Below are 56,637 nucleotides of genomic sequence, written 5' to 3'. Positions count from 1 at the left end.
GGCCGCCGCGTCGCCTATCGCGACGCCGGGCCGGGTTCGGGCCCCGGCGCCCCGGTGCTGTTCGCCCATTGCTCGCTGGCCCATAGCGGGCTGTGGAAACCCATGCTGACGGCGCTGGCCCCGCGCCGCCGGGCGCTGGCCGTGGACATGCCCGCCCATGGCGGCACCGCGCCGCCCGCCGACGGCGAATCGCTGCAGCAATTCGGGGCCCGGGCCTGCATCGCGCTGCTCGAAACCCTTGGCCGCAAGGCGCATCTGGCGGGGCTGTCGCTGGGCGGCGCGGTGCTGGGGCGGGTCGCGGTGGCGCGCCCGGATCTTGTGGCGAGCCTCACCCTGATCGAACCGGTGTATTTTCATCTGCTGCGCCCGGCGGGGCGCATCGCCGAGGCCGACGAGGACGAGGCGCTGATGAGCGAGGTTGCGCGGCTGTTCGACGCCGGGGAGCGCATCGCCGCCGTCAAGCGTTTCATGACCGTCTGGGGCGCGCCCGGCGGGGTCGAGGCCATGAGCGACGAGGGCCTCGCCTACGCGGTGCGCTGCTATGGGGAACTGGCCAGGGATTGGCAAAGCGTCATCGGCCATCCGCCGGGGCAGATCACGCCGGCGGACCTCGCGGCGCTGCCCATGCCGGTGCTGCTGATGCAGGGGGCGGACACGCCGCGCGCCGCCGCCGCCATTCTCGACGTGGTGCAGGCGGCGCTGCCCGAGGCCCGGCGGCTGGCCATCCCCGGCGCCGGGCATCTGGCCCCGGTCACCCATTGGCGCGAGACGCTGGATGAACTGGAACGATTCTTCGCCGAGGTTGACCGGCGGGCGCCGGCGCCCGCCGCCTGAGCCCAGCCCAGCCCAGCCCAGCGCGACCGGTCCCCCTTTCGCGGGATCCGACCCGCTGGATCCGCCCGGCCACTGGCGCGCCCGCGCGCGATCCGCTATCGCAGGCAGGATTGCCGCCACAAGGATTCCCAGCCGATGCCCGAGCTCGACCTGAATTTCGCCCGCGCCCAGTTCCCCGCCTTTCGCGAGCCCTCGCTGCGAGGCTGGGCGTTTTTCGAGAACGCCGGGGGCTCCTACGCCTGCCGGCAGGTCATCGAACGGCTCAACCAGTTCTACCGCCGCACCAAGGTGCAGCCCTACGCGCCCTATCCGGCCTCGCGCATGGCGGGCGCGTGGATGGATGAAAGCTATGAGCGCATCGCCGAATGGCTGTGCGTGGACCGGGACGAGGTGCATTTCGGCCCCTCGACCTCGCAGAACGTCTATGTCCTGAGCCACGCGTTTCGCGCCGGCTGGCGCGAGGGCGACGCGGTGGTGGTCACCAATCAGGATCACGAGGCCAATTCCGGCGCCTGGCGGCGGCTGGCCCGGACCGGGATCGAGATCCGCGAATGGCGGGTCGACGAGGCGGGGCATCTGGATCCCGCGGATCTGGCGGCGCTGCTCGACGACAAGGTGCGGCTGGTGGCGTTTCCGCATTGTTCGAACATCGTGGCCGAGATCAACCCGGTCGAAACCATCTGCGCCATGATCCGCGGCGCCGGGGCGGTGTCGGTGGTGGACGGGGTCAGCTACGCGCCGCACGGGCTGCCCAACGTGGCGGCGCTCGGGGCCGACATCTACATGTTCTCCAGCTACAAGACCTTCGGGCCGCATCTGGGGGTGATGGCGGTGCGCCGCGATCTGACCGCGTCGCTGGCCAATCAGGGGCATTTCTTCAACGCCGGCAATCCGCGCGCCACGCTCACCCCCGCCGGGCCGGATCACGCCCAGATCGCCGCCATCGAGGGCGTCGCCACCTATATGGACTCCCTCGACAGCTATCATTTTCGCACCGGCGCCGCCCAGGACATCCGCACCGCGCGCCTCGGCGGGCTGCTGCGCGCCGCCGAGACCGCGCTGCTGGCGCCGCTGATGGATTTCCTGAACGGGCGGCGCGATCTGCGGGTGCTGGGGCCCGCCGACCCGGCCTTGCGCGCCCCCACCGTGGCGCTGGCGCTGGACCGCCCGGCCCAAGAGGTCGCGGCGGCGCTGTCCGAACATCGCGTCATGGCCGGGGGCGGGCATTTCTACGCCTACCGGCTGGTCGAGGCGCTTGGCGTCGATCCGGCCCGGGGGGTGCTGCGGCTGAGCTTCGCCCATTACACCTCGGCCGCGGAAATCGACCAGCTGATCGCCGCGCTCGATGCGGTGCTGGCCCCGGGCCGGAGCCGGGGCCTGGGCGGCTGATGCGCATCGTCGGCGGACGGTTTCGCGGCCAGTCGCTGGCGGCGCCGGGCGACGCCGGGGGCGGGGCGGCGCATCTTCGCCCGACCTCTGACCGGGTGCGCGAAGCGATCTTCAACCTGCTCGCCCATGGCGATTACGGCGACCCGCCGCCGCCCGAGGGGCGGCGCGCGCTGGATCTGTTCGCCGGGGTCGGGGCGCTGGGGCTGGAGGCGCTGAGCCGGGGCGCCGCGGCGGTGCACTTCGTCGATGACCTGGCGAAAGCCCGCGCCCTGATCCGCGAAAACATCGACCGGCTGCGGGTGATCGGGACCACGAAGATCTATCGCCGGGACGCGACGAAACTGGGAATTTGCCGGGGCGAGCCCTATGACCTGGCGTTTCTGGACCCGCCCTATGGCAAGCAACTGGGCGAGGCGGCGCTGACTGCGGCGATCGCCGGCGGCTGGCTTGCCCCCGGCGCGCTTGTCGTGTGGGAGGAAAGCGCCGCCGCGCGCCCGATCCTGCCGCCGGGGGCGATGCTGCTGGACGCGCGAAGCTACGGCGACACCACGATCCGCATCCTGCGTCTGGGGGACTGAGCACATGGCGGCTGACATTTTCGACGTGGCGGTGATCGGGGCCGGCATCGCCGGGGCCTCGGCGGCGGCGGAACTGGCGCGCGATTGCAGGGTGGCGTTGCTGGAAATGGAATCCCGGCCCGGATTTCACACCACCGGGCGTTCGGCGGCGATCTTCGCGCCCACCTACGGCCCGGCCCCGATCCGGGCGCTGACCCGGGCCTCGGCGGGGTTTTTCCACGCGCCGCCCGCGGGGTTTTGCGACGCGCCGCTGCTGTCGCGCCGGGGCGTGGTGATGCTGGCGCGCGACGACCAGCTGGCGGCGCTGGACCGGATGTTCGACGAGGTCGCGGGGCGCGGCGCGGTGACGCGGCTCGACCGCGCGGCGCTGCACGGGCTGCTGCCGCTGCTGCGCGCGGAATACGGCGCCGCCGGGATGTTTGACGCGCAGGCGATGGATATCGACGTGAACGCCCTGCATCAGGGCTGTCTGCGCCAGCTGAGGCAGCGCGGCGGCGCGTTGATCGCAAGCGCGCCGGTCACCCTGCTGACGCGCGAGCAGGGCGGCTGGATCGTCACCGCCGGCGGGCGCGACATTCGCGCCGGGGTGGTGGTGAACGCCGCCGGGGCGTGGGCCGAGGCGGTCGGCGCGCTGGCCGGGGCGCGCCCCATCGGGCTGGTCCCCAAGCGGCGCACGGCGCTGATCGTGGCGTCGCCGCCGGGGCGCGACCCGGGCGGCTGGCCGCTGGCGGTGGATGTGGAGGAGGCGTTCTACATGAAGCCCGAGGCGGGCAAGCTGCTGATCTCGCCCGCCGACGAGACGCCCTCGCCGCCCTGCGACGCCCAGCCCGAAGAACTCGACGCCGCGATCTGCATCGACCGGATCGAGACCGCGTTCGACATCCGGGTCGCGCGCATCGAACACAAATGGGCCGGGCTGCGCAGTTTCGTCGCCGACAAGGCCCCGGCGGTCGGGTTCGATGCGCGGGTCGAGGGTTTTTTCTGGCTGGCGGGGCAGGGCGGCTACGGCATCCAGACCGCGCCGGCGCTGGCGCGGCTGACGGCGGCGCTGGCGCAGGGGCGCGCGGCGCCCGCCGACATTCTGGATCAGGGCTTCGATCCGGGCGACGTGGCCCCGGCGCGGGGGCGGGACCGCCAGGCGACCGACGCCTGACGCGCCCGCCGCTCGGCTGGCCGGAGGCCGGGCCGGCGATGCCTCCCCAGCGCCCACCCGCCAGCCGGACGCCCGGGCGCAGGATCCGCCCCCGATCGGATGGGCTTATTCGAGGCCGGCGGCGACTTCGGTGATCATGGCTTCGAGAAGGGCCTGGACCTCCTGCATCGCGCCCTCGGGCAGGCGGCGATAGCCGAGATGCACGCGGTCGGTCTCGCCGGCGAGCTGGTAGGCGTAGATGCCGTAGGGGCAGAAGGCGAGGTTGTCAGGGTCGGCCTCCATCATCTTGCGCGACAGGGTCGCCGAGCAGAACTGCGTCACCCGGGCGAAATCGTAGACCTGGGTCGTCGCGCCCACATCCGCCGCCGTGCGGTTGAGCATGTCGCCCACGAAACTGACATTGTCGATCACGTAGCCGCGCTCCTCGATGGCCAGCTTCAGATCGAACACCACGTCTTCGAACGGGGCTTCGATCACAAGGCTCCGGTTGGGCGATTCGCCGGCCTGCGCGGCGCCGGCGATGAAGGCGCAGGCGGCGGCGGCGATGAGAACGGTCCTTGCGATCATGTCATCCTCCCTGAATGGATCCATGCATATGTTAGCATATGTTTGCGCGCGCGATACCGTGCGATTGGCGCGGCCGATCCCAACACCGTGATCAGAGCCCGAGCAGCGCCGGCAGGTCGGCCATGTCGGCGAAGGGTTCGGCGCCCAGCGCGCGCAGGGCGGCGGGGGCGTCGCCTGCGGGATCCTGTTCGGGAACATAGGCGAGGCAGCGCATGCGCGCGGCCCGGGCGGCGCGCATGCCGACGCCGCTGTCCTCGATCACCACGCAGCGCGCGGCGGGGGCGCCATGGCGGCGCGCGGCGTGTTCGAACAGGTCGGGCGCCGGTTTGGGGCGCGCGTGATCCTGGGCGGAGAACCGCTTGCCGGCAAGGCGTTCGGCGAGCCCGGCGGCGGCCAGCGTCACGTCCATCTTGGCGTGGGGGCCGTTGGAGGCGACGCAATAGGCCAGCCCGGCCCGGTCCAGCGCGTCGAGCGCCGCGGCGATGCCGGGGATGGGGCGCACCTCGCGCGCCAGGGCCGCGAAGATCAGCGCGTACAGCTCGGGCATCCAGTCGGCGGGCAGGGCGGCGCCGCGGCGGGTCGCCTCCTGTCCCGCGTCCTCCATGGCGCCGCCGACGAACAGCTGGTTGACCAGGGCGGGCTCGCAGGGCCATCCGCAGGCGGTGAAATAGCGCGCCATCACCCGGTCGCTGATCGGCTCGCTGTCCACCAGCACGCCGTCGCAGTCAAAGATGATCAGGGCCGGGCGAGGGGCGGTCATGGCGTGTCCTTGTCGTGACGGGGCGGGCGGGGTCAGTCGGCGGGCCCGGCCCTCGGGCCCCGGCGCGCGTGATGCAGCCGGGCCTCGCGCTGGGCGATGTAAAGGGTGGCCCCGACGATGATCGATCCGCCCAGCAGCGTCGCCTCGTCGGGGGTTTCGCCGAACATGAAATAGCCGGCGCCGCCGATCAGCACCAGCCGCAGATAGGCGATCACCCCCATGACGCTGGCCTCGCCGAGCCGATAGGCCTGGATGTCGGCGACGCCGCGCGCGACGCCGGCGGTGACCAGCACCGCGAAGGCCAGCCAGGCCATGTCGTCGGCGGGCAGGGACCAGACCGGGATCGCCAGCGGCAGGCCGATGATCGCGGTGATCGCCACCGAGGAGATATAGGCCGACAGCGCCCCGTCCGCCTCGGCCAGCCCGCGCGCCGTGGCCAGCGAGGCCGCGAACAGCAGCGACGAGGCCAGCGCCGCCAGCATGGCCCAGTCGGGCGTCCAGCCTTCGCCGCCGCCCGGGCGCAGAATCACCAGCGCGCCGATGAATCCGAACGCCACCGCCGCCCAGCGGCGCGGGCCGACCTTTTCGCCGTTCACCGGCCCGGCGAGCAGGGTGGCGAAGATCGGCGCGGTGAAAAACAGGATGGTCGCCGTGGCCAGCGGCACCTGCGAGATGGTGTAAAAGCCAAGCTGCGTCGACACCCCGACCATGATCCCGCGCGCCAGATGCATGCCGGGGCGGGAAAATTTCAGCATCCCGCGCACCCGCGGCGAGGTCAGCATCAACGCGAACACGGCGATGGTCATGCCGGCGCGCAGCAGCACCACCATGCGGCTGTCCATGCCGGTGGAGAGCGCGCGCACCGCCACCGTCATGGCGCTGGCGGTGACCACCGAAAACAGCATCCAGGCGGCGCCGGCGAGGTTGTCGCGCTGCGGGGCGGCCGGGTCGGGGAGGGCGGGCGGCCGCGCTGCGCCGGCGGGGACGCGCCCCGGCGTGGAACTGGGATCGGGGGACATGGGCGGCGGCTCCTTCCCGCCAGCGATGCCGGGGCGGCGGGGGCGGGTCAAGCGAAATTGCGCGCAAATGCCCTTGCAGGGCCTTTATTTCACCACCCCGGCGGCTAGGGTGGGCGGGCCGGATCCCGCCGGAGTCCTGATGTTCGAGGCTTGCCCATGCGCCCCCTTCCCCGTCCCGCGCCCGTCATCGCATTCCCGCGCGGCGGACTGGCGGCGCTGATCGCGGCGGCGCTGTGGCTGGCGCCCGGCCCCGCCGCCGCCAACCCCTATTTCGAGACCTGCATGAGCCCCGACGCCTCGGCCGCCGGGATGGCGGATTCCTGCCGTCGGGCGCTGAAATGGGGCGGGCTGGACAAGCGCGAGCAGGCCGCCGCCTGGACCAATATCGGCGTCGCCAACGCCGAACTGGGCCGCCATGGCGACGCGCTGGCCGCCTATGACCGGGCCGAAGCGGTGGATCCCGGGTTTTTCGCGCTCTATCCCAACCGGGCGCTGTCGCGGGCGTCGCGGGGGCAGGTGCGCGGCGCGCTGGCCGATTACCAGACCGCCCTGCGCCTGAAACCCGGCGACGCGGGCAGCCTGATGGGGCGGGGCGCGTTCTATCTGAAACGCGGCGTGGCGGATCTGGCGCTGCAGGATTTCGACCGGGTGCTGGCGAAGGATCGCGAGAACGTGGACGCGCTGTTCAACCGCGCCATGGCGCTGGCGGCGCTGGAACGGCGGCGCGAGGCGGCGGAGTCGTTCACGCGGGTGCTGCGGCTGGCGCCCGGCGACGCCTCGGCGCATCTGCAGCGCGGCCTGGCGCGCGAACGCGACGACCCGCGCGGCGCGGCCGAGGATTACGCCGCGGCCATGCAGCTCGACCCGTTCTGGAGCCAGCCCCATGTGGCGCGCGGTCTGCTGCGCGACCGGCTGGGCGATCGCGAGGGCGCCAACAAGGATTTCCGCCGCGCCTTCGAACTGGGGCATCAGGCGGAATGGCTCACCGAGCGCATCCGCGCCATTCAGGGGTGAATTCGAAGGCCGCGCGCCATTGTTCGGATGTTCGGGGCCGCCGCGCGTCGCTAGCCGGCGGCGGACAGCGCGGCGGGCGCGAAGGCGTCGCGGGTGCAGGCGCGGGTGAACAGATCCAGCGGCTCGTCGAAATCCCGCGCCACATGGGGCCCGATGCCGGTCCAGTGCGCCGGGTCCACCCGCGCCACCTCCGCCGTCACCAGCACCGAACGCCCCAGCGCCTTGGTCATCTCGTCGAGCCGCGACAGCATGTTGACCACCGGTCCGATCGCCGAAAACGTCAGGCGCTGCGGCACGCCGATATTGCCGAACATCACTTCGCCGATGGCCATGGACACCGAGAACCGCATGTCCTTGGACATGCCGACCACCGCCCCGCGCCTGAGCTTTTCCTCGCGCATGTCGAGCGCGCCCTCCATGGCCCGGGTGGCGGCGCGCACCGCGTCGGGTTCGCCGACTCCGTGCTCGATGGGAAAGATCGCCAGCACCGCGTCGCCGATGAAATCGAGGATCTCGCCGCCCTCCTCGATCACCTTCAGCGCGGTGCAGTCGTAGTAGCATTTCAGCAGTTCGAGATAGAGGTCGGGCTGCATGCCGTTGGAGATCCGGGTGGACTTGCGCAGGTCCGAATACCAGACCACGGCGCGGATGCGTTCGCCGGCGCCGCGGCGCATCTCGCCGGCCAGCACCCGCTTGGCGGCGGTGGCGCCCAGATAGGTGTTGGCGAGGTTGACCATCACCCGTTTCTGGATCGCGGCGCGGCAGGCGACCGCGAATATCCGCTGGATGCGGCTGATGGATTTCAGGTCGGCGCTGGAATAGCCGCCCTCGCGCCGGGTCGCCCAGCTGGCCATGATGCCGCTGCCGCCGCCGCGGTAGCTCTCGACTTCGGCGATCGTGAACAGGGTCGAGGTCATCAGATAGTCGGTGAAGCCGTCGGCCTTCAGCGCAACCAGCACCGGAAAATCGATCACCGCCTCGGGGCCGGCCAGACGGCGGCGCAGGCGCGTCAGGCGGTGGGTCAGCACATGCTGGAACGGGCTTTTCTCGAATGCGTCGGTGGGCATGTCGCCGTGGCGCACCTGATAGAGCTGCGCGCCCTCGCCGAGGCGCCAGTAGATCTGCTCGGCCTGAAACAGCGGGTGCAGGGTCGGCCAGCTCAGCGCCGCGCGCTCCAGCGGCAGACCGATGGCGTGCAGGCGGGTGCAGAGCGTGCCGAACAGTTCGACGATGTCGGGGTCCCCGAGGGTCTCGTCGATCAGCCAGCTTTCGATCTCGGCGGTCAGGGTCTGATGGGTCATGGGCTCAAGATAGGCGCGATCGCGCCCGCCTCCAACCCGTGCCCGCAAAGGCGCGCCGCCCCGACCCGGCTAGCGGGCGAGGGCGGCGCAGCAGCGTCAGGCGCTGCGCCTGATCCGCCCGATCCCCGCCATGGCGGCAAGCCCGGAGAGCAGCAGCGCGCCGGCGCCGGGCAGCGGCACGGGCGCCAGCGTGCCCGAAAACCGGGTGCTGTCATTGCCGTCGTCGCCAAGCCCGGCGACGTTGCCGGAGGAGGATCTGGATACGATGAAATAGGGGCTGATCTCGACGAAATAGCCTTGCTGGTCCTTCTGGATCAGGCTGGAGCCGCCAAAGAAGCTGAACCTGCCCTCGCCGAACAGCATGGAGACCTGCATGGAATCGATCGCCGTGCTGCCGTTGAGCCGCCCGGCCATCAGATTGCGCCGCGCCGAATAGGTCGGCGCCTTGCCCGCATGGAACAGGTTGAGCGCATGCCCGAGCTCATGCCCGAGCAGTTCCGCCCCATAGCGCGAGCTGCCGGCGAATTTCGCCTCCACCGCGATCTGGTTGCCCGGGGTCTTGCCGCAGCCGACGATGGAGCGCGACTTGAACGAGCAGAAGTCGAGCGATTGCACGTAATAGAGGCTGATGGTCTTGTTGATCGCGCCGCGCGCCGTGCGCATCGGCGGGGTCAGGCTGAACAGCTCGTTGATCTCCGAACGCGTGGTCACCTTGACCAGCGACGGCGCCGCCAGTTCCACCAGCGGATTGAAACGGATGTCGATGGGATGGTCGCCAAAGCTGGACTGGCTGAAGATCCGGTCGAGCGCCTTTTCCCGGGTGTTGGCGGGATAGATTTTCTTCGAGCGCCCGTTGCGCGACCGCCTCGCCGCATTGGCGGCCTCGACCGGCGCCGAAATGGAGAACAGCTCTCCGTCGGCATGCGTGCCGGCATGCGTGTCGCCATGCGCCTGACTTGCGGCGTCGAACACGGTCGTGGCCGATGCGGGGGTTGCGAACTGCGCCAGGATCAAGGCGGCGGCGAAACTGATCGGGCTTACGGCCCGAACGCCGATATTCAAAGACATACGCTGGTCATCCCTTGTTATTCACTACGCGGCGAATCGCCCTTAGGCAAAGCTATGCCGACACTGGTTTACAGATTCACCAACACTGAGCGTGTCTGGCGCATTTATCTTTCGTGCAGTTCGCCAATCGCCCATTTTAACCATTTATGTCCAGTCTGATTGTGCGAAAAAGCGCGTTTTCTTCATAAACGAAGATGAATTCATCCACGTTCATATTTGTGACGGCTTCGATATCCCCCTATAACTCAAAACCTTGTTGGCCGGGGCCGCCGCGAAACGGGGGTGTCGCAGCGTCTGGCCGAAACCAGGCCGATTGCGCCTCACGCCGCGAAAAATCGAATGAAACGGGGCAGGTCGGGGCGGTGTGATTCGGGTTTTGCGGCCGCGTCCGCCCGGTGAATCGCCGCTGCTGACCGGTGAAAATCAGGCTGTCGCGGCGTGGCGCCAAGACCTTGTCAACACAGGGCAAACACCTTGCCGCCGCATTCATGAACCACCAACCATGGGGGCGATGTCTAAAATTGCGCTTGTTTTCCCGATGGTTGGATGGATAATGACACGAGTGTGAACGAAATGCCGTGATCCGACGACCTTGTCCGGTCTTGCGAGCAAGGATCGCGGCGTGACGATGTGAGTGTGGCTTGGCTTTTTGCGGCGGGCGTATCCGTCGCGTTGTGCAAAGGACGCGTAGAGTATGTCTTTGCTACCCAGTGGGCGGAGCGCGGCTCCGCTTGCGCAGGGCGCAGCCCTGTGCGTGATCCTCGCCATGGCGGGCGGCGCCCATGCGGCCAGCCTGACCATGTTCGATCTTCAACCCCGAACCGGCGGCACAGCGAACGCGATGCGCGAATTCGCGCCGCAGGGCCAGAGCGCGCCGCAAAGCCCGGGCGAAACCGAACAGGGGGCTGATCCCTCTGCGGTCGAATTCAGCGCCGTCGCGCCGCCGGACGGCGCGATCAACACCCGCGAGGCCGAACTGGACCAGATTTTCAGCCAGGCCAGCTTCGGCGCCAATCCCATCGACATCCGTTTCAACCCGGTGGTGCAGATCGTCGCGCCCGAACTGGTGCAGGTCACCACCAGCGCCGAAATGTCGGCGCTGTTCGCGCTCAACGACCCGCTATATGGACCGGGCGGCGCGGTGAATCGGACCATCAGCCTGTATTTCGTTGATCGGATCGACTATTGCGGCGGCTTCAACAAGGGCGTCGTCGGCTGCGGCAAGACCCCGGGGAACGCCATCGCGGTGGAGGCCGGATACGCCGACGGGTCCTACGGCGCGGAGCTGCTGGCCCATGAAATCGCCCACAATCTCAACCTGTTCCACGCGGGCAAGGCGCCCACCTATTCCAGGACCGCCAATCTGATGGCGGCGCGGCTCAACCACAACACCTCGCTGGATGCGCTGCAGGCGTCACAGATCCTCGGGCTGGGGATTTTCGAGGGCAACGGGCCAAGCCCGCTGATCCAGGGGGCGCTGGGGGCGCAGTTCATTTCCATCTCCCCGTATCTGGTCACCGACAGCCTCATCAGCGTGCCGGACGGCGGAGTCGGCGGCGGCGCGGTGTCCCAGGTCCCGATTCCGGGCGCGGGGCTGCTGCTGGTCTCGGCGATCGCCGGGCTTGCGGGTCTGCGCGGGCGACGCAGGGGATCGGCGACGTGAGCCGGGCGCGACAAGACGATGGCGGGCGCATCGGCGGCGGGATGCGGCGCGCCCTGGCGGGGCTGGCGTTCTGCGCGTTCGCGTCCAGCCCCGGCGCGCCGGCGGCGGCCGGGCCCTGCGCCTTGCCCGAGGCCGTCGGCGGCGCGGTCCCGGCGGATTGGCGCCCGCGCGACGTGGCCGGCGCATTCGCCATGCCGCTGCCGCCGGACACGGTGGTGGAGATCGAGCCGGGGGCCGGGCGCGTCGGGCAGGCGATCGCCGAGACGTTCACCCTGGATTTCGACCGCTCGCCCTGGAACGGGCCTTTCGTCCGGCTGCCGGCCTTCGCGCAATACGATCTGCGCGAGGTGACGATTGACGGGCGCAAGGCGCAGATCCAACGCGCCTGCGCCCCGACGGTCGCGCCCGCGCGGCGCTATCTGCTGGCGCTGCGCGCGCCGGGGCTGGAGGTCAGCGAGGTCGGCGAAGTGAGCCTCGGTCTGACGGTCTGGCAGGCCGGTCCCGAAAACCTCGCAGCGATCGAGGCGGCGATGCTGGCGATCCGGCTGCCCTGAGCCCCCGGGCGGCGCGGTTCAGGCCGCGCCGGCGAACCGCGCCGCCATGTCGGCGCGCGCCTCGTCGGTGATCTTGGCGAACAGCAGTTCGGGCACGGTGAAGGCATGGCCGGGGGCGAGCGCGTCAAGGGCGGCGCCGATCTCGTCGGGCCAGTCCTGCGCGGCGCGCGCGTCGAGCCCCAGCGCCGTCAGCATCCTGTCGGAAGCGTCGGGAATGAAGGGGCGCGACAGGATCGCGTATAGCCGGATCAGGTTGAGCGCGAAGCGGATGGCAACGGCGGCGGCGTCGGGGTCGGTCTTGAACTTCGCCCAGGGCTCGGCGCGCTGCAGGTATTCGTTGCCCGCAACCCAGATGGCGCGCAACTCGGCGGCGGCCTTGCGGATCTCGATCGCGTCCCAGTGGGAGTCATAGGCCTTCAGACGCACGGCGATTTCGGTGATCACCGCGCGTTCGGGCGCGCCGTATTCGCCGCCCCCGGGGACCGCTTCGCCAAAGCGGGCGCGGCAGAACTTGGTCACCCGGCTGACGAAATTGCCCAGCACGTCGGCGAGATCCTTGTTGATCCCGGCCTGAAAGTTTTCCCAGGTGAAATCGCTGTCGCCGGATTCGGGCGCGTTGGCCAGCAGCCACCAGCGCCAGTAATCCGGGGGCAGGATGTCCAGCGCCTGATCCATGAACACCCCGCGCCCCTGCGAGGTCGAAAACTTGCCGCCGTCATAGGTGAGCCAGTTGAAGCCCTTGATGTAATCCACCAGCTTCCACGGCTCCGCGCCGTCGAAATTCGCCCCCATCAGCGTCGCCGGGAAGCTGAGCGTGTGAAACGGGATGTTGTCCTTGGCCATGAATTCGACATAGCGCACATCCGCGGCGCCCAGATCCTCGCGCCACCAGCGCTGCCATGCGCTGTCATCCTGCCCGGTGGCGTCGGCCCATTCGGCGGTGGCGGCGATGTATTCGATGGGGGCGTCGAACCACACGTAGAAAACCTTGCCCTCCATGCCGGGCCAGTCGCAGTCGCCGCGTTTCACCGGCACGCCCCAGTCGAGATCGCGGGTGATGCCCCGATCGCGCAGCCCGTCGCCGTCATTGAGCCATTTTCTGGCGATCGAGGTGGTCAGCACCGGCCAGTCGGTTTTCGAATCGATCCAGGCGGCGAGCTTCTCGCGCATCAGGCTCTGGCGCAGATACAGGTGCTTGGTTGCGCGCACCTCGAGATTGGTGGCGCCGGAGATCGCCGAGCGCGGGTTCAGCAGGTCGGTGGGGTCGAGCTGCTTGGTGCAGTTCTCGCATTGATCGCCGCGGGCGCGATCGTAGCCGCAATTGGGGCATGTGCCCTCGATGTAGCGATCGGGCAGGTAGCGGCCGTCCTCGGGCGAATAGACCTGGCGCTCCATCACCTCCTCGATCAGCCCGGCGTCGGCGAGCCGCCCGGCGAGGTGCTGGGTCAGCTGGCGATTGCGCGCCGACGAGGAACGCCCGAAATGATCGAAGCTGAGCCTGAACCCCTCGGCGATCGACTTCTGCACCTCGTACATCTCGGCGCAGAATTCGGCCACCGGCTTGCCGGCCTTGGCGGCGGCCAGTTCGGCCGGGGTGCCGTGTTCGTCGGTGGCGCAGATCAGCAGCACCTCGTGCCCGCGCTGGCGCATGACCCGCGCATAGGCGTCCGAGGGCAGCTGGGATCCGACCAGATTGCCCAGATGCTTGACGCCGTTGATGTAGGGCAGGGCGGAGGTGATGAGAATGCGGGCCATGTCGCGCCTGACTTTTGGTGTGGGATGTCCGAGTCGGGGCTTCATAGCGGATCGCGCGGCGGGGGGCGAGAGCGGCGGTTTTCAGGGGCGATCCCGATCCCGCCGCCGCCGCATCAGTCGCCCCAGCAGGAAGGAGGTGCGCGGCAGATAGCGATACGGCGTGCGGACCGCCGCCGTGGGCCGTTTCAGCATCCGCAGCACGCTGAACATGGCGAGCCCCGCATGCATGAGCCCGATCATCGCGAACAGGGATGGCGGGCCGTAGGCCTCCAGCAGGCGCGACGCGAAATACGGGCTGGCGATGGCCCCGAGCCCATAGATGAACAGCAGCGAGGCGTTGAGCTCGGCGACGAAATCCGGCGCGGCGAAATCATTGGCATGAGCCGAGGAGATCGAGAAAATCGGAAACGCGAACAGCCCGAAGGCGAAGGCCCCGAGATGCACGGATTGCGGCGAACCGCCCGGGTCGAGGGCGATGGCGGCGCTGGCCGCGGTCGAGGCCAGCGACAGCCCGATCAGCACATGGCGGCGGTCAAGCTTGTCGGCGATCCAGCCCACCGGGATCTGCGCCGCGGCGCCGCCCAGCACCGCCGCCCCCAGAAACAGCGCGATGCCTCTGGCGTTCAACCCGATCTGCTGACCGTAGATCGGGCCGATCATGCGAAACGCCGGCATCGACATGCCGGTGACCAGCACCCCGGCGGCGGCCAGCGGCGACAGGCGCATGGCCTGGATCGGGCGCAGGCGCGGGGCGCCCGGCATCACCGGCGCCTTGCTGGAGGTGAGCGTCAGCGGAAACAGGCACAGGCAGCCCAGCAGCGCGAGAATGTTGTAGGACACGTAAGACGCCGGCGGCAGCACCGCGATCATCGCCTGCGCCCCCAGCGAGGCGCTGAGATCCACCAGCCGGTAGACCCCCAGCGCCCGCCCCCGATTGGCGTTGGTGACCTTGGCCTGCATCCAGCCCTCGATCACCGTGTAGGCGCCGGCGACGGCGATCCCGGTCAGCACCCTGAGCGCCGCCCAGAACGCCGGATCCTGCCACAGCGGGTGCGCCAGCGCGCCGATCGCCCCCGACGCGGCGAAGGCGGCGAAGGCGCGGGAATGACCGATGCGCCCCATCATGCGCGGCGCGCTCCAGCAGCCGACGAAGAAACCGACGAAATGCGCCGAGCCGAGCAGGCCGATCTCGGCCGTCGAGAACCCCAGCGCCGCGCCCGACAGCGCGTCCAGCGGCCCGAGCGCGCCCGAGCCGAGCTGCACGAAGACGATCGACAGGAACAGCGCGGCGAAGGAAATCAGCAGACGCATGCTATCAGGGGTCCCGGTGGGAAAGCCCGAGCATGTCCGCCGCCGCCGCCGCCCGCGCGTCCGCGAACGACCCGCCCGCGTCGCGGACAGGCTTTTTCGCAGCGGCGGCGGTTTTTTCCGGATGGGGGAGGCGACGGCATGGCCGGGCGATTCATCGCCAACCCGCGGGCTCCCGCCCGCCAATCGAACAAAAAGCCAAAAAAAACCCTCCGGGATGGGCGTTGGCAGGGCCGCGAGACCCTGGACGCCGCCCGGAGGGCGCACGACGCAACCGGCGCCGCATCGGGCCATGCACGACCCGGAAACTGGATGATCGGCGCCGATGGCGCGGACCGTCCGGGCGATGGCGGCTTCGCGTTCTCACGAGGGACAAGTGTCGCGAAACGTCATCCGCGGCGAGCGTCGCCGCGGACCCCCGTGATGATCGCCGCCCGAGGTAAATTTTTCCCTAGCGGCGCGGCGGGCGTCCGGAATTCGCCCCCTGCCGACCCGCGCGCCGGCCCGGCGGGGCGCGGCCTCCGGCGGCGGGGGCGCGGCTTGCGCGCCCTGATTCGGCGCAAGGCGCATTGTGGCTGGGCCGCTGCGTTGCTACATCCTTGCGGCGCCCCGCCCGCGCAGCGCCCGAGAAAGCAGAGACCTTGTCCCAGATCGAGTCCCCCACCGAACGCGCCAAATCGAAATCCGTCGGGTCGTTGCGCCGGCTTGCGCCGTTCATCGCGCCCTACAGGTCGCTGGCCTGGGGCGCGGCGGCGATGCTGCTGGTGACGACGATGCTCAACCTGGCGCTGCCGATCGCCGCCGGGCGGGTGGTGAACGGGTTCTCGGCCGAATCGACGTTCCTCATGGACCAGTATTTCATGGCCGCCATCGCCATCGCCGCCGCCTTGGCGCTGGCCACCGCCGCGCGGTACTATCTGGTGACGCGGCTCGGCGAACGGGTGATCGCCGACCTGCGCAAGGCGGTCTATGACAAGGTCATCGGCATGAGCCCGGCCTTTTACGAACGGCTGATGACCGGCGAGGTGCTGAGCCGCCTGACCACGGACACCACGCTGATCCTGTCGGTGGTCAGTTCGTCGATCTCCATCGCGCTGCGCAACGTGCTGCTGCTGATCGGCGGGCTGGCGCTGATGGTCTGGACCTCGCCCAAGCTGTCGGCCTATGAATTGCTGCTGGTGCCGCTGGTGGTGCTGCCGATCCTGATCATCGGGCGCAAGGTGCGCCGCCTGTCGCGGGAAAGCCAGGACAAGGTGGCCGAAAGCTCGGCCCAGGCCTCCGAAACCCTTCAGGAAGCCCAGACCGTGCAGGCCTACACCCACGAGGCCGCGTCGCGCGCCCAGTTCGGGGCGCTGACCGAAGCCGCCTACGAGGCCTCGCGCAAGCGCATCGTGGCGCGCGCGCAGCTGGCGGCGATCATCATCTTCCTGGTGTTCACCGGGGTGGTCGGGGTGCTGTGGATCGGCGCGCGGGACCTGCGCGCGGGGGTGATCTCGCCGGGCGAGCTGGTGCAGTTCCTGATCTACGCGGTGATGGTGGCGGGCTCGGTGGGCGCGCTGTCCGAGGTCTGGGGCGAGGTGCAGCGCGCCGCGGGCGCCACCGAGCGGCTGATCGAATTGCTCGAATCCGAGGACAGCGTCGCCCCGCCCGCGGCGCCGGCGGCGCTGGCCGATCCCAGCCGCGGCGCGGTGGGGTTCGACGCGGTCACCTTCCGCTACCCCGCGCGCCCGGACGCCCCGGCGCTGCACGATGTCTCGCTCAACATCGCGGCGGGCGAAACCGTGGCGGTGGTGGGGCCCTCGGGGGCGGGCAAGACCACGCTGTTCCAGTTGCTGCTGCGCTTCTACGATCCTAATTCGGGGCGCATCCGGCTTGATGGGGTGAATATCGCCGATCTGACGCCCGAGACCCTGCGCAGCCAGTTCGCGCTGGTCAGCCAATCCCCGGCGATCTTCGCCGACAGCGTCGCGGGCAACATCCGCTTCGGGCGCCCCGAGGCCAGCGACGCCGAGGTCGAGGCCGCCGCCCGCGCCGCCGCCGCCCATGACTTCATCGCCGCGCTGCCCGAAGGCTATGACAGCTTCGTCGGCGAACGCGGGGTGATGCTGTCGGGCGGGCAGAAGCAGCGCATCGCCATCGCCCGCGCCATCCTGCGCGACGCGCCGGTGCTGCTGCTGGACGAGGCGACCTCGGCGCTGGACGCGGAAAGCGAACAGGCGGTGCAGGCGGCGGTGGAGGCGCTGTCGCACGGGCGCACCACGCTGGTCATCGCCCATCGGCTGGCCACGGTGAAGAAGGCCGACCGCATCATCGTGCTCGAAGGCGGGCGCATCGTCGCCGAGGGCGATCACGCGACCCTGAGCGCCCAGGACGGGCTTTACGCGCGGCTGGCCCGGCTGCAATTCACCCAGGCCTAGGCGCGCGGCGCGGCGCCCTGACGTCGGGTAATTGTTGCGCCCGCCCTTCCCGGCAATCATGTATTCTGGCAAAAAGCCGTCGCCAGGCGCGCGTCAGCGCGGATCGCCGCGACCGGCCGGTGACGCGGGGAGAACGAGAATGACGCATACGCCCAGGACTTTCGCCACGCTCGACGACAAGATCGCGGTCGAGAAAACCCCGGTCGCCGAACGCTGGAGCGCGCGATCCGTCTATGAATTGCTGTCCGAGACCGCCGCCGCGCATCCCGACCGGTCGGCGATCAGCTTCCAGATCAAATCCGGCCCGACCGACAAGGCCGAGACCCTGACCTGGGCCGAATGCCGCGCGCGCGTCACCCAGGCCGCCAACCTGTTCCGCCGCCTCGGGGTCGAGGAGGGCGACGCCGTCGCCTATCTGCTGCCCAATTGCAACGAGACCGCGGTCGCGCTCCTCGCCGGGGCCACGGCGGGGATCGTCAATCCGCTCAATCCGCTGCTGGAGCCCGAGCAGATCGGCGCCATCCTGCGCGAATCCGGGGCCAGGGTGCTGGTGACGCTGGCGCCGTTCCCGAAAAGCGACATCGCCGACAAGGCCGCCGCCGCCGTCGCCCTGGCGCCCGACGTGAAGACCATCCTGCAGGTGGATCTGAAGCGCTATCTCAGCCCGCCGCTGAGCTGGCTGATCCCGATGATCCGGCCCAAGGCGCAGCCCACGACCGCACAGGCGCTGGACTTCAACGCCGAAATGGCCCGCGAACGCGCCGACGCGCTGGATTTCGAGGAAAGCGGCGACGAAAGCCGCATCGGGGCCTATTTCCACACCGGCGGCACCACCGGGATGCCGAAGCTGGCCCAGCACGACCATCGCGGCATGATCTATCAGGGCTGGATTTCCGATTATCTGATGCTGAATTCGACCGACACGGTGCTGTGCCCGCTGCCGCTGTTTCACGTGTTCGCCGCCTATCCGATCCTGATGAGCTGCGTGGCCTCGGGCGCCCATATGGTGATGCCGACCCCGGCGGGGTATCGCGGCGACGGGGTGTTCGACAATTTCTGGAAACTGGTGGCGCGCTGGAAAGTGTCCTTCATGGTGACCGTGCCCACCGCCGCCGCGGCGCTGATGCAGCGCAAGGTCGACGCCGACCTGTCCAGCCTGCGCTTCGCGCTTTGCGGGTCCGCGCCCTTGCCTCAGGAATTGTTCAAGCAGTTCGAAAGCGCCACCGGGGTGAAGATCCTCGAAGGCTACGGCATGACCGAGGCGACCTGTCTTGTGTCCTGCAACCCCATGGACGGACAGCGAAAGATCGGTTCCGTGGGCATCCCCTTCCCCTATACCGACCTGCGCATCCTGCATTGCGACGCCCTCGGCGCGGTCACGAAGGAATGCGCCGTGGACGAGATCGGCGAGATCTGCATCTCCAACCCCGGGGTGCGTCCCGGCGCCACCTACACCGAGCCGGAGAAGAACGTCTCGCTCTACGCCGACGGCGGGCATCTGCGCACCGGCGATCTGGGGCGCATCGATTCCGACGGCTATCTGTGGATCACCGGGCGGGCCAAGGACCTGATCATCCGCGGCGGCCACAACATCGACCCGGCGGTGATCGAGGAGGCGCTGGCCGGGCATCCGGCGGTGGCCTTCGTCGGCGCCATCGGCCAGCCCGACGCCCATTCCGGCGAGGTCGCCTGCGCCTATGTGGAGCTGATCGCCGGCGGCGAGGCGTCTTCCGCCGAACTGATGGCTTGGGCGCAGGAGCGGGTCGCCGAACGCGCCGCCCATCCCAAGCATGTGGAGGTGCTGGAGGAACTGCCGAAAACCGCCGTCGGCAAGGTGTTCAAGCCGGACCTGCGCAAACGCGCCATCAGTCGCGTCTATGGCGAGGCGTTGGAGAAGGCCGGGATCTCGGCCTCGATCGAGGTGATCGAGGACAAGCGTCTGGGGCTGGTCGCCCATGTGGCGCCGGGCGGCGTCAGCAAGCTTGACGCCGCGGCGGTGCACGCCGCGCTCAGCGCGTTTCCGCGCCCCTACGAGGTCGTTGACCGCTGAGGCGGGGGCGGCGGCGCGCCGCACCCGGTCGCGGCCCGTTCGGCGTTCCGGGCGGCGCCGCGCGTCACGCCTGTTCCGAGGATGGCCGCAATCGCGCCCCCGTCGCCGGGCGGGATTGCGCGCGGCGCTCCGCATAGCTCGCCAACCCCGCGAAGACCTGCGCGATCGCCCAGGTGCCCCCCGCGGCGCCTAGAAATTCGTTGCGGCTCGACAGCATCCACAGCGCGGCGAAAAACACCACGCAAATGATCCCGAGCCACATGGACAGGTCGCGGAAAAATCCGGGCCAGGTGTTCATATCCATTGCTCCCCCCAATACAGACCCGCGACCCAACCGCGGGGCTCCCCCAACGCCGCCCCCAAGCGCAGGCCGAAGGGCGACGGGACCAAGCCTAGACGCCAGCCACCACCTCGAAGTTAACGCGCGCGTCAAAATGCGCCGGTTTTTCGGAGAAATCGGGCTTGACGCAACCCCACGGCGAACCGACCGCCCGACGCCCCCGTCAGGCGGTCACAGCGCGTCGCGCAGGCGCGCCAGCAGCATCGCCGCGATCAGGGTCGGGCGGCGCAGCGCCGCGCCGCCGGGAAAGCGCGGGGCGGGCAGGGCGGCCATGGCGTCAAAGCGGGCGCGCTCCCCCTGCAGCGCCTCGGCCAGGATCGGCCCGGCCATGGCGGCGAGCGCCACGCCCGATCCCGAATAGCCCGAGGCGTTGATCACCCCGGCGCGGATCTCGGCGAACACCGGCAGGCGGGTGAGGGTGATGGCCAGCGTGCCGCCCCAGCCATGGGTGATCTTCACGTCGCCGAGCTGCGGGAAAACCTTCAGCATCCGCTTGCGCACGAACGCCTTGATGTCGCGGGGAAAAACGTCGCCATAGCTTTCGCCGCCCCCGAACAGCAAGCGCCGGTCCTCGGACAATCGGTAGTAGTTGACCACGAATCGGCTGTCGGCCACGGCCACGTCGTCGCGGATCAGCGACCGGGCGCGATCCTCGGGCAACGCCTCGGTGGCGAGCACGAAATTGTTGATCGGCATCACCCGCGCCGCGACCTCCGCCGCCAGCCCGCCCAGATAGCCGTTGCAGGCCAGGATCACCGTATCGGCCTTCACAAGGCCCGCCTCGGTGGCGACATTCGTGCCGTCGACGCCTGTCGCCTCGGTCATCTCGAAGATCCGCGCCCCCGCCGCGAGCGCGGCCCTGGCCAGGCCGCGCGAAAAATTCAGCGGATGCAGATGGCCGGCGTTGCGGTCGAGTTCGCCGCCGAAGCAGCCGACGGCGCCGAGGCGCTCGGCGACCTGATCGCGGGTCAGGAAGTCCAGTCCGTCATAGCCGTAGACCTCGCGCATATGCGCCACATGCGCCCGGGAATGGGCGTCGTGGCGGGCGCGGTGGTTCACATGCATCACCCCCGGCTTGTAGGCGCAGTCGATCTGGTGGCGCTCGATCAGATCGCGCACCAGCTGCGCCGCGTCGAGGCCGATTTTCCAGGCGTCGCGGGCGGCGTCGCGCCCGACGCGGGCCTCAAGCTCCGGCTGCTCGATGCGCTGCCCGACCCCGACCTGCCCGCCGTTGCGCCCCGAGGCGCCCCAGCCCGCGCGATGCGCTTCGACCAGCGCCACGTCGACGCCGCGCTCCGCCAGATGCAGCGCGCTCGACAGCCCGGTGATGCCGCCGCCGATGATGCAGACATCGGCGCGGGTTTCGCCTTGCAGGGGCGGCTGCTCGGGCAGGGGATGCGCGGTCTCGGCGTACCAGGATGGCGCATGCGCCCCGCGCCGGTCGTTGCGATGCAGCAGGGTCATACGTTCAACAGCAGGTGTTCGCGTTCCCAGGGGCTGATGACGGTCATGAACTCGTCATGTTCGAAACGCTTGATGTTGCAATATATTTCCACGAATCTCTCGCCCAGAACGCGGCCGAGCGGCGCTGACGCCTCCAGCCGGTCCACGGCTTCGAGCATGGACCAGGGCAGGTCGCGGTTATGTTCGTAGGCCATGCCCGCGACCGGATCGCGGGGCGCGATCTTTTCCTCGATGCCCAGCAGCCCGGCGGCGAGCGAGGCGGCGATGGCCAGATACGGGTTGGCGTCGGCGCCGCTCACCCGGTTCTCGACCCGGCGCGCGGCCGGCTTGGCGCGGGGCGCCCGCAGCCCGGTGGAGCGGTTGTCATGGCCCCATTCCAGATTCACCGGCGCCGACATGAAGGCCACCAGCCGCCGATAGGAATTGACATAGGGCGCCATCAGCAGGGTCGCCGCCGGCAGATGTTTTTGCTGGCCGCCCAGAAAATGGCTGAACTCCGCGGTCGGTTCGCCGTCCGCGCCGGTGAAGATGTTGCGCCCGTCGCGGTCGAGGATCGACTGATGTATGTGCATGGCGCTGCCCGGCTGCTTGGCCATGGGCTTGGCCATGAAGGTGGCGTAGCAGCCGCAGCGCAGCGCCGCCTCGCGGATCAGCCGCTTGTACAGGAACACCTGATCGGCGAGCTGCATGGCGTCGCCGTGCAGCAGGTTGATTTCCAGCTGCGCGGCGCCGGCCTCCTGGATGATGGTGTCGATCTCCAGCCCCTGGGCCTCGGCGTAGTCGTAGATGTGCTCGATCACCGAATCGAACTCGTCCACGGCGGACATGGAAAACGCCTGGCTGCCGGTGGATTGGCGGCCCGACCGGCCAATCGGGGGTTCGAGCGGATAATCCGGATCGGTGTTGGGCTTGGTGAGATAGAATTCCAGCTCAGGCGCCACGACGGGGGTCCAGCCGCGGGCGTCATAGGCGCGCAGCACCCGGCGCAGCACCTCGCGCGGGGCGAAGGGGATCGCCACGCCGTCGCGGTCATAGACGTCATGGATGATCTGCAGCGACGCCTCGCCCGCCCAGGGCACGGCGCGCGCGGTGGACAGGTCGGGGATCAGGGTGATGTCGCCGTCGGAATACAATTCGGGATGCGGCGCGTCGGCGTATTCGCCGGTGATCACCGCGAAGAAGATCGAGATCGGCAGCCGGGATTCGGATTCGCGCACGAACTTGTAGGCCGGCATCACCTTGCCGCGCGCGATGCCGGCGAAATCCGGGGTCACGCATTCGATTTCCTCGACGCGATGCGTGCGCACCCATTCGCGCAGCGCCTCCATGTCGTCGGGACCAAGCTGGGGCGATGCCGCGAGGCTGATGTCCGGGGTGATCTTTTTCATGGATTGCTCCGTATCCGCCGTTGTTTTCGCCGGCGAGTCCCCCGGGCGCCGTCGATCCGGGCCATGCCTGGCCTGTCCTCGAAACGGCGCTGGCGTTGCCGCGCTCCGGTCGTTATATCTTGTGATCACAAAAAACGAAAGGCTTCAACATGCTGATCGGCATCCTCGAAACCGGCGATGTGGCGGCGCATATGCGTGACGAGCACGGCGAATCCTTCACCCATATGTTCGAGACGCTGCTGGCCGGCCGCGGGCTGGAGCTGGCCGCATGGAAGGTCTACGAGGGCGAGATGCCGCGCGACCCTGGCGAGGCCGAGGGCTGGCTGCTCACCGGATCGAAATTCGGGGTCTATGACGACCTGCCCTGGATCGCGGCGCTTGAGGATTTCGTGCGCCGCGCCTACGCCGCCGGGACGCCGGTGGTGGGGATCTGCTTTGGTCACCAGCTATTGGCGCAGGCGCTTGGCGGGCGAGTGGAAAAATCGCCCAAGGGCTGGGGCATCGGGGCCCAGACCTATGCCAGCGCCGAGACCGGCGGCGAGATCACCGTGCTGGCCTCGCATCAGGATCAGGTGGTCGAAAAGCCCGCCGACGCCGAAGTGATCGCGTCCTCGCCGTTCTGCGCGCACGCCGGGCTCGCCTATCGCAACGGCCCGGCGCTGAGCTATCAGCCGCATCCGGAGTTTTCGCGGGAATTCTCGTCGCAGCTGATCACCGAGCGGCGCGGCGCGGTCTATCCCGAACCGCTGGCCGACGAGGCGCTGGAGCGCATGAAACTGCCGCTGGATTCGGACTGGATGGCCGGGCGCATCGCCGATTTCTTTCGCGAGCACCGCGCGAAATCCGACTGAGTCCGCCTTCGCTCAGCCGCCGGGTTCCATCGCAAACGCCCCGACGGGCGGCGCCGCGAAGACCGGCGTCGCAATGGTCTCGCCGCGCTCATCGAGGCCGTAGGGCGGATCCCGATCCGCCATTGGCGCGGCGCTTGGGCCGCCAAGGCGCAATCGGGGCGCAATCGGGGCGCGCAGTCGGGGCGCGCAGTCGGGGCGCGATTGCGACGCGGGCGCGTCTTGGCCTCGCCGCAAAACCTCTCTACCTAGGGAGCGACGCCTAGCAACGGAGCGCGCGAATGACTGCGATCATCGATTTCGTCATGGAAATCTGGGACTGGCTCATGCGGATGACCGGTTTCGCCCGCTCGTCCACGCTCGACGCGGCGGAGCTGGCCGAGCAGGCGCGTTTTCGCCGCGCGCTGCGGCTGCTGCGCCCGACGCTGGTGATCCTCGCCATCCTCTATCTCGGCGTCCTGACCTGGCGCTTCGCCTGGATCCGCGGCGAGGACATGCGCTATCCCCAGCAGCTGATCGTCAGTTCGGCGCTGCAGACTTCGGGCGAGGAGACCGCCCCGGAAAGCGGCTCCGAGGACGTAAAGACCTGCGCGCCCTCGCAGACCGTGCGCATGCAGGCGGCGCTGATCGACATGATGGTCAACCAGAACGACTGGGCCCCGGCGACGCCCATGTACACCATCGGCTTTTTCGGGCTGGTGGACTGGGCGGACACGCCGTTCTTCGACAACAAGGCGGCGTTCCAGCTGGGCGCGCTCGACATCATGCGCCGCTTCGGCATCGAGCTCACCGACCGGCTGGGCCGGGTGCGCGGCACCTCGGGCGCCGACAGCGACCTGCAGGGCGCGCAGTCGCGCCTGCAGGTCAACGAACGCGCCTGGGTGCTCAACAACCCCTTCGACAAGCAGCTGGTGTTCCTGTCCACGTCGGCCGGGTCCTCCTATCGCGGGGCCATCGAGCTGTATGAGCGCTACAACGCCCGCCTGTCGCGCTGCGACGCGCTGTTCGACGTGCGCGCCGACAATCTGCGGGTGATGCTCGACCGGGTGGCAAAGGATCTGGGATCGACCACCGACCAGCTCAGCAAGCGCGCGCTGGGCATGGTCTACGACCCGAAGCGCGACATCTTCGTGCCCGGTCCCGGCAACAATCGCGGCTGGTTCGATTTTCGCGCCGACAACCTGTTTCACCGCGCGCGCGGCCAGATGTTCGCGCTGCACGGGCTGATGCAGGCCATGCGCGCCGATTTCGACACCGTGCTGAAGCGCCGCGATCTGGAGGATGTCTGGGACCGCATGGAGGCCCATATCGCCGAGGCCGCGGTGCTCAAGCCGCTGATCGTGTCCAACGGGCGCGACGACGGGCTGCTGATGCCGAGCCACCTGTCGGCCATGGCCCAGAACATCCTGCGCGCCCGCGCCAACATGGTGGAGCTGCGCGACATCATCGACCGCTGATCGGATGGGCGCGGGCGGCAAGCCGACTGGCGGCAAGCATCCGGGGGGGCGCATCCGCCGCGACATCGCGCGAACGTTCCGGCGCAACATGCTGATCCTGCTGGCGATCGTCTCGCTTGTGCTGCTGGGCGCGCGGTTCGTCCGGCTCGGGCCGCTGCTGGAACGCAACGGCGAGCGGATCGACTATCTGGCGGAACTGGCGCGCAGCGCCGATTACCGCGCCGTGGCGCGGCTGGAGGTGTTCGAGCTGCGCCGCAGGTTCCGCGCCAAGGTCACCCAATGCACCGGGCTCAGCGCCACCACCCGCCCGTATTGGCTGGAGGAGTTCCCCGGCAGGCTTGCCGTGCGCGGCGCCGGCGAACGCCTGCCGCTGCTGGAAATCGACTTTCCGGCCCTGAAGGCCGGGGGGCCGCTCGGCGATTTTTCCAGATTGTCCACGGCCGGGGGCGCCGACCCCCGCCTGCAGAAGGCGGTGGTGACGGCGGGGTTGCTGGGGATCTACGCCCCGGACCGCCCCTGTCCGCCTAAATAGGTTTTCGCCATGGCCGACAGCCCCGGTCAATCCGGCGTCAGCCCTTTCATGAACAGGGTTTCAAGGAACCGTCCCGCGTCGTCGAAATGCCCGCCCGCGCCGCCGGTCCGGTCGTCCGCCCCGTCCAGCAGCATTCGCACCTGCCAGTCGAAATCCGCGTAATGCTGGGTGGTGGCCCAGATGGCGAAGATCAGGTGAATCGGGTCCACCACACGCAGCTTGCCCGCGGCGATCCAACCGCGAATCACCTCGGCCTTCTCGTTCACCAGCTGCTTCAGCTCGCCCTCCAGATAGGGTTCGATGCGCGGCGCGCCCTGCATGATTTCGTTGGCGAACAGCCGGCTTTCGCGCGGCCTGTCCCGCGCCATGTCAAGCTTGCGCCGCAGATAGTCGCGGATTTCCCGCAACGGGTCGCCCTCGGCGCTGAGCGCGCGCAGCGGGTCGAGCCAGTCGTCGAGCAGCCCCGCCAGCAGGGCGGCGTGGATATCTTCCTTGCGCCGGAAATAATACAGCAGGTTGGGCTTTGACATGCCGGCGCCGTCGGCGATCTGATCCAGCGTCGCGCCGCGAAAGCCATAGGTCGAAAACACCTCGAGCGCCGCGGCGAGTATCTTTTCCTCGTTCTCGCGCTGGATGCGGGTGCGCCGCCTGGTCTGCGCCGCGCGCGGCGTGCTGATCGCAGGATCCGCGGGGGCGGCGGCGGCGGGGTCGCGGGTGTTCATCTCGGTTCCATTCGTAACGATATTTTCGCCTTGACCGGCTGGGGCGCCGTGCCTAGCGTAAATTTTGACCAGACGGTCAACGTGACCGCAAGAGAAATTGCAAGAAGCCGATCGCATCAAGGGATACGGGATGCGCGCGGCTTGCCGTGCAGGGGGGAGAACCAGCCATGTCCGACCGCAGCGCCGCCGCGCCGAACGATCTGCGCGCCTTCTGGATGCCGTTTACCGCGAATCGCCAGTTCAAGAAAGCGCCGCGCATGTTCGTGGCGGCCAAGGACATGCATTTCACCACCGCCGACGGGCGTCAGGTGCTGGACGGCACCGCGGGGCTGTGGTGCTGCAACGCCGGGCATTGCCGCCCGCGCATCACCGAGGCGATCGCGCGTCAGGCCGGCGAGCTCGATTACGCGCCGGCGTTCCAGATGGGCCACCCCAAGGCGTTCGAACTGGCCTCGCGCATCATCGATCTGGCCCCGGCCGGGTTCGAGCACGCGTTCTTCACCAATTCCGGCTCGGAAAGCGTTGAAACCGCGCTGAAAATCGCCATTGCCTGGCACCGGGCGCGCGGCGATGCGGGGCGCACCCGGCTGATCGGGCGCGAACGCGGCTATCACGGGGTGAATTTCGGCGGCATTTCCGTTGGCGGCATCGTCGCCAACCGCAAGCATTTCGGCACGCTGCTGACCGGGGTCGACCATCTGCCCCACACCCACGACCTCGCCCGCAACGCCTTCACCCGCGGGCAGCCGGAACACGGCGCGGAACTGGCCGACGAACTGGAGCGCATCTGCGCCCTGCACGACCCCTCGACCATCGCCGCGGTGATCGTCGAGCCCATGGCCGGATCCACCGGCGTGCTGATGCCGCCCAAGGGCTACCTGAACCGATTGCGGGATATCTGCACCAGGCACGGCATTCTTCTGATCTTCGACGAGGTCATCACCGGCTTCGGGCGGCTCGGGTCCAACTTCGCCGCCGATCATTACGGGGTGACGCCGGACCTGATCACCACCGCCAAGGGGCTGACCAACGGCGTCATCCCCATGGGCGCGGTGCTGGCCACGGCCGAGATCCACGACGCCTTCATGACCGGCCCCGAGGGCATGATCGAGCTGTTCCACGGCTACACCTATTCCGGCAACCCCGTCGCCGCCGCCGCCGGCATCGCCACCCTCGACACCTATCGCGAGGAGGGCCTGCTGACCCGCGCCGCCGAACTGGAGAGCTACTGGCTCGACGCGCTGTTCAGCCTGCGCGATCATCCGCATGTGATCGACATTCGCGGCCAGGGCCTGATCGGCGCGGTGGAGCTGGACCCCATCGCCGGGGCGCCCACCAAGCGCGCCTTCGCGGCGTTTCTCGACGCCTATGACAAGGGCATTCTCATTCGCACCACCGGCGACATCATCGCGCTGTCGCCGCCGCTGATCATCTCGAAAGCGCAGATCGACACGCTGATCGGCACGCTTGGCGACGTACTCAAGAATCTGGATTAGGGGTTTGACATGTCTGCACCCGGCGAAAACCTGAAGATCAATTCCGACCGGCTCTGGGCCTCGATCCACGAGATGGCGCAGATCGGCCCCGGCGTGGCCGGCGGCAACAACCGCCAGACCCTCACCGACGAGGATTCCGAAGGCCGCGCGTTGTTCAAGTCATGGTGCGAGGAGGCGGGCCTGACCATGGGGCTGGACCAGATGGGCAACATGTTCGCGCGGCGCGAGGGCGCGGACCCCGACGCGCTGCCGGTCTATGTGGGCTCGCATCTCGACACCCAGCCGACCGGCGGGCGCTATGACGGGGTGCTGGGCGTGCTGGCGGGGCTGGAGATCATCCGCAGCCTCAACGATCTCGACATAAGGACAAGACACCCGATCGTGGTCACCAACTGGACCAACGAGGAGGGCACCCGCTTTGCGCCGGCCATGCTGGCCTCGGGGGTGTTCGCGGGCGTGCTCACGCAGGATTACGCCTATGCGCGGCAGGATGCCGAGGGCAGGCTTTTCGGCGACGAACTGACCCGCATCGGCTGGCGCGGCGAAGAAGAAGTCGGCGCCCGCAAGATGCACGCCATGTTCGAACTGCATATCGAACAGGGGCCGATTCTGGAGGCCGAGGGCAAGGAGGTCGGCGTCGTCACCCACGGGCAGGGCCTGTCCTGGACCCAGGTGACGGTGACCGGCAAGGACAGCCACACCGGCTCGACCCCGATGCCCATGCGCAGGAACGCCGGGCTCGGCATGGCGCGGATCCTCGAACTGGTCGACGAGATCGCCTGGTCCCACAAGCCCAACGCCGTGGGCGCGGCGGGGCATATCGACGTGTTCCCCAATTCGCGCAACGTGATCCCCGGCAAGGTGGTGTTCACCGTTGATTTCCGCTCGCCCGACAAGGCGGTGATCGCCGACATGGTGGCCCGGCTGGAGGTCGGTGCGAAGAAGATCTGCGACGACATGGGGCTGGAAGTCGCATTCGAAAACGTCGGCGGCTTCGATCCCGTCACCTTCGACGAGGGGTGCGTGTCCGCCGTGCGCCGCGCCGCCGAACGCCTCGGCTATTCGCACATGAACCTGATCTCCGGGGCCGGGCATGACGCCTGCTGGATCAACAAGGTCGCCCCCACCGCCATGGTGATGTGCCCCTGCGTCGACGGCCTGTCCCATAACGAGGCCGAGGACATCACGCAGGAATGGGCCGCCGCCGGCGCCGACGTGCTGTTTCACGCGGTGGTGGAGACGGCGGAGATCGTGGAGTGAGAGTGAGGCGCAAACCACCCCTCGCGCGCCCGCGCGCCCCGGGTCAAGCCCGGGACGCGGCGGCGCGCGGGCTTGCCATGTTCGCAGGAGACCACCCATGACCAAAGTCATCAAGAACGGAACCATCGTCACCGCCGACCGCACATGGAAAGCCGATGTGCTGATCGACGGGGACGCGATCCGCGAAATCGGGCCGAACCTCAAGGGCGACGAGACCATCGACGCCACCGACGCCTATGTCATCCCCGGCGGCATCGACCCGCACACCCATCTGGAGATGCCCTTCATGGGCACCACGGCGGCGGAAACCTTCGAATCCGGCACCTTCGCGGCGGCGGCGGGCGGCACGACGATGCTGGTGGATTTCTGCCTGCCGGGCGAGGACGGGTCCCTGCTGAGCGCCATGGACGAATGGGACCGCAAATCGGCGCCCCAGATCTGCGTCGACATCAGCTATCACCTCGCCATCGTCGACTGGAACGAAAAGATCCATTCGGAGATGCCCGAGATCGTCAAGCGCGGCGTCAACACCTTCAAGCATTTCATGGCCTACAAGGGCGCGCTGATGGTGCAGGATGACGAGATGTACGCCTCGTTCAAGCGCTGCGCGGAGATCGGCGCCCTGCCGCTGGTGCATGCGGAAAACGGCGACGTGGTGGCGGCGCTGCAGGAAAAATACATGGCCGAGGGCATCACCGGCCCCGAGGGCCACGCCTATTCCCGCCCGCCCGAGGTCGAGGGCGAGGCCGCCAACCGCGCCATCATGATCGCCGACGCCGCGGGCGTGCCGCTTTATATCGTGCATGTGAGCTGCGAGCAGGCGCATGAGGCCATCCGCCGCGCCCGCCAGAAAGGCATGCGGGTGTTCGGCGAGCCGCTGATCCAGCATCTGACGCTGGATGAATCCGAATATTTCGACAAGGACTGGGAATACGCCGCGCGGCGCGTGATGTCGCCGCCGTTCCGCAACAAGCTGCATCAGGATTCGCTGTGGGCCGGGCTGTCGTCGGGATCCCTGCAGGTGGTGGCCACCGACCACGCCGCCTTCACCACCGAACAGAAGCACATGGGCGATTCCGGCTTTCCGATGATCCCCAACGGCACCGGCGGGCTGGAGGAACGGCTGTCGGTGCTGTGGTCGCGCGGGGTCGAGACCGGACGGCTGACGCCCAATGAATTCGTCGCCGTGACCTCGACCAACATCGCCAAGATCCTCAACGTCTATCCGCGCAAGGGCGCGGTGGCGGTCGGGGCCGACGCCGATCTGGTGGTCTGGGACCCGAAGGCCAGGAAGACCATCTCGGCGGCCTCGCAGAAATCGATCATCGACTACAACGTGTTCGAAGGATTCGAGGTCAGCGGGAAACCGCGCTATACCCTCAGCCGCGGCGACGTGGTCTGGGCCGACGGGCAGAATTCGCAGCCGCAGCCGGGCAGGGGGCGGTTCGTCCAGCGCCCGGCGTTCTCGGCGCCCCACAAGGCGCTGTCGAAATGGAAAGAACTGACCGCGCCGCGAAAGGTCCAGCGCGACCCGCTCAACATTCCTTCCGGTGTCTGAGGAGACCCGCGTGCCAGCCACCGCCAGTCAGACCGACGCCCCCGCCCAGGGGGGCGCCAGGGCCGAAACCATCATCGAGGCCAGGGACCTGTGCCTGACCTTCCAGACCAATGACGGCCCGGTGCATGCGCTCGCCGACGTGGATCTGAGCATCGGCAAGGGCGATTTCGTGTCCTTCATCGGCCCCTCGGGCTGCGGCAAGACCACCTTCCTGCGGGTGATCGCCGATCTGGAGCAGCAGACCGCCGGAACCATCGCCGTCAACGGCATGACCCCGGCAGAGGCCCGCAAGGCCCGCGCCTACGGCTACGTGTTCCAGGCGGCGGGGCTGTATCCGTGGCGCACCATCGCCGGCAACATCCGTCTGCCGCTGGAGATCATGGGCTATTCCCGCGCCGATCAGGCGGCGCGCGTCAAGCGCACGCTGGAACTGGTCAACCTGTCGGGGTTCGAGCGCAAGTTCCCGTGGCAGCTGTCCGGGGGCATGCAGCAGCGCGCCTCGATCGCCCGGGCGCTGGCGTTTGACGCCGACATCCTGCTGATGGACGAACCTTTCGGGGCGCTCGATGAAATCGTGCGCGACCACCTCAACGAACAGCTGCTGCAGTTGTGGGACAAGACCCGCAAGACCATCGCCTTCGTCACCCATTCGATCCCCGAGGCGGTGTATCTGTCCACGCGCATCGTGGTCATGAGCCCGCGCCCCGGGCGCATCATCGACGTGATCGAAAGCACCCTGCCGCGCACGCGGCCGCTGGACATCCGCGAAACGCCGGAATTCCTCGCCATCGCGCACCGGGTGCGCGAGGGGCTGCGTGCGGGGCACAGCTATGACGAATGACGCCGCCACCGGCGCAAGGGCCGCGCGATGAGGGGCGTCATGCAGGCCGCCGGGCCGGTCATCGCGGTGCTGCTGGTGATCCTGGCGATCTGGTACATGGCCGCCGCCGCGCTGAACCTCGCCTGGGAACGCGATCAGGCGGAGCGCGCCGGGGCTGAAAAGCCGTTCACGCAGATGCTCGCCGCCACCATGGCGCAGGAACGTCCGGTGCTGCCGGCCCCGCATCAGGTCGTGGCGGAGATCTGGAAAACCACGGTGGAGAAGAAGATCACGTCCAAGCGGTCCCTGATCTATCATGGCTGGATCACCCTGTCGGTGACGCTGCTGGGCTTTGGCTTCGGCGGCGCGCTGGGGGTGCTGCTGGCGGTGGGGATCGTGCATAACCGCGCCATGGACATGAGCGTCATGCCCTGGATCATCGCCTCGCAGACCATCCCGATCCTGGCCATCGCGCCGATGATCATCGTGGTGCTGAACGCCGTGGGGCTGAGCGGGCTGATCCCCAAGGCGCTGATCTCGACCTATCTGAGCTTCTTCCCGGTGGTCGTCGGCATGGTCAAGGGGCTGCGCAGCCCCGAGGCGATGCAGATGGACCAGATGCGCACCTGGTCGGCCTCGACCGCGCAGACGTTCTGGAAACTGCGCTGGCCGTCCTCCATGCCCTATCTGTTCGCCTCGCTGAAGGTGGCGGTGGCGGCGAGCCTGGTGGGCGCCATCGTCGGCGAACTGCCCACGGGGGCCGTCGCGGGACTGGGCGCGCGGATGCTCGCGGGCAGCTATTACGGGCAGACCATCCAGATCTGGTCGGCGCTGTTCGTGGCCTCGGCGCTGGCGGCGGCGCTGGTGGCGATCGTCGGGCTGGTCAACCGCATGGTGCTGAAACGCATGGGGATGGCGACATGAGGCTGCGCGCGCTTTCCCCCGCGCCGGTGGCGGCGGTCTGCCTGGCGCTGGCCGCCTGGTCGCTGCAGCTTGCCGGAGGGGAAAACGGCATGCCCGCGCATGGCTGGGTCGCGGTGATCGCGGTCTGGCTTGGCGCCTGGCTGCTGGTGGACATCCTGTCGCGGCGAGACGATCGCTGGGTGCGGCTGGCGATCCCGGTGATCTTCGGCGCGACGCTGCTGTTCCTGTGGGAAACCGTCGCCCGGGGCGCCCGCATCCCGACAGTGCTGCTGCCGCCGCCTTCGATGATCGCGGTGCGCTTCGCCAATTCAACGGGGATCCTGTGGGCGGATTTTTCCCAGACCTTCCTGAAATCCGTGCTGATCGGCTATGTCGCGGGCTGCGGAACCGCGTTCGCCACCGCCATCGCCATCGATCGCTCGCCGTTCCTGCAGCGCGCCCTGCTGCCGCTGGGCAACCTGATCGCGGCGCTGCCGATCATCGGCGTCGCGCCGATCATGGTGATGTGGTTCGGCTTCGACTGGCCCTCCAAGGCGGCGGTGGTGATCATCATGTGCTTCTTCCCCATGCTGGTGAACACCGTCGAGGGGCTGAAATCCACCAGCGCCCTGCAGCGCGACCTGATGCGCACCTACGCGGCGGGCTACTGGCAGACGCTGTTCACCCTGCGCCTGCCCGCGGCGGCGCCCTTCATCTTCAACGGGCTGAAAATCTGTTCGACGCTGGCGCTGATCGGCGCCATCGTGGCGGAATTCTTCGGCACGCCCATCGTCGGCATGGGATTTCGCATCTCCACCGAGGTCGGGCGAATGAATCTCGACATGGTCTGGGCCGAGATCGCGGTGGCGGCGCTGGCGGGCTCGACCTTCTACGCCACGGTGGCGATGATCGAGCGGGCGGTCACCTTCTGGCACCCCTCGCAACGGGCGCAGCGCGCCTGACGGGCCGGGCCGCGACAACGCAAGACTTCAGGACATCAACAAGGAGGACGACAGCAATGAACAAATGGATCGCAGGGGCGCTGGCCGGCGCGATGGCGCTTTCGGGCGCCATGGCCCAGGCCGCCGAAAAGGTGACGCTGCAGCTCAAATGGGTGACGCAGGCGCAGTTCGCCGGCTATTACGTGGCGCAGGACAAGGGGTTCTACGCCGATGAGGGGCTGGATGTGGACATCAAGGCGGGCGGCCCGGACATCGCGCCGCCGCAGGTGATCGCGGGCGGCGGCGCCGACGTGATCGTCGACTGGATGCCCTCGGCGCTGGCCTCGCGCGAAAAGGGCGTGCCGCTGGTCAACATCGCGCAGCCGTTCAAATCCTCGGGCATGATGCTGACCTGCCGCAAGGACAGCGGCATTGCGGGACCGGAGGATTTCCCCGGCAAGACCCTTGGCGTCTGGTTCTTCGGCAACGAGTATCCGTTCCTGAGCTGGATGGCCAAGCTGGGCATCCCCACCGACGGTTCCGCCGGCGGGGTGACCGTGCTCAAGCAGGGCTTCAACGTCGATCCGCTGCTGCAAAAGCAGGCCGATTGCGTCTCCACCATGACCTACAACGAGTACTGGCAGGTGATCGACGCCGGGCTCTCGCCCGACGACCTGGTGGTGTTCAAATACGAGGATCAGGGGGTTTCGACGCTTGAGGACGGGCTTTACGCGCTTGAGGACGACCTCAAGGATCCGGCTTTCGCCGACCGGATGGTGCGCTTCGTGCGCGCCTCGATGAAAGGCTGGAAATACGCCGAGGCCAATCCTGACGAGGCGGCGGAGATCGTGCTCGACAACGACGCCAGCGGCGCCCAGACCGAGCGCCACCAGAAGCGCATGATGGGCGAGATCGCCAAGCTGACGGCGGGTTCCAACGGCGCGCTGGATTTCCGCGATTACGCCCGCACGGTGATATCGCTGCTTGACGGCGGGTCGGACCCGGTGATCACCAAGGCGCCCGAGGGCGCATGGACCCACGCGATCACCGACAAGGCCTTGTGACCGGGCGCGCCAGAGCGCGCGCCGGCGCGGGGTTGTCATGGAGGGCGCGAAAGCGCCCTCCTTTTGTTGTTTTCGGCGTTCAGGCGACCGGCGTTCGGCGGCTTGCGCAACCCGCCCGATCGCGCGAGGGGGGTGGGGGGCGCGTCAGGTCAGGGCGCAAGCGAACTTGCCGCCGATCGAGCGGAAAGGTCCCGCCGAAGCCGCGCGTCTGCCGCATCCCCCGGGCGGCCAGGATGTCACCGAGCCGCGCGGCAAGAACGATCGTCCCCTTGGCGCGGGGACGACCAGATTGATCAGCTGGCGCCGGACGCCGGCGCCGTAGGCTCCGGCTGCGCGCCCGGCTGCTTGTCCACATGCTTCAGCAGCCATTTCAGCGTCGCCGCTTCGGTCATGGGCCGCCCGAGCCGGTAGCCCTGCAGGTAATCGCTGCCGAGCTGTTCGAGCATCTGCTGTTCGGCCTCGGTCTCGACCCCTTCGGCCAGCACCGAGACGTCGAGGCTGTGCGCGAGGTTGATGATGGCGCGGGCGATCTTCTGCTGTTCGGGCAGGCGGTCGATATTGGTGATGAAGGAGCGGTCGATCTTCAGCTTGTGCACCTGAAACTTCATCAGGTTGGAGATCGAGGCATGGCCGGTGCCGAAATCGTCGAGCTCCACCGAGTATCCCGCCGAGGCCAGCGCCGAGACGTTGCGGATCACCGGGTCGTTGTCGTCGTCGATGAGCACGGTTTCGAGGATCTCGACGGCCACGTTCTGGGGCGACAGACCGGCGGCGTCCACGTCCCAGGCGAGCTTGTCGACGAAACCGGCGTCGCGCAATTCGCGGGCGGAGATGTTGAGGCCGATTCGCTCCACGTTCAGCCCCATGCTGCGCCAGACCGCGAGCGCGGACAGGGATTTGCGGATCATCACCTCGCCGATGCCGCCGATCAGGCCGGTGTCTTCGGCGATGGCGAGGAAATGAAAGGGGGTCAGCACGCCGCGCTCCGGGTGACGCCAGCGCACCAGACTCTCGAAACCGCTCACCTTGCCGGTGCGCACGCAGATCTGGGGCTGGAACCAGGGCTCGATCTGGTCCGCGGCCAGGGCCTCGCGCAGTTCGGAGGCGATGCGCTGGCGTTCCTCGAATTCTTCGCGGCGGCCATCGGAGAACATCACGAAGCGTCCGCGACCGCTGTTCTTGGCGTCGTAGAGCGCGATGTCGGCGTTCATCAGCAGGCGATCGGGCCCGGCGGCCTCGGTCTGCGGGTCGCTGATGGCGATGCCGACGCTGGCGCCGACGCGCACATGGTCGCGGTCGATGGGCAGCGGCTCGCACAGGCGTTCGATCAGCCGGTCCGCCATGCCCACCAGATCGTCGATGCGTTCGGCGTCGGACACCACGATGACGAATTCGTCGCCCCCGACCCGGGCGAGGAAATCGCCGTTGCGGATCTCCGAACGCATGATGCGCGCGGCCTGGCGCAGCAATCTGTCGCCGGCGGCGTGGCCCATGGTGTCGTTGACGGTCTTGAAGCGGTCGAGATCCACATGCAGCGCCGCCACGTTGCCGCCGCTGCGCGCGTTGGCGGCGAGACATCGGCCCAGATAATCCTGCAGGTATCGTCGATTGGGCAGGCCGGTGAGCGGGTCGTGCATGGCGTTGTGGCGCGCCTTGGCGTTGAGAGTCTCCAGCCGCTCGGTGCGCGCCGCCTCGCGCTGCGCCACCGGGCGAAACAGGAAAATCCCGAGCCCCAGCGCCAGCCCCAGGATCCCCAGCGCAGCGCCTGTCGCCGAGGAGGCGAAGAGGCGGGCGCTGGTCTCGGCGACGGCGCGGTGGGCGTCGTCGGCGGCGGCGAGACGCTTGCGCAGGGCCAGCGCCTCGGTCTTCAGGCGGTCGGCGATCTGCGCCACGCCGTCGCGCAGGGACAGGTTCTCGATCTCGAACAGCACGCCCTGCACCAGAATGTCGACCCCGGCCTCGGGGTGGAAGTAGATCAGCGACAGCGCCGGATTGGCGCGCGCCGGGGGCTGCTGACCGTTCCGGGGGCGGGTGACGCGCAGATTGGCGACCTCCAGCGCCGCGGCGGTGGTGGCCAGCGTCGAGCGCAGCGTGGCGAATCGATCGGCGGCGGCGGCGGCGGCCTCGTCCAGCTCCATGGCGACGCGGGCGATCTGCTGCGCCCGTTCGATCTGGCGCAGATTGACCTGCAAGGCCGAGACGTCGCCCGCATGGGCGATCGCCAGCATGCGCAGCATGACATAGGTTGCGGCGATCGCGGCCCCAAGGGCGCCCAGCGCAATCACATAGGTCCTAGTCAACTGGCTCACAGGCGCACAGGCCTCCCCACTTGGACCCGAATGGTCCCCGCAATTCACCGGGCCAAGCATCCCGGGCCTGCCGCCGCGACATCGCGGCGGACTCGGCGCCCGAGGCGATCCGCGGCAAGACAGTCATTCGCCGCGGATTCGCGGCGCCATTCCCTTCCGTCGGCGGCGCCATGGCGCGCTGCCGGTTGAGCAACACTCCATCAATCGTGTAAATGAACCATTATTGCGTTGCGTTTTCCCTTCCGGCCCGCGTTCGCCGCATGTCCGCGGCGGGTCTGCCAGCGGTTCGGAGCGTTGCGGGCAGAAGGACGTTCGAATCGCCATGACATCTTCCAATACGCGCGCCGCGCGGATCGGTTTCATCGCGCTGGCGCTGTTCTGGCTCTGGCTGGCGCTGATCGCCGCGCCGCCCTCGGGCTACACCATCGACGATTTTTTCTACCTCGCCGCCGCGCGCAATTTCTGGGAGGGCGGCGGGCTGTTCTTCGACAACGGTTTCGCGGCGCTCGGCTCGGCGGATCTGAAACTGTGGTTCCTGGTCGAGGGGCCGGGCGGGCTGACGCCGCAATACCCCGTGGGCTACGCGCTGCTGGCCGCTCCGGCGCAGGCGCTGCTGGGCGTGCGGGGGTTTTTCGTCATCAATGCGCTGGCGGCGCTCGGCGTGGTCTGGGCGACCTGGCGGCTGGGGATTCTGACGCTGAAATCACGACGCGAGGCGGGGATCGCATGTGTGCTGCTGGCCATCGCCAGCTTCCTGCCGGAATACGCCAATGGCGTATGGCCGCACGCGGCGGCGAGCCTGCCGGTGATGCTGGCCACGCTGCTTTATGCGGGCGCCGAGGCGCGCGAGGGCCGCGGGCTGGCGACGCGCGCGGCGCTGGCCGGGCTGATCGGCGGGCTGGGGCTGACGCTGCGGGTCGACGTGGCGCTGCTGGCGCCGGGGCTGCTGATCTGGACGGCGCTGTGCGCAAGGCGGCCCGCGGCGCTGATTCTCTGGGGCGCGCTGGGGGCGGCGCCGGCGCTGGCGCTGGGGGCCTGGGTCAATCTGCTGCGATTCGGGTCGTTCAATCCGCTCAGTTACGGGCCGTCGCGGGGCGGCTCCATCGATGCCGGCGCCTATGCGGGGCCGGCGGCGGCGATGCTGGCGGCGCTGACGCTGGCGCTGGCGCTGCGGCTGGCGCCGCGGCGGCGGCGGGCGATCGGGATCGCCGCGACGGCGGCGGCGGCGCTGGCGATCGCGCTGATCCCGCAGGCGCGCGACGCGGCGTCCTGGACCGCCCACGGCCTCTGGACCCTGCTGATCGACCTGCAAGCCTATTCGAAAGCCGGGCTGGTTCGGAGCATCCGACTGGACGAGGCCGGCGACTATTATCTGTTCGTGGGCCAATACAAGAAGGCGCTGGCCCAGAGCCTGCCCTGGCTGGGGCTGGCGGCGGCGGCGCTGCCGGGGCTGGCGCGGGGGCCGCATCGCAAGGGGCTGGCGCTGTTCTTCCTGATCTTCGGGTTCTGGGTCGCGCCCTTCGTCTGGCGCGAGTGGCATGGCGGGCTATCGAACAATCTGCGTTATTTCCTGCCGGTGCTGCCCATGGCGGCGCTGGCGGCGGCCTGCGGCTGGCGGCGGCTCAGCGACTGGGCGGCGGGCGATGACGGGGGCGGCGCGGCGATGCGGCTGGCGGCGCTGGCGATCGTCGGGATCGCCTGCGCGGCCTCGCTGTGGTGGGGGCGGGCGCAGGGGCTGGCGAGCGGCCCCTACATGATGCTGTCGTTTTCAAAGCAGGTGTTCGCGGCGCTGTCGGGGGCCGCGCTGCTGGCGGTCATGGCGCCCGGAATCGGCCTGGCGCGGCTGCGACCGCTGGCGGCGGGGACGGCGCGGCTGTTCGCTGTGGTCGGCGTCGCGCTGGCGCTGCTGACCGCGCATCTCCATGACCTGCGCAAGAGCTTCGCGCGGCGTCAGATGCTGCTGGAGGTGACGCGGCTTTACGCCGATCTGCCCGGCGACAGCACGCTGCTGACGATCATCCCGCAATCATTCCTGGATTACTTCATGCGCCCCGACACCCATGTGGCGCTGAAAGCCTGGGGCGCGGCGGCGCCCGACCCCGCGCCGGCATTGGCGCGGCTGGAGGCCGGGGGGCGGGTGTTCGTGCTGTTCGAAGCCCAGCGAGACGAGATGCTGGCCGCCGCGCCGCGCCTGCGCGCTTCCGGCCCGATCAAGCCGGGCCCGGCGGCGTTGCGGATGTTCGAACTGACGCTGAAATGACCGCCGCGCCCCGCGTCGCGCGCCCCGCGTCGCGCGCCCCGGGGCCGGGCTCAGGTCGAAAACGCCTCGGGCCGGGCCTCGCGCGCCATGTGGTCGAGCACCGCATTGGCGAATCCCGCCTCCTTGCCCGCGGGGTAGAACGCCTTGGCCACGTCAAGGAATTCGGTGATGATCACCTTGGGCGGGGTCTTGGGCGCCACCAGCAATTCGCAGCCCGCGGCGCGAAACAGCGCCCGCAGGGTCGGGTCGATGCGCCCCAGCGGCCATTTGGCGACCAGCGCGCGCTGGGTCAGCTGGTCGATTTCCGCCTGCCGGTCCACGGCCCCGGCGAGCAGGGCGCGGAACAACTTGACGTCGGCTTCGCGGAATTCGTCGCCGTCGACGGTCTGGCCAAGCCGGTGGGTTTCGAATTCCGCCTGCACGTTGCGGTAATCGGCGCCGGCGGATTCCATCTGGAACAGCGCCTGCACCACCGCCAGCCTTGCGGCGGAGCGGGCGAGGCGCCGTTCGTCCTTCTTGCTCAGGCGCGGCGCGGCCTCGGGTCCGGTCATCAGGCGACGCCTCCGTCATGGCCGGCGTCGGCGATGAGGATCTCGCCCTCGGGCGGCGGCGCTCCGCGCGGCGACGGCGGCCTGAACCGGCGCGCCAGCGCGATCAGATGCAGCGCCGCCTCGGCCGCGCCGCCGCCCTTGTTCATCTGGCCGGGATCGGCGCGGGGGATCGCCTGGGCCATGGTCTCGCAGGTCAGGATTCCATTGCCGATGCACAGCCCGTCGAGCCCGAGCAGGGTCAGCGCCCGCGAGCTGTCATTGCACACGGTCTCGTAATGGGTGGTCTCGCCGCGCAGCACGCAGCCGAGCGCCACGAAACCGTCATGGCGGCGCGCGCGCGCCGCAAGCCGGATCGCGGTGGGAATTTCCAGCGCGCCGGGCGTCTCGATCAGGTCATGGGTGGCGCCCGCCGCGTCCAGCGCGCCGCGCGCGCCGGCGATCATCTGGTCGACGATCCCGCGATAGAACGGCGCCGCCACCAGCAGCAGATGCGGGGCGGGGGTCAGTTTCGGCGTCGCCAGACGCCCGTGCTTGTCTTCGGAAGCCATGCGTCAGCTCTCCTGCCTGGGAATCGGGCGGGTCTCGGCGATGGACAGCCCGTAGCCCTCCAGCCCGATCACCTTGGGGGCGGGGGAGTTGGTCAGCAGGATCATCTCGGTGATCCCCAGCGCCCCGAGGATCTGCGCCCCGACCCCGTATTGACGCAGCGCGCCGGGCGATACGCCTTCGCGCCCGGTCAGCGACGCGGCCACCGCGTCCGGGCTGACGTCGCGCATGATCACCACCACGCCGCGCCCCTCGGCGGCGACGGCGCGCATGGCGTCGGGCAGCTGATGGGCGCGCGCCGGGTTGGCGACCACCAGATCGTCGAGCGCATGCACCACATGCATGCGCACCAGCGTCGGCCCGGGGGCGCTGAGATCGCCTTTGGTGAGCGCGATATGCTCCGCCCCGTCGGGCGAATCCGCGAACACCCGCATCACCCAGTCGCCGCCGTATTCGGACACGATCGGCTGCACCGCGGTTTCGCGCACCAGGTTGTCATGCTTGCGCCGATAGGCGATCAGATCGGAGATGGTGCCGATCTTCAGCGCGTGGCGCTGGGCGAAGGCCACCAGATCGGGCAGGCGGGCCATGGTGCCGTCGTCGTTCATGATCTCGCAGATCACGCCGGAGGGGTTGAGCCCGGCAAGCCGCGCCACGTCCACCGCCGCCTCGGTGTGCCCGGCGCGCACCAGCACGCCGCCCTCCTTGGCGCGCAAGGGAAACACATGGCCCGGGGTGGCGATGTCCTGGGGGCCGGAATTCTGGTCGATCGCCACCGCCACGGTGCGCGCCCGGTCATGGGCGGAAATGCCGGTGGTGACGCCCTCGCGGGCCTCGATCGAGGTGGTGAAGGCGGTTTCGTGACGCGACTGGTTGGTGGCCGACATCATGGTCAGGCCAAGCTGGTCGAGCCGTTCGGCGGTCATGGTCAGGCAGATCAGCCCGCGCCCGTGCTTGGCCATGAAGTTGATCGCGTCCGGGGTCGCCATCTGCGCCGGGATCACCAGATCGCCCTCGTTTTCGCGGTCCTCGTGATCCACGAGGATGAACATGCGGCCGTTGCGGGCATCCTCGATGATCTCCTCGATCGGCGAGATCGCGTCGCCATAGCCGCCGTTGTCGCCGTTTGTCGCTTGCGCCGTCATGGTCTCGTCCATTCCTTCAACCCGCCCTCGGGTCTTTCGGCCCCGGCGCCGCGGCCCGATCCGAAAATCCCGCGGACCATTAGCGCCCGCCCGGACCCGGACGCAAGCCGCGCCGTGTCCCGGGCGGCGCTTCGTCTCAGCCCGCCTCCGCCAAGCGCGCCACATAGCGCGCCAGGGTGTCGATTTCCAGATTGACCCGGTCGCCCTGCGCCGCGTCGCCCCAATTGGTCGCCGACATGGTGTGGGGGATCAGGTTGATCCCGAATTCGTCGCCCTCGACCTCGTTCACCGTCAGCGACGCCCCGTTCAGCGCCACCGAGCCCTTGGGGGCCACGAACCGCGCCAGCGCGTGCGGCGCGCGCAGCCGGATGCGGGTGGAGCCGCCGTCTTCGCGCAGGGACAGGATTTCGGCCAGCCCGTCCACATGGCCCGAGACGATATGCCCGCCCAGCTCGTCGCCCACCCGCAGCGCGCGTTCCAGATTGACCCGCCGCCCCGGCGCCCAGCCGCCGAGATTGGTCTTTGACAGGGTCTCGGCGGATATATCGACATCGAACCAGCCGCGGGTCGCGTCCTGCCCGCGTTCGACCACCGTCAGGCAGACCCCGTCGCAGGCGATCGAGGCGCCGATCTGCGCGCGCGCGGTGGCGGGCGCGCAAAGGATGCGGGCGCGCATGTCCAGCGCGCCTTCGGTGCGGGCGATTTCGCCGATGTCGGTCACGATTCCGGTGAACATGAAAAGCTCCTCTTAACCATGCGCGCCTAGGCTTGGGGCATTGGCTTAGTGCGCCGCGTGCGGCAGAGCAAGTCCGCGTGCAGACCGGCGAAGGAAGACCCGATGAACGAGACGCCCGCAATGGCGCGCCCGCCCATGGCCGTTTCGCGCCCCGCGTCAAGCGCGCATGGCCAGCGGATCCTGTTCCTGCAGGGGCCGCACGGCCCGTTCTTCGGCGACCTCGCCGCGCATTTGGCGGCGCGCGGGGCCGAGGTGTTTCATGTGAGCTTCAATCACGGCGACGTGGTGGATTGGCGCGGGTCGCGCGGCCAGGCGCCGGGGCCGTCGCGGCCCTGGCTGGGCGCGCGCAAGTCCTTCGCCGACTGGCTGGCGGCGCTGGTGGCTGCGGATCGCATCACCGGCATCGCGCTTTACGGCGACACGCGATATTTTCACGCCCGGGCGCGCGACGTGGCCGACCGGGCCGGGATCCCGCTGCATTGCTTCGAGGAAGGCTATCTGCGCCCGCGCTGGGTCACCTATGAGCGCGGCGGCGTGAATGGCGGCTCGCCGATGATGCGCATGAGCCTGGCGCGCATGCGCGATCACCTGCTGACTCAGCCCCCGCGATCGTCTCGGCGGGGCGATCTGCCGCCCGCGGCGCCTGATGGCTGGGGCGCCGCGGCGGCCCATATGCGCTGCGGGCTGCGCTATCATTTCGACCTGGTGTTTCGCAACCGCGACCACCCCGCGCGCCGCCCCGAACGCCGCCGCGCGCCGCTGCGCGAACTGGCCGCCTATCTGCGCCGCGCCGCCGCCCTGCCGGGGCTGGCGCTGCGCCGGCGCCTGCGCATGCGGCGCATCGACCGCCCCGGCGCGCGCTATCATCTGGCGCTGCTGCAACTGGGCGCCGACGCCTCGCTGCGCGCCCACGGCCCGTATCCCGCGGCGGCGGATTTCCTGCGCGCGGTGACGGCGGGCTTTGCAAGCGGCGCGCGGGACGACGAATTTCTGGTGTTCAAGACCCATCCTTTCGAGGACGGCGCCGAGAAGCTCGAACAGGTGGCGCGCCGCGCCGCCGCCATCCATGGGCTCGGGGATCGGGTGATCCTGATCGACGGCGGCCCGCTGGGGCCGTTGCTGGATCGCGCGCGCTCGGCCGTGACGGTGAACTCCACCGCGGTTCAGCAGGCCTTGTGGCGCGGCGTGCCGGTGCTGGCGCTGGGGCGGGCGATCTATGTCAAGCCGGGGCTGGCGGCGCGCCGGCCTCTGGCCGAATTCTTCCGGGCGCCAGATCGAATCGACCCGGCCAAGAGCCTGATCTTTCGCCGCTATCTGCTCGACGCCTCGCAGTTCGAGGGCGATTTCTACACCAGGCGCGGGCGCGCGCGGGCGATTCCGGACATCGCTGCGGCGATGACCTCCGCCGCGTCCCAGGACGCGCCGCCCCCGGCGGCGGGATCGACGGCGAAATCGCCCGAGGCGCCGGAAATCCACGCGGCGTGAACCTGTTGTTAAGGTTGCATGCGTTCAAATCCTCCCCGGCCCTGAAAGGTCGTGTCGGAGGAGAATCCTCGTGCAAGGACTGAACGTCCCGTTTGCAGATCGTCGCGCCGCGCATGGTTGTAACCAGCGGCGGCGCAGCAAGACGAGCCCCCCAGGGGAGGCTCCTCCGGCATTCTTTTCCACGGATGCCTGCGCCATGATGTTCTTGCGCAAGGCGCCGCCCGCGTCCCGCAACCTTTCGCCGCCCAGCGCGCCACGTCGCCATGCGCGATCCGTTTCGCGCCGTTTCGCGGGCCTCCCGGCGCGCCCCCCGTCATGATCGCCGCGCATCCCGCCATGCCGGCGCCGCGCCCGCTTGCGCTGCTCGCCGCCGCATCCCTGTTGCTGGCGGGATGCGGCATGCCTCGCTCCGGCCCATATTTCGAGGAACTGACCGCCGCGCCCGACGACCGCGCCCCGCTATTTCACGTGATCGACGTGGATCAGGCCGTCGCCGTCGCCGCCACCCATGACGACGCGCTGGCGTTCTCGCGCGAGTTTCTCGACGCCCGCCCACTGGCCACAGCGCTGCTGGCGCCGGGCGAGACGCTGGACATCCGCATCTGGGAAAACGTCGAGAACGGCGTGTTCGGCGGCGCCCGCGGCCCCGGCGCCACGCCGTTTCGCCTGCGCATCGAACCCGACGGGCGCATCTTCATTCCCTATGCCGGCTCGATCCGCGCCGCCGGGCGCAGCATCGCCGGCCTGCGCCGCGCGGTCACCGCGGCGCTGGCGCCCATGACCCGCGATCCGCAGGTGGAGATCCTGCGCGCCCAGGCCGCCGAGGGCGCGCCAAGCGGATCGGCCCGCAACGTCAAGGTGATCGGGCAGGTGGCCCTGGGCGGCGTGCATGAGATCACCGGCGACACCTCGCGCCTGCTGGGGCTGCTGGCCGCGGTGCTCGGGCCGGTGACCGACCCGGCGGTGATGCAGGTGGCGCTGCGCCGCGACGGCCGCATCGGACGGGTCTGGCTCGAGGATCTCTACGACGACCCGGCGCTCGACGCGCCGCTGCGCCCCGGCGACACGGTGATCGTGGAACGCGACCGGCGCTCCTTCACCGCCCTTGGCGCGGTGGCCCGGGCCACGCGGATTCCGTTCCCGGCGCGCAACATCTCGGTGCTCGACGCGCTCGGGCTGGTGGGCGGGCTCAACGGCGCCGAGGCCGACGCCACCGGCGTGTTCATCCTGCGCAAGGCCGACCCCGAACCCGCCGCGCGTTCGCTGGCCGCCGCCGGCAGGCCCGACGCCGCGGCGCAGGCGGGATCCGGCGATCCGCAGGTCGTGCGCATCGCCTACATCATCGACTTGACGCGCCCCGGCGGCATGTTCACGGCGGGGGGCTTCCTCATGCGCGACGGCGACGTGATCTATGTGACCGACGCGCCGGTGGTGCGCTGGCTGAAGCTGCTCAATGCGCTCGCCCCGACCGTGAACTTCGCCGGCTCCGCGACGGCGCTGGCGCCCTGAGCGGACCGGCGCGGATGACCCGCAGCGCCGCGATCTGCTCGCTGGGCTGGCGTCGCCAGCCGGCCATCCGGCGCATGCTGGCGCTGGCGGGCTGGCAGTTGACGCCGCCCTGGCGCCAGGCCGACGCCGTGGCGGTCTGGGGGCGGGGCCGCGTGGCCCGACGCGGCGCCTGGCTGGCGCGCCGCCGCGGCGCGCCGCTGCTGAGCGTCGAGGACGGGTTCCTGCGCTCCATCCGCCCCGGCCCGGGCGAGCCGCCGCTCAGCCTGCTGCTCGACGATCTCGGGGTGCATTTCGACGCCGATCGCCCGTCGCGGCTGGAACGCATGCTGCTGGCGGAGGATCTCTCGCCCGATCTCGCGCGGGCCGAGGCGGGCATGGCGTTCCTGCGCCGTCGCCGCCTGTCCAAATACAACGCCGAGGCGCCGCTCGCCGCGCCGCCGCAGGGCCATGTGCTGGTGCTCGACCAGTGCCGGGGCGACGCGGCGCTCATGGGCGCCGGGCGCGAAACCTTCGACCGCATGCTGTTCGCCGCCCGGGCCGAACATCCCGGGACCGAGATCCTGATCCGCGCCCATCCCGGCGGCTGGGGGCATTACGGGCCCGACGACATGCGCGGCCCGGTGCGCCTGCATGACGGCCCGGGCGGCATCCATGACCTCGCCGGCGGCGCGAGGGCGGTCTACGCGGTGAGCTCGCTGGCCGGGTTCGAGGCGCTGGTCATGGGCCGCGAATTGCGGCTGTTCGGCCGGCCGTTCTATGCCGGATGGGGGGCCAGCGAAGACGAGATCGCGACGCCGCGCCGCAGCGCCCGCCGCAGCGTCGCCGAAATCTTCGCCGCAGCCTATCTGCGCTATCCGATCTATTTCGACCCCTTCGCCGACCGGCTCTGCGATTTCGAGCGCGCGGCGGCATTGCTGGACGCGCGCGTCGCCGCCTATCGCGCCAATGCCGGCGGGCGGGTCTGCGTCGCCATGGCGCGCTGGAAACGCCGGCATATGCGGGCGTTTCTCGACGGCCCGGGACCGGCGCCGACATTCGTGTCCGACCCCGCGCGCGCGGTCCGGCTGGCGGCGCGCAGCGGGCGCGCGGTCACGGTCTGGGCCGGGCGCGAACCGCCAGACCTCGCCGCCGATTGCGCCCGCGCCGGCGTCAGGCTGGAGCGGGTCGAGGACGGGTTCCTGCGCTCGATCGGCCTTGGCGCAGGACTGACGCCGCCGGCGTCGCTGATCCTCGATGATCGCGGCATGCATTTCGATCCGGCCCGCCCCAGCCGCATCGAGGCGGCGCTCAACCGCCCGCCGCCGCCCCGGGCGCTGGCGCGCGCCGCCGCGTTGCGCCGGATGATCGTCGCCGCCGGGCTGACGAAATACGGCGAGACCGCCCGGTCCGACGCCGGACGCTTCGCCGAAATCGACCCTGATTCACCCAACAGGCGGCGCATTCTGGTGGTCGGGCAGGTCGCGGACGACGCCTCGTTGCGATTGGGCGGCGGCAAGATCGCCGACAACGCCGCCCTGCTGCGGGCCGCGCGCGCGGCGCATCCCGACGCCTGGATCCTGTATCGCCCGCATCCGGATGTGATCGCCGGCCTGCGGGCGGGGGCGCTGCCGACATCCGCAGCCGCGCTGGCCGACGCCATCGACGGGCGGATGCCGCTGCCCGCGGCGTTGGCGCGGGTGGATCGCGTTTGGACCATGACGTCGCTGGCGGGGTTCGAGGCCTTGCTGCGCGGCGTGCCGGTGACGACGCTGGGCGCGCCGTTCTACGCGGGCTGGGGGCTGACCGCGCATCGCGGCCCGCCATTGCCGCGCCGTTGCGCGCGCCCATCGATCGATCATCTGGTCTGGGCGGCGCTGATCGACGCGCCGCGCTGCCTTGATCCCGTGACCGGGCTGCGCTGTTCGCCCGAGACGCTGGCCCGACGGCTGGCGCAGGGCTCGGCGCCCGGGAAGCTGCGGCTGGCGCTGCTGGCCCGGGCGCAGGCCGCCATCGCCGCGATGGGGCTGCTGCGGGCCTGGCGCCCCGGGCCCCGCGCGCTTGCGCGGCAAGGCGGCGCGCCGGACTCGCCGTCCCTGTAGGGCGGATCCCGATCCGCCATTGGGGCGGCGTCGGCGACTGGATCGGCGGTGTCCTACAGGCGCCGCCCCGCCGGCGCGTCCTCGGCAAGGGCCACCGCGATCGACGCCGCGAGCCGGGCGTTGTTGCGCACCAGCGCCACGTTGGCGGTCAGGCTGCGGCCGCCGGTAAGCTCGAACAGGCGTTGCAGCAGGAACGGCGTCACCGCCTTGCCCGTCACGCCCTCGCGCGCCGCGTCGGCGGCGGCGCGGGCCACCATGGGGGCCATGTCGGCGAGCGGGATCTCGTCCGCCGCCGGGATCGGATTGGCCACGAACTGACCGCCGGGCAGGCCCAGCGCGCGGCGCATCCGGTGCGCGGCGGCGATCCGGGCGGGCGTGTCCATGCGCAGCGGCGCGGCCAATCCGCTGTCGCGGGACCAGAAGGCCGGGAAAGCGTCGCTTTGGTATCCGATCACCGGAACGCCCAAGGTTTCAAGCACCTCCAGGGTTTTTTCAAGGTCAAGGATCGCCTTGGCGCCGGCCCCGACCACGGTCACCGGGGTCTGGCCAAGCTCGGCAAGATCGGCAGAGACGTCAAAACTGGTCTCCGCGCCCTTGTGCACGCCGCCGATGCCGCCGGTGGCGAACACCTCGATGCCTGCGAGATGCGCGCAGATCATCGTCGCGGCCACGGTGGTCGAACCGGTGGCCCCCGCGGTCAGCGCCGGGGCGAGGTCGGCGCGGCTCAGCTTCAGCACCCCGGTTTCGCGGGCCAGCGCCTCCATGGCGCCGGGTTTCAGGCCGATGCGGATCTCGCCATGGCGGATGGCGATGGTGGCGGGCGTGGCGCCGGCGGCGCGGATGATCTCCTCGACCTCGCGCGCGGTCTCGATATTCTGCGGATAGGGCATGCCATGGGTGATGATGGTGCTTTCCAGCGCCACCACCGGCTGCCCGGCATCGAGCGCGGCGGCGATTTCAGGCGAGAAGGCCAGCGGCGCGGCGGAAGTGCGGGTCATGGGTCGGTCTCCTTCATTTCTCCGGCCTCGAGAATCGCGCGGGCGGCGGCAAGCCCCTCGACCAGCGCCGCGCGCAGCGGCGCGCCGGCGAGGCGGGCGTGCAGATGCGCGGCAAGCAGCGCGTCCCCGGCGCCGGTCACGGCGAGTCGCGCGGTCGCGCCCGCCGGTTCGGGGCGCAGGGACGCCGATGCGCCCGTCGCGTCAAGGGCGGCGGCGGCGCGGGGGCCGTCGGTGACCACCGCCTCGGTCACCCCCAGATCCGCCAGCGCGCGGGCGGCGTCGATGGCGGCGTCAAAGCGCCGGTCGGTCAGCGCCTCGGCCTCCGCGCGGTTGCAGAACAGCAGGTCGATGCGCGCCAGCACCGGCGCGAGGCGGCAGGCCTTGGCCGGCGAGGCGGGGTTGGCCGCCAGCAGCGCCGGCCCCGCCGCCGCCGCCAGCGCCGCGATCGCCTCGGCGGGCAAGTTGCCGTCGATCACCCAGGCGGCGGCGGGCGCCAGATGCGGCGCCAGCGCCCGCACGCGCACCGAATCGCAGCCGGGCAGGTCGGCGATTGCGGCGATCAGCGCCCCGTCGGCGTTTTCGACGGCCATGTAGCGCCCGGTGGCTGCGCCCGTGGCGATGCGCGCGCAGGTCACGCCGGACTCGCGCAGGGCGGCGATCAGGGCGGCGCCGTCGGGATCGTCGCCGATGGGCGCGATCAGGCGAACCGCGTTGCCGCGCCGCGCCAGCGCCAGCGCGATGTTGAGCGCCACGCCGCCGGGGCGCGAAACGATGGCGCCCGGCAGGTCGTCGCCCGGCGCCATGGCGGCGCCCGCGCGGCGGGCGGGGCGACCGATCAGGTCCCAATGCGCGGCCCCAAAGCAGAGGATGCCGCGCGCCGGCGGGGGCGCGGCGGGGCGGGGGCGCGGACCAGGTCGGGTCCCAGGGCGAGGACGGGGAGGGGGAGGGGGCGTGGCATCCTGATGCGGCATCGCCGATTCCCCCTGTTGAGCGCGTCGGACCTTGTATCGCGCCGGCGCGCGGCGGGCGCAAGCGGCAGGCTCAGACGAACACCGCGTCCTCGACCCGGTGGCGGCAGTCGCGTCGGGCGCAGATGCGGCAATTGGGGCCCACGGGTTCGGGGGTCTCGCGCAGGCCGGGGGCGTAGACGGTGGCGTTGGCGGCCTCGCCGGGCAGGGCCAGCAGACTGGCGCGAAAATGCCGCGGGCGGTCATAGCCGGTTTCGCCCGCCGCATCGGCGCGGGCCACGAAGACGAAGCGTTCGCCGCCGGGGTATTCGGCGAATTGCCGTATGGTGCGGCCGGGGACGCTCAGCGCGCGATACACCGCCCAGAGCGGGCAGGCGGCGCCGTAGCGGGGCAGGGTGAGGTCGATGAGATTGCGCCGCGCCAGCGGATGGCCGGCGGCGTTGACGCACATGCAGGCGGCGCGCGGCCCGGCGTGATCGGCGCGGGTCAGCGTGGTCATGCGGCGGGCGATCTGGTCGAAGCCGGCGCCGAAATGCGCCGCCAGCGCGTCCACGTCCCAGCGCAGGCGGCGGCCGGTCTCGATGATGGCGTCATAGGGGGCGATCAGCGCGTCGGCGGCGTAATCCGCCAGCGCGTCGGCGATCAGCGCACGGGCGGAATCGCCAAGCGCGGGCGGCGCGTCGCCCGCGCCGCCGCCGGTCGGCGCGCCATCCTCGGCGCCGGGTCGCGGCGCGGCGATGATGGCGCGGATCGGCGCGGCGCAGGCGGTCTGGGCCAGAGCGCGCGCCGCCGCCGCGCGCCGCGCCGGCAGGGGGGCGCCGACGGGCAGCACCAGCTGCATGCGCTCGGGCGTCGCACGCGGGGACTGGCGCCCGGGATCATCGGGATCGCCGTCCAGCACCGCGACGCCGCGCTCGGCAAGCAGGCGGCGAAAGGTCTCGTCGCCCGGCGCGGCGGTTCCGGCGAGCAGCGCCCGCGTCGCGGCTTCGAGCGGTTCGAACCGATTGTCGGCGGCCAGGAAGAAGTCCTCCGCCTGATCCCCGGGCGCGATCACCCCGACCTTGGCGCGGTCGGCGTCGAAGAAGCGCGCCAGATTGCCCGCGACCTCCGAGATGCGCCGGCTTTCCTCCAGCAGGATCACGTGAAAGCGGCGGCGCTGCGCGGCGTCGATGTCCTCGACGCCTTCGAGGATCTCAGAGGTCGAGCGGATGGCCGCGATGTTGGTGAGCATCCGGTGCACGATGTCCGACAGCAGCGGATCGTGGGACAGGCGGTCGGACAGGGCCTCGGCCGCGCGGGTGGTTTCGCGATGCGCATGCCAGGCGCGGGCCAGCGCGCGCGCCCAGCCGGGGCTGCGGGTGATGAAATCCATGGCCCGGGCCGGGTCGATGTCGAGATCGCGATAATCCGGGTCGGCGGCGATTTCGCCCAGCGTTTCCGCCAGGCGCTGCTCGGCGGCGCCGTCGAGCGCGTCGAGCGGCAGGCCCAGCGCGTCGGCCGCGGCGCGCATCAGCGGCGGGGTGGCGCCGCGCTTGTTGCGTTCGATCAGGTTGAGATAGGAGGGCGAGATGCCCATGCGCCGCGCCAGCTCCGCCTGCTTGACCCCAAGCGCGCGGCGGCGTTCGCGGATTCGCACTCCGGCGAGCGCGCGCGACATCAGGCGCGCCCCTGCGCGGGATCGGCATTGACGCCGCGGCGCTCTCCGGGGCGGGGCGGAGCGTCGCAGGCGGCGGGAGACTGGCGACAGTTCATTTGCGTTAACCCTATGTCGGCACGCGGATTATTGCGTTGCGGTGTAAACAATTTACAGATACACCTTTATATCCTGAAAAAAATTTACAGAAAAATCATTGGTTGTCAATGGGTTGTTGATTTTTTGACGGAATGTGTCATAAATAGGGGCAGGCGCATCGACTGCGCCCTCTTGCGTCGGGACGATGTTTCGCCCGGACGGGCGGCGTCAGGGCCCGGATCTGCAGATCCACCGATCGACAGATCGACAGGATGCCAGGACCCAATCAACGAATCGGGAGGATTCAATGGGAGACTTCAGCAATTTCAGCCGTCGCGGGCTGCTCAAGACCGGCGCCGCGCTTGGCGTCGGGCTCGCCGCGCCGACGCTGTGGACGCGTTCGGCCTACGCCTACACCAACGCGCCCACCGGCGGGTCGGTGATCTTCGGCTTCAACGTGCCCCAGACCGGCGCCTATGCCGACGAGGGCGCGGACGAGCTGCGCGCCTATCAGCTGGCGGTCGAGCACATCAACGGCGAGGGCGACGGCGGGATGCTCAACACCTTCTCCTCCAGGGAGCTGAAGGGCGCCGGCGTCAACGGCAAGAAGGTCGAGTTCGTCACCGGCGACACCCAGACCAAGTCCGACGCCGCCCGCGCCTCCGCCAAGCGGATGATCGAGAAGGACGGCGCCATCATGATCACCGGCGGCTCGTCCTCGGGCGTGGCCATCGCCGTGCAGGGGCTGTGCCAGGAGGCCGGCGTGATCTTCATGGCCGGGCTGACCCATTCCAACGACACCACCGGCAAGGACAAGAAAGCCAACGGGTTCCGGCATTTCTTCAACGCCTACATGTCGGGCGCGGCGCTGGCCCCGGTGCTGAAATCCGCCTACGGCTCGGACCGCAAGGCCTATCACCTGACCGCCGACTACACCTGGGGCTGGACCCAGGAGGAATCCATCGCCGCCGCCACCGAGGGACTCGGCTGGGAAACGGTGAAGAAAGTGCGCACGCCGCTGGGCGCGGGCGATTTCAGCCAGTACATCACCCCGGTGCTGAATTCCGGCGCCGATGTGCTGATCCTGAATCACTACGGCCGCGACATGGTCAATTCGCTGACCCAGGCGGTGCAGTTCGGCCTGCGCGACAAGATGGTCAACGGCAAGAAGTTCGAGATCGTGGTGCCGCTGTATTCGCGTCTGATGGCCCAGGGCGCCGGCGAGAACGTGAAGGGGATCTTCGGGTCCACCAACTGGCACTGGTCCCTGTCGGACGCCGGTTCGCAGGCCTTCGTCAAGTCGTTCGGCCAGAAATACGGCTTCCCGCCGTCCCAGGCCGCGCACACCACCTACTGCCAGGCGCTGCTTTATGCGGACGCCTGCCAGCGCGCGGGCACGTTCGACCCCTGCGGCGTGGTCGAGGCGCTGGAAGGCTTCCAGTTCGACGGGCTGGGCAACGGTCCGACGCTTTATCGCGCCGCCGATCACCAGTGCTTCAAGGATGTTCTGGTGGTGAAGGGCAACGAGAACCCGACCTCGCAGTTCGACATCCTCGAGGTGGTGGACGTCACCCCCGCGGCTCAGGTCACCTACGAACCGGATCACCCGATGTTCGCCGGCGGCTCGCTCGGGACTTGCAATTCGGGCGCGTAACCGCCCGAACACCCCGCCCGCCCCCGCTTGCGAGCGGGGGCGGGCGACCCTCTCCGCGCCTGCGCCGCGCGTCCCGACCGCATCCGGGACGGCGGCGGCTTTTCCCGGCCAGCCAGGCCGGACCCGGCAGCGCCGCCGCCCGCGCGCGGCCGGCGGATCGGACTCAATGCAATGAGGAGCCGACGAAATGGACGCGATCGTCCTGCAAATTCTGAACGGGCTGGACAAGGGCAGCGCCTATGCGCTGATCGCTCTCGGCCTGACATTGATCTTCGGCACGCTGGGCGTGGTCAACTTCGCCCATGGCGCGCTGTTCATGCTGGGCAGCTTCTGCGTGGTGGCCTTCAACAACCTGGTGTCGCTCGAACAGGTGTTCCTCGACCCGATCAAGAAGACCGCCTGGGGCACGCCGGTGGAGATCCGCCGCCCGTATGTGGAAAGCTGGTTGGGCGATGTCGGCAGTTGGGTGATCGACTATTCGGTGCCGTTGTCCATGCTGCTGGCGATACCGTTCATGCTGCTGGTCGGCGTGGTCATGGAACGCGGGCTGATCAAGTATTTCTACAAGCGCCCCCACGCGGACCAGATCCTCGTCACCTTCGGGCTGGCCATCGTGCTGCAGGAGATCGTCAAGGCCACCTTCGGGGCCAACCCGATCCCGCAGCCCGCCCCCGAGGCGTTCCGCGGCATGGCCGATTTCGGCGTGATGATGGGCTTTGACGCGGGCAACGTGGTCTATCCGCTGTGGCGCCTGGTGTATTTCCTGTTCGCGGCGCTGATCATCGGCGCGGTGTTCGCCTTCCTGCAATTCACCACCTTCGGGCTGGTGGTGCGCGCCGGCATGGCGGATCGCGAAACCGTCGGCCTGCTGGGCATCGACATCGACAAGCGCTTCACGCTGATGTTCGGGCTGGCCGCGGCGGTGGCCGGGCTTGCGGGGGTGATGTATGCGCCGATCCTCAGCCCCGACTACCATCTGGGCATGGATTTCCTGGTGCTGAGCTTCGTGGTCGTGGTGGTCGGCGGCATGGGGTCGCTGGGCGGCGCGGTGCTGGCGGGGTTCCTGCTCGGCATCCTGCAGAGCTTCGCCTCCATGAACGAGATCAAGAACCTGCTGCCCGGGATCGACCAGATCATCATCTACCTCGTCGCCGTCGTCATCCTGCTGACCCGTCCGCGCGGCCTGCTGGGGCGCAAGGGCGTAATGGAGGACTGAGCCATGACCAACACGAAAACCTCCGACGCGATGCTGCTGGCGATCTTCGTCATCGTGGTGCTGGCCTCGCCGATCCTGCTGGCGCCGTTCGGGGCCGGCTACCCGGACCTGCTGCAGAAATTCGCCATCTACGGCATCTTCGCCATCGGCTTCAACCTGCTGTTCGGCCTGACCGGCTATCTCAGCTTCGGCCATGCGGCCTTCCTGGGCGTGGGATCCTACACCGCGGTGTGGTCGTTCAAGCTGCTGAGCATGAACGTGGTGCCCAGCATCGTCTTCGCGGTGATCCTGTCGGGGCTGTTCGCGCTGCTGATCGGCTTCATCACCCTGCGCCGGTCCGGGATCTACTTCTCGATCCTGACGCTGGCCTTCGCGCAGATGAGCTACAACCTCGCCTATTCGGTGCTGACCCCGATCACCAACGGCGAGACCGGGCTGCAGATCCGGCCCACCGACAACCGGCTGTTCGGCGAATCGCTCACCGACGGGCAGCTGCCGGTGACCAATTTCTTCGGCCTGCCGATGAATCAGACCTGGAAATCCGACATCCTCGGCATGGACATTCAGTTCAACGTCGGCTTCTACGTCGCCGCCGCGCTGCTGATCATGTGCTTCTACATCTCCATGCGGGTGTTCCGCTCGCCCTTCGGCATGATGCTGCGGGCGGTGAAATCGAACCAGAACCGCATGAACTACACCGGGCTCAACACCCGGCCCTACACGCTGGCGGCCTTCGTGATCTCGGGCATGTACGCCGGGCTTGCGGGCGGGCTGCTGGCGGCCACCGATCCGCTGGCCGGCGCGGAACGCATGCAGTGGACGGCCAGCGGCGAGGTGGTGCTGATGACCATCCTCGGCGGCGCCGGCACGCTGCTGGGGCCGGTGCTGGGCGCGGGGCTGATCAAGTATTTCGAGAACATCTTCTCGGCCTACAACAAGTCCGAACTGATGGACGTGTTTGCTTTCCTTCCCGACGCGCTGCGCGATCCGGTGGTGTCGGTGTCCTCGCTGTTCGTGGGCGAGGGCTGGCACCTGACGCTGGGCGTGCTGTTCATGGTCATCGTCATCTTCCTGCCCGGCGGGCTGGTCGAAGGGGCGCAGCGCATCGGGCGCCTGATCCAGGGCGGCGGCAAGGGCGGCGCGCCAGGCGCCGCCCCGGACGCCAGCCGAAATCCGGCCGAGTGAGGGAGGCGAGATCATGGCAACCATCCTGCAAGTCCAGAACGTCAACAAGCGCTTCGGCGGCCTGAAGGCGCTTGACGACGTCAACCTCACGGTCGAGGAGGGCACGATCCACGCCATCATCGGCCCCAACGGCGCCGGCAAGTCGACGCTGCTCAACTGCTTCGTCGGCCGGCTGACGCCCGACACCGGCACGGTGATGTTCAACGGCCAATCGCTGCTGGGGCTGAAGCCCCACGAGATCAACCAGGCCGGGGTGTCGCGGGTGTTCCAGACCCCCGAGATATTCGAGGATCTCACCGTGCTGCAAAACGTGATGATCCCGGCGCTGGCCAGGCGCGACGGGGCCTTCACGCTGAACGGCTGGCGGCGGCTGGAGGACGAAAACGAGATTCGCGATCTGGCGCTGCACACGCTGGAGGACGTGAACATGGCGGACAAGAAGGCCATGGAGGCCGGGGTCCTGTCGCGCGGCGACAAGCGGCGGCTGGAAATGGCCATGTGCCTGATCCAGGATCCGCGGCTGCTGCTGCTCGACGAGCCCACCGCCGGCATGGCGCGCGCCGACACCAACGCCACCATCGACCTGCTGCAGCGCCTCAGCCATGAACGCGGCATCACCAAGGTGGTGATCGAGCACGACATGCATGTGGTGTTCTCGCTCGCCGACCGGATCAGCGTGCTGGCCCAGGGCCATGTGATCGTCGAGGACCTGCCCGAGAACATCAAGGGCAACAAGCTGGTGCAGGAAGCCTATCTGGGAGGAGCGCAGGAATGACCCCGCAAGACGATCGCGGCCATGGCCGCGCCGCCAACAGCCGCAGCCTCGGCACCGCGCCGGCGTTCTTCTCGGCCTGGGACCTGCACGCCTATTACGGTGAAAGCTACATCGTGCAGGGCGTCAGCTTCAACATCCACGAGGGCGAGATCGTCGCCCTGCTGGGGCGCAACGGCGCCGGCAAGACATCGACGCTGCGCACCATCGCGCGGCTCGACAATCCGCGCCTGACCCGTGGCGAGATCCGGCTCGACCACAAGGCGCTGCACGAGATGACCGCCCATCAGGCCGCGCGCGAGGGCGTGGCGCTGGTGCCCGAGGACCGGCGCATCATCCAGGGGCTGACGGTGGAGGAGAACCTCCAGCTGGCCCAGATCGCCCCGCCCCACGGCTGGAGCATCGAGCACATCTACGAATTGTTCCCGCGTCTCGGCGAACGGCGCAAGCAGGAGGGCACGACGCTGTCGGGCGGCGAGCAGCAGATGCTGGCCATCGGCCGGGCGCTGGCCCGCGACATCAAGCTGCTGCTGCTGGACGAACCCTACGAGGGGCTCGCGCCGGTGATCGTGCATGAAATCGAACGCACCCTGGCCGAGATCAAGGCGCTGGGCATCACCACCATCATCGTCGAGCAGAACGCCGTCGCGGCGCTGAAGCTGGCGGATCGGGCGATCATCCTCGACATGGGCCAGGTGGTGTTTGACGCGACGGCCGAAGAGGTGCTTGAAAACGAGGACCTGCGGCACGAGTATCTCGCCATCTGATTTCAAGCGTCTGGCGCGGCGCCGCATCCGGGCGGCGACACGTCAGCGGACCACGCAAGCGGCAGATGGGGCGCGCGCCCTGTCCGCCATCGGGAACCCATGCAGGGATTGCGCCATGACTGAACAACACAGCTATCCGCCCTCGGCCGACATCGTCGCCAACGCCCATGTGGACGCGGCCGGCTACGAGAAGATGTACGCCGCCTCGATCGCCGACCCCGACGCGTTCTGGGGCGAGCACGGCAAGCGGATCGACTGGATCAAGCCGTATGCGAAGGTGAAGAACACCACGTTCGAATACCCCGACGTGTCGGTCAAGTGGTTCGAGGACGGCACGCTGAACGTCTGCGCCAATTGCGTGGATCGGCATCTGGAGACCCGCGGCGACCAGACCGCGATCATCTGGGAAAGCGACGATCCGGGGCTTTCGAAGCGGATCAGCTATCGCGAGCTGCACGCCGAGGTCTGCAAGTTCGCCAATGTCCTGCACGCCATGGGCGTGG

The 56,637-nt window shown here is 69.4% G+C and carries 48 protein-coding genes (2 of these 48 running past the window's edge); 29 read left to right on the top strand and 19 right to left on the bottom strand.

The features are described 5' to 3' along the window. The 4 genes from AC1HC7_RS05585 to AC1HC7_RS05570 all read left to right on the top strand — a co-directional run. On the top strand, positions 1–834 hold the 3' portion of the coding sequence (locus AC1HC7_RS05585) for an alpha/beta fold hydrolase (RefSeq protein WP_479495967.1). 21 nt of this gene lie to the left of the window's left edge; the window shows 834 of its 855 coding nt (coding positions 22–855); its start codon lies beyond the left edge, outside the window; its stop codon occupies positions 832–834. A gap of 135 nt (positions 835–969) precedes the next feature. Further along, on the top strand, positions 970–2,223 hold the full coding sequence (locus AC1HC7_RS05580) for an aminotransferase class V-fold PLP-dependent enzyme (RefSeq protein WP_479495968.1): 1,254 nt from the start codon (positions 970–972) through the stop codon (positions 2,221–2,223). Continuing rightward, a complete protein-coding gene (rsmD, locus tag AC1HC7_RS05575; protein ID WP_479495969.1) occupies positions 2,223–2,801 on the top strand; it encodes a 16S rRNA (guanine(966)-N(2))-methyltransferase RsmD in 579 nt (192 codons plus the stop codon). The genes AC1HC7_RS05580 and rsmD overlap by 1 nt, the downstream gene beginning before the upstream one ends. 4 nt (positions 2,802–2,805) lie before the next feature. Further along, entirely contained in the window at positions 2,806–3,954 is a 1,149-nt protein-coding gene (locus AC1HC7_RS05570; protein ID WP_479495970.1) for an NAD(P)/FAD-dependent oxidoreductase, read from the top strand. A 105-nt stretch (positions 3,955–4,059) separates the two neighbouring features. Here AC1HC7_RS05570 and AC1HC7_RS05565 read toward each other — a convergent pair whose 3' ends face one another. The 3 genes from AC1HC7_RS05565 to AC1HC7_RS05555 all read right to left on the bottom strand — a co-directional run bounded on the left by AC1HC7_RS05565 (position 4,060) and on the right by AC1HC7_RS05555 (position 6,300). Next, positions 4,060–4,521 (bottom strand): DUF302 domain-containing protein, encoded by a 462-nt coding sequence (locus AC1HC7_RS05565; protein WP_479495971.1) that lies wholly within the window; start codon positions 4,519–4,521, stop codon positions 4,060–4,062. 91 nt (positions 4,522–4,612) lie between these two features. Further along, positions 4,613–5,281, bottom strand: a complete 669-nt coding sequence (locus AC1HC7_RS05560; RefSeq protein ID WP_479495972.1) for an HAD-IA family hydrolase — start codon at positions 5,279–5,281, stop codon at positions 4,613–4,615. Positions 5,282–5,313: 32 nt separating this feature from the next. Beyond that, positions 5,314–6,300: a DMT family transporter gene (locus AC1HC7_RS05555; RefSeq protein ID WP_479495973.1), complete on the bottom strand. Its 987-nt coding sequence runs from the start codon at positions 6,298–6,300 to the stop codon at positions 5,314–5,316. A 156-nt stretch (positions 6,301–6,456) separates the two neighbouring features. Between AC1HC7_RS05555 and AC1HC7_RS05550 the strand changes: the two genes are divergently transcribed. Next, positions 6,457–7,314, top strand: a complete 858-nt coding sequence (locus tag AC1HC7_RS05550) for a tetratricopeptide repeat protein (protein WP_479498752.1) — start codon at positions 6,457–6,459, stop codon at positions 7,312–7,314. A 50-nt stretch (positions 7,315–7,364) separates the two neighbouring features. Here the strand turns inward: AC1HC7_RS05550 and AC1HC7_RS05545 are convergent, their stop codons facing one another. Together AC1HC7_RS05545 and AC1HC7_RS05540 are read right to left on the bottom strand one after the other, a co-directional pair. Continuing rightward, entirely contained in the window at positions 7,365–8,615 is a 1,251-nt protein-coding gene (locus tag AC1HC7_RS05545; protein ID WP_479495975.1) for an adenylate/guanylate cyclase domain-containing protein, read from the bottom strand. Between the two features lie 96 nt (positions 8,616–8,711). Continuing rightward, the gene (locus AC1HC7_RS05540; protein ID WP_479498751.1) at positions 8,712–9,683 is read right to left on the bottom strand and encodes a hypothetical protein; all 972 of its coding nucleotides are present in this window, start codon (positions 9,681–9,683) and stop codon (positions 8,712–8,714) included. A 754-nt stretch (positions 9,684–10,437) separates the two neighbouring features. On the opposite strand from AC1HC7_RS05540, the gene AC1HC7_RS05535 reads away from it, so the two are divergent. Both AC1HC7_RS05535 and AC1HC7_RS05530 read left to right on the top strand, forming a co-directional pair. Then, the gene (locus tag AC1HC7_RS05535) at positions 10,438–11,346 is read left to right on the top strand and encodes a hypothetical protein (protein ID WP_479495977.1); all 909 of its coding nucleotides are present in this window, start codon (positions 10,438–10,440) and stop codon (positions 11,344–11,346) included. Next, positions 11,343–11,900: a hypothetical protein gene (locus tag AC1HC7_RS05530; protein ID WP_479495978.1), complete on the top strand. Its 558-nt coding sequence runs from the start codon at positions 11,343–11,345 to the stop codon at positions 11,898–11,900. The genes AC1HC7_RS05535 and AC1HC7_RS05530 overlap by 4 nt, the downstream gene beginning before the upstream one ends. 18 nt (positions 11,901–11,918) lie before the next feature. Here the strand turns inward: AC1HC7_RS05530 and metG are convergent, their stop codons facing one another. Together metG and AC1HC7_RS05520 are read right to left on the bottom strand one after the other, a co-directional pair. Continuing rightward, a complete protein-coding gene (gene metG / locus AC1HC7_RS05525) occupies positions 11,919–13,655 on the bottom strand; it encodes a methionine--tRNA ligase (RefSeq protein ID WP_479495979.1) in 1,737 nt (578 codons plus the stop codon). A gap of 81 nt (positions 13,656–13,736) precedes the next feature. After that, entirely contained in the window at positions 13,737–14,966 is a 1,230-nt protein-coding gene (locus AC1HC7_RS05520) for an MFS transporter (protein ID WP_479495980.1), read from the bottom strand. A gap of 638 nt (positions 14,967–15,604) precedes the next feature. Between AC1HC7_RS05520 and AC1HC7_RS05515 the strand changes: the two genes are divergently transcribed. Then, on the top strand, positions 15,605–17,380 hold the full coding sequence (locus tag AC1HC7_RS05515) for an ABC transporter transmembrane domain-containing protein (RefSeq protein WP_479495981.1): 1,776 nt from the start codon (positions 15,605–15,607) through the stop codon (positions 17,378–17,380). Between the two features lie 139 nt (positions 17,381–17,519). Beyond that, positions 17,520–19,430, top strand: a complete 1,911-nt coding sequence (locus tag AC1HC7_RS05510; protein ID WP_479495982.1) for an acyl-CoA synthetase — start codon at positions 17,520–17,522, stop codon at positions 19,428–19,430. 64 nt (positions 19,431–19,494) lie between these two features. On the opposite strand, the gene AC1HC7_RS05505 is transcribed toward AC1HC7_RS05510, so the two are convergent. The 3 genes from AC1HC7_RS05505 to AC1HC7_RS05495 form a co-directional block, all read right to left on the bottom strand. Next, positions 19,495–19,728, bottom strand: coding sequence for a hypothetical protein (locus AC1HC7_RS05505; RefSeq protein ID WP_479495983.1), 234 nt, complete (start codon positions 19,726–19,728; stop codon positions 19,495–19,497). Between the two features lie 213 nt (positions 19,729–19,941). Next, positions 19,942–21,234, bottom strand: a complete 1,293-nt coding sequence (locus AC1HC7_RS05500) for an NAD(P)/FAD-dependent oxidoreductase (RefSeq protein ID WP_479495984.1) — start codon at positions 21,232–21,234, stop codon at positions 19,942–19,944. Next, on the bottom strand, positions 21,231–22,562 hold the full coding sequence (locus AC1HC7_RS05495; protein ID WP_479496126.1) for a glutamine synthetase family protein: 1,332 nt from the start codon (positions 22,560–22,562) through the stop codon (positions 21,231–21,233). The genes AC1HC7_RS05500 and AC1HC7_RS05495 overlap by 4 nt, the downstream gene beginning before the upstream one ends. Before the next feature lie 209 nt (positions 22,563–22,771). Here AC1HC7_RS05495 and AC1HC7_RS05490 point away from each other — a divergent pair, with 209 nt between their 5' ends. The 3 genes from AC1HC7_RS05490 (at position 22,772) to AC1HC7_RS05480 (ending at position 25,459) form a co-directional block, all read left to right on the top strand. Next, entirely contained in the window at positions 22,772–23,473 is a 702-nt protein-coding gene (locus tag AC1HC7_RS05490; RefSeq protein WP_479495985.1) for a type 1 glutamine amidotransferase, read from the top strand. A 278-nt stretch (positions 23,474–23,751) separates the two neighbouring features. After that, a complete protein-coding gene (locus tag AC1HC7_RS05485; RefSeq protein ID WP_479495986.1) occupies positions 23,752–24,927 on the top strand; it encodes a DUF2333 family protein in 1,176 nt (391 codons plus the stop codon). Positions 24,928–24,931: 4 nt separating this feature from the next. Continuing rightward, a complete protein-coding gene (locus AC1HC7_RS05480; RefSeq protein WP_479495987.1) occupies positions 24,932–25,459 on the top strand; it encodes a hypothetical protein in 528 nt (175 codons plus the stop codon). 26 nt (positions 25,460–25,485) lie between these two features. Here AC1HC7_RS05480 and AC1HC7_RS05475 read toward each other — a convergent pair whose 3' ends face one another. After that, positions 25,486–26,181, bottom strand: coding sequence for a TetR family transcriptional regulator C-terminal domain-containing protein (locus tag AC1HC7_RS05475; RefSeq protein ID WP_479495988.1), 696 nt, complete (start codon positions 26,179–26,181; stop codon positions 25,486–25,488). Between the two features lie 167 nt (positions 26,182–26,348). On the opposite strand from AC1HC7_RS05475, the gene aptA reads away from it, so the two are divergent. The 7 genes from aptA to AC1HC7_RS05440 all read left to right on the top strand — a co-directional run bounded on the left by aptA (position 26,349) and on the right by AC1HC7_RS05440 (position 34,223). Continuing rightward, positions 26,349–27,677, top strand: a complete 1,329-nt coding sequence (aptA, locus tag AC1HC7_RS05470; RefSeq protein ID WP_479495989.1) for an omega-aminotransferase AptA — start codon at positions 26,349–26,351, stop codon at positions 27,675–27,677. A gap of 9 nt (positions 27,678–27,686) precedes the next feature. After that, positions 27,687–28,937: a Zn-dependent hydrolase gene (locus AC1HC7_RS05465; protein ID WP_479495990.1), complete on the top strand. Its 1,251-nt coding sequence runs from the start codon at positions 27,687–27,689 to the stop codon at positions 28,935–28,937. 97 nt (positions 28,938–29,034) lie between these two features. Further along, the gene (gene hydA / locus AC1HC7_RS05460) at positions 29,035–30,495 is read left to right on the top strand and encodes a dihydropyrimidinase (RefSeq protein WP_479495991.1); all 1,461 of its coding nucleotides are present in this window, start codon (positions 29,035–29,037) and stop codon (positions 30,493–30,495) included. A gap of 10 nt (positions 30,496–30,505) precedes the next feature. Continuing rightward, complete coding sequence (locus tag AC1HC7_RS05455; RefSeq protein WP_479495992.1) at positions 30,506–31,336, top strand: ABC transporter ATP-binding protein; 831 nt, start codon at positions 30,506–30,508, stop codon at positions 31,334–31,336. Between the two features lie 39 nt (positions 31,337–31,375). Next, positions 31,376–32,239, top strand: coding sequence for an ABC transporter permease (locus AC1HC7_RS05450; protein ID WP_479495993.1), 864 nt, complete (start codon positions 31,376–31,378; stop codon positions 32,237–32,239). A gap of 89 nt (positions 32,240–32,328) precedes the next feature. Beyond that, positions 32,329–33,180 (top strand): ABC transporter permease, encoded by an 852-nt coding sequence (locus AC1HC7_RS05445; RefSeq protein WP_479496127.1) that lies wholly within the window; start codon positions 32,329–32,331, stop codon positions 33,178–33,180. 56 nt (positions 33,181–33,236) lie between these two features. Then, complete coding sequence (locus AC1HC7_RS05440) at positions 33,237–34,223, top strand: ABC transporter substrate-binding protein (RefSeq protein WP_479495994.1); 987 nt, start codon at positions 33,237–33,239, stop codon at positions 34,221–34,223. Positions 34,224–34,516: 293 nt separating this feature from the next. On the opposite strand, the gene AC1HC7_RS05435 is transcribed toward AC1HC7_RS05440, so the two are convergent. Beyond that, positions 34,517–36,532, bottom strand: coding sequence for a putative bifunctional diguanylate cyclase/phosphodiesterase (locus AC1HC7_RS05435; protein WP_479495995.1), 2,016 nt, complete (start codon positions 36,530–36,532; stop codon positions 34,517–34,519). 322 nt (positions 36,533–36,854) lie between these two features. Here AC1HC7_RS05435 and AC1HC7_RS05430 point away from each other — a divergent pair, with 322 nt between their 5' ends. After that, positions 36,855–38,792: a hypothetical protein gene (locus AC1HC7_RS05430; protein ID WP_479495996.1), complete on the top strand. Its 1,938-nt coding sequence runs from the start codon at positions 36,855–36,857 to the stop codon at positions 38,790–38,792. A 50-nt stretch (positions 38,793–38,842) separates the two neighbouring features. On the opposite strand, the gene nusB is transcribed toward AC1HC7_RS05430, so the two are convergent. The 4 genes from nusB to AC1HC7_RS05410 all read right to left on the bottom strand — a co-directional run bounded on the left by nusB (position 38,843) and on the right by AC1HC7_RS05410 (position 41,770). Beyond that, a complete protein-coding gene (gene nusB / locus AC1HC7_RS05425; RefSeq protein WP_479495997.1) occupies positions 38,843–39,343 on the bottom strand; it encodes a transcription antitermination factor NusB in 501 nt (166 codons plus the stop codon). Continuing rightward, entirely contained in the window at positions 39,343–39,891 is a 549-nt protein-coding gene (locus tag AC1HC7_RS05420; RefSeq protein ID WP_479498750.1) for a 6,7-dimethyl-8-ribityllumazine synthase, read from the bottom strand. Before AC1HC7_RS05420 ends, nusB begins: the two co-directional genes overlap by 1 nt. 3 nt (positions 39,892–39,894) lie before the next feature. Beyond that, positions 39,895–41,046, bottom strand: a complete 1,152-nt coding sequence (gene ribB / locus AC1HC7_RS05415) for a 3,4-dihydroxy-2-butanone-4-phosphate synthase (protein WP_479495999.1) — start codon at positions 41,044–41,046, stop codon at positions 39,895–39,897. A gap of 124 nt (positions 41,047–41,170) precedes the next feature. After that, the gene (locus tag AC1HC7_RS05410) at positions 41,171–41,770 is read right to left on the bottom strand and encodes a riboflavin synthase (protein ID WP_479496000.1); all 600 of its coding nucleotides are present in this window, start codon (positions 41,768–41,770) and stop codon (positions 41,171–41,173) included. A 102-nt stretch (positions 41,771–41,872) separates the two neighbouring features. Between AC1HC7_RS05410 and AC1HC7_RS05405 the strand changes: the two genes are divergently transcribed. The 3 genes from AC1HC7_RS05405 (at position 41,873) to AC1HC7_RS05395 (ending at position 46,842) form a co-directional block, all read left to right on the top strand. Beyond that, positions 41,873–43,255: a capsular polysaccharide export protein, LipB/KpsS family gene (locus tag AC1HC7_RS05405; RefSeq protein ID WP_479496001.1), complete on the top strand. Its 1,383-nt coding sequence runs from the start codon at positions 41,873–41,875 to the stop codon at positions 43,253–43,255. Between the two features lie 399 nt (positions 43,256–43,654). Then, a complete protein-coding gene (locus tag AC1HC7_RS05400) occupies positions 43,655–44,764 on the top strand; it encodes a polysaccharide biosynthesis/export family protein (protein WP_479496002.1) in 1,110 nt (369 codons plus the stop codon). Positions 44,765–44,778: 14 nt separating this feature from the next. After that, the gene (locus AC1HC7_RS05395) at positions 44,779–46,842 is read left to right on the top strand and encodes a capsular polysaccharide biosynthesis protein (protein WP_479496003.1); all 2,064 of its coding nucleotides are present in this window, start codon (positions 44,779–44,781) and stop codon (positions 46,840–46,842) included. Positions 46,843–46,895: 53 nt separating this feature from the next. Here AC1HC7_RS05395 and AC1HC7_RS05390 read toward each other — a convergent pair whose 3' ends face one another. The 3 genes from AC1HC7_RS05390 to AC1HC7_RS05380 form a co-directional block, all read right to left on the bottom strand. Further along, the gene (locus AC1HC7_RS05390; RefSeq protein WP_479496004.1) at positions 46,896–47,840 is read right to left on the bottom strand and encodes a pseudouridine-5'-phosphate glycosidase; all 945 of its coding nucleotides are present in this window, start codon (positions 47,838–47,840) and stop codon (positions 46,896–46,898) included. Further along, the gene (locus AC1HC7_RS05385) at positions 47,837–48,811 is read right to left on the bottom strand and encodes a PfkB family carbohydrate kinase (protein WP_479496005.1); all 975 of its coding nucleotides are present in this window, start codon (positions 48,809–48,811) and stop codon (positions 47,837–47,839) included. Before AC1HC7_RS05385 ends, AC1HC7_RS05390 begins: the two co-directional genes overlap by 4 nt. Positions 48,812–48,881: 70 nt before the next feature. Further along, complete coding sequence (locus tag AC1HC7_RS05380; protein ID WP_479496006.1) at positions 48,882–50,465, bottom strand: short-chain fatty acyl-CoA regulator family protein; 1,584 nt, start codon at positions 50,463–50,465, stop codon at positions 48,882–48,884. Positions 50,466–50,847: 382 nt separating this feature from the next. On the opposite strand from AC1HC7_RS05380, the gene AC1HC7_RS05375 reads away from it, so the two are divergent. The 6 genes from AC1HC7_RS05375 to acs all read left to right on the top strand — a co-directional run. Continuing rightward, positions 50,848–52,194 carry a substrate-binding protein gene (locus AC1HC7_RS05375; protein WP_479496007.1) on the top strand — a complete coding sequence of 449 codons (1,347 nt, stop codon included), beginning with the start codon at positions 50,848–50,850 and terminating at the stop codon, positions 52,192–52,194. 187 nt (positions 52,195–52,381) lie between these two features. After that, positions 52,382–53,410 (top strand): branched-chain amino acid ABC transporter permease, encoded by a 1,029-nt coding sequence (locus AC1HC7_RS05370; RefSeq protein ID WP_479496008.1) that lies wholly within the window; start codon positions 52,382–52,384, stop codon positions 53,408–53,410. A gap of 3 nt (positions 53,411–53,413) precedes the next feature. Further along, positions 53,414–54,595, top strand: coding sequence for a branched-chain amino acid ABC transporter permease (locus AC1HC7_RS05365; protein WP_479496009.1), 1,182 nt, complete (start codon positions 53,414–53,416; stop codon positions 54,593–54,595). A 13-nt stretch (positions 54,596–54,608) separates the two neighbouring features. Continuing rightward, positions 54,609–55,370, top strand: coding sequence for an ABC transporter ATP-binding protein (locus AC1HC7_RS05360; RefSeq protein WP_479496010.1), 762 nt, complete (start codon positions 54,609–54,611; stop codon positions 55,368–55,370). Further along, positions 55,367–56,134 (top strand): ABC transporter ATP-binding protein, encoded by a 768-nt coding sequence (locus AC1HC7_RS05355; protein WP_479496011.1) that lies wholly within the window; start codon positions 55,367–55,369, stop codon positions 56,132–56,134. Before AC1HC7_RS05360 ends, AC1HC7_RS05355 begins: the two co-directional genes overlap by 4 nt. Before the next feature lie 115 nt (positions 56,135–56,249). Next, on the top strand, positions 56,250–56,637 hold the beginning of the coding sequence (gene acs, locus AC1HC7_RS05350) for an acetate--CoA ligase (RefSeq protein ID WP_479496012.1). 1,556 nt of this gene lie beyond the right edge of the window; only the first 388 of its 1,944 coding nucleotides appear in the window; it begins with the start codon at positions 56,250–56,252; the stop codon falls past the right edge of the window.

It is taken from the genome of Oceanicella sp., assembly GCF_056449545.1.
The sequence above is the reverse complement of the archived record's forward strand: the minus strand, read 5'-3'. Positions and strand labels throughout refer to the sequence as shown.

What these genes read in the sequence shown, in the direction of transcription:
- AC1HC7_RS05580 (WP_479495968.1), top strand. Translation starts at nt 970, where the DNA reads ATGCCCGAGCTCGACCTGAATTTCGCCCGCGCCCAGTTCCCCGCCTTT.
- rsmD (WP_479495969.1), top strand. Translation starts at nt 2,223, where the DNA reads ATGCGCATCGTCGGCGGACGGTTTCGCGGCCAGTCGCTGGCGGCGCCG.
- AC1HC7_RS05570 (WP_479495970.1), top strand. Translation starts at nt 2,806, where the DNA reads ATGGCGGCTGACATTTTCGACGTGGCGGTGATCGGGGCCGGCATCGCC.
- AC1HC7_RS05565 (WP_479495971.1), bottom strand. Translation starts at nt 4,521, where the DNA reads ATGATCGCAAGGACCGTTCTCATCGCCGCCGCCGCCTGCGCCTTCATC.
- AC1HC7_RS05560 (WP_479495972.1), bottom strand. Translation starts at nt 5,281, where the DNA reads ATGACCGCCCCTCGCCCGGCCCTGATCATCTTTGACTGCGACGGCGTG.
- AC1HC7_RS05555 (WP_479495973.1), bottom strand. Translation starts at nt 6,300, where the DNA reads ATGTCCCCCGATCCCAGTTCCACGCCGGGGCGCGTCCCCGCCGGCGCA.
- AC1HC7_RS05550 (WP_479498752.1), top strand. Translation starts at nt 6,457, where the DNA reads ATGCGCCCCCTTCCCCGTCCCGCGCCCGTCATCGCATTCCCGCGCGGC.
- AC1HC7_RS05545 (WP_479495975.1), bottom strand. Translation starts at nt 8,615, where the DNA reads ATGACCCATCAGACCCTGACCGCCGAGATCGAAAGCTGGCTGATCGAC.
- AC1HC7_RS05540 (WP_479498751.1), bottom strand. Translation starts at nt 9,683, where the DNA reads ATGTCTTTGAATATCGGCGTTCGGGCCGTAAGCCCGATCAGTTTCGCC.
- metG (WP_479495979.1), bottom strand. Translation starts at nt 13,655, where the DNA reads ATGGCCCGCATTCTCATCACCTCCGCCCTGCCCTACATCAACGGCGTC.
- AC1HC7_RS05520 (WP_479495980.1), bottom strand. Translation starts at nt 14,966, where the DNA reads ATGCGTCTGCTGATTTCCTTCGCCGCGCTGTTCCTGTCGATCGTCTTC.
- AC1HC7_RS05510 (WP_479495982.1), top strand. Translation starts at nt 17,520, where the DNA reads ATGACGCATACGCCCAGGACTTTCGCCACGCTCGACGACAAGATCGCG.
- AC1HC7_RS05505 (WP_479495983.1), bottom strand. Translation starts at nt 19,728, where the DNA reads ATGAACACCTGGCCCGGATTTTTCCGCGACCTGTCCATGTGGCTCGGG.
- AC1HC7_RS05500 (WP_479495984.1), bottom strand. Translation starts at nt 21,234, where the DNA reads ATGACCCTGCTGCATCGCAACGACCGGCGCGGGGCGCATGCGCCATCC.
- AC1HC7_RS05495 (WP_479496126.1), bottom strand. Translation starts at nt 22,562, where the DNA reads ATGGAGGCGCTGCGCGAATGGGTGCGCACGCATCGCGTCGAGGAAATC.
- AC1HC7_RS05490 (WP_479495985.1), top strand. Translation starts at nt 22,772, where the DNA reads ATGCTGATCGGCATCCTCGAAACCGGCGATGTGGCGGCGCATATGCGT.
- AC1HC7_RS05485 (WP_479495986.1), top strand. Translation starts at nt 23,752, where the DNA reads ATGACTGCGATCATCGATTTCGTCATGGAAATCTGGGACTGGCTCATG.
- AC1HC7_RS05480 (WP_479495987.1), top strand. Translation starts at nt 24,932, where the DNA reads ATGGGCGCGGGCGGCAAGCCGACTGGCGGCAAGCATCCGGGGGGGCGC.
- AC1HC7_RS05475 (WP_479495988.1), bottom strand. Translation starts at nt 26,181, where the DNA reads ATGAACACCCGCGACCCCGCCGCCGCCGCCCCCGCGGATCCTGCGATC.
- aptA (WP_479495989.1), top strand. Translation starts at nt 26,349, where the DNA reads ATGTCCGACCGCAGCGCCGCCGCGCCGAACGATCTGCGCGCCTTCTGG.
- AC1HC7_RS05465 (WP_479495990.1), top strand. Translation starts at nt 27,687, where the DNA reads ATGTCTGCACCCGGCGAAAACCTGAAGATCAATTCCGACCGGCTCTGG.
- hydA (WP_479495991.1), top strand. Translation starts at nt 29,035, where the DNA reads ATGACCAAAGTCATCAAGAACGGAACCATCGTCACCGCCGACCGCACA.
- AC1HC7_RS05450 (WP_479495993.1), top strand. Translation starts at nt 31,376, where the DNA reads ATGCAGGCCGCCGGGCCGGTCATCGCGGTGCTGCTGGTGATCCTGGCG.
- AC1HC7_RS05445 (WP_479496127.1), top strand. Translation starts at nt 32,329, where the DNA reads ATGCCCGCGCATGGCTGGGTCGCGGTGATCGCGGTCTGGCTTGGCGCC.
- AC1HC7_RS05440 (WP_479495994.1), top strand. Translation starts at nt 33,237, where the DNA reads ATGAACAAATGGATCGCAGGGGCGCTGGCCGGCGCGATGGCGCTTTCG.
- AC1HC7_RS05430 (WP_479495996.1), top strand. Translation starts at nt 36,855, where the DNA reads ATGACATCTTCCAATACGCGCGCCGCGCGGATCGGTTTCATCGCGCTG.
- nusB (WP_479495997.1), bottom strand. Translation starts at nt 39,343, where the DNA reads ATGACCGGACCCGAGGCCGCGCCGCGCCTGAGCAAGAAGGACGAACGG.
- AC1HC7_RS05420 (WP_479498750.1), bottom strand. Translation starts at nt 39,891, where the DNA reads ATGGCTTCCGAAGACAAGCACGGGCGTCTGGCGACGCCGAAACTGACC.
- ribB (WP_479495999.1), bottom strand. Translation starts at nt 41,046, where the DNA reads ATGGACGAGACCATGACGGCGCAAGCGACAAACGGCGACAACGGCGGC.
- AC1HC7_RS05410 (WP_479496000.1), bottom strand. Translation starts at nt 41,770, where the DNA reads ATGTTCACCGGAATCGTGACCGACATCGGCGAAATCGCCCGCACCGAA.
- AC1HC7_RS05405 (WP_479496001.1), top strand. Translation starts at nt 41,873, where the DNA reads ATGAACGAGACGCCCGCAATGGCGCGCCCGCCCATGGCCGTTTCGCGC.
- AC1HC7_RS05400 (WP_479496002.1), top strand. Translation starts at nt 43,655, where the DNA reads ATGCCTCGCTCCGGCCCATATTTCGAGGAACTGACCGCCGCGCCCGAC.
- AC1HC7_RS05395 (WP_479496003.1), top strand. Translation starts at nt 44,779, where the DNA reads ATGACCCGCAGCGCCGCGATCTGCTCGCTGGGCTGGCGTCGCCAGCCG.
- AC1HC7_RS05390 (WP_479496004.1), bottom strand. Translation starts at nt 47,840, where the DNA reads ATGACCCGCACTTCCGCCGCGCCGCTGGCCTTCTCGCCTGAAATCGCC.
- AC1HC7_RS05385 (WP_479496005.1), bottom strand. Translation starts at nt 48,811, where the DNA reads ATGCCGCATCAGGATGCCACGCCCCCTCCCCCTCCCCGTCCTCGCCCT.
- AC1HC7_RS05380 (WP_479496006.1), bottom strand. Translation starts at nt 50,465, where the DNA reads ATGTCGCGCGCGCTCGCCGGAGTGCGAATCCGCGAACGCCGCCGCGCG.
- AC1HC7_RS05375 (WP_479496007.1), top strand. Translation starts at nt 50,848, where the DNA reads ATGGGAGACTTCAGCAATTTCAGCCGTCGCGGGCTGCTCAAGACCGGC.
- AC1HC7_RS05370 (WP_479496008.1), top strand. Translation starts at nt 52,382, where the DNA reads ATGGACGCGATCGTCCTGCAAATTCTGAACGGGCTGGACAAGGGCAGC.
- AC1HC7_RS05365 (WP_479496009.1), top strand. Translation starts at nt 53,414, where the DNA reads ATGACCAACACGAAAACCTCCGACGCGATGCTGCTGGCGATCTTCGTC.
- AC1HC7_RS05360 (WP_479496010.1), top strand. Translation starts at nt 54,609, where the DNA reads ATGGCAACCATCCTGCAAGTCCAGAACGTCAACAAGCGCTTCGGCGGC.
- AC1HC7_RS05355 (WP_479496011.1), top strand. Translation starts at nt 55,367, where the DNA reads ATGACCCCGCAAGACGATCGCGGCCATGGCCGCGCCGCCAACAGCCGC.